This is a genomic window from Kitasatospora sp. NPDC023385 (assembly GCF_055664045.1).
This window is the reverse complement of sequence record NZ_JBVOOL010000037.1, coordinates 1-57196: the sequence shown is the minus strand read 5'-3', so window position 1 is coordinate 57196 and position 57196 is coordinate 1. Positions and strand designations below refer to the sequence as shown.

The window sequence follows — 57196 nt, the reverse complement described above, 5'->3', positions numbered from 1 at the left end:
CGCCGAGCGCGCGCTCGCCGCCCGGGCTCGCAGCGAGGCATGCCAGCGACTCCTGTCCGCCTTTGACGATGAGACCCCAAGCTGCGCTGCGCTCCGCACCGCTCGGACGCTCCTCACTCTCGCCAGCCGACCCACCGTCGAACTCGCTCACCGGTGGGCGCAGAAGATCGGCGTCTACGAGGCGCAGACCATGGACGCAGCGGTCTACCGTGACCACCTGCTGACCGCTGGCGACCCCGCGGCAGTCACGAGGTTCGCCTATGCCGTCTCCCTCGCTGACGACGAAGTGCGTTCGACGGACAGCCGCCGCAGCCCGGATGCCCGCGTCATCAACTACTGGCGACACCTCACGGACGACGCCGGATACGAACCCAGCTGGGAGCGGGACCACCTCCAGGTGTAGTGCCAGGCCCACCACTCTCGACCAACAGCTACTCCCGGAGACCCGAATGCTGCTTCACGCCCATCGCCCGCTCTACGCACCCCACGTGCCACCCGTCTTCGCCGCCACGAACCGAGCCGGATCCGTCGGTAAGACATCAATCGGCTACAACCTCTGCGTCCAGGCCGCCCGCCGTGGCTGGAAGGTCCTCTTCATCGACGCTGACCTTCAGTCCGACGCCTCGTTCTGGGCCGGCTGGGACGGCGACCAGCTGCCGAAGCACGTGATGACTGTCCACAACGTCCTCCTCGGCGAGGCCACGCTCAAGGACGCGATGGTTCCGGCCCGGACTCGCATTGCGCCGCCCAACGAGAAGGGCGAGGACCCCGACTCGAACTTCGCGATCATCGACAACCTCTGGCTCATCCGCGGCGACGAGAAGATGAGCCAGGCCGATACCGAGATGGCCCAGGACCCCAGGTCCGTCTGGTGGCTGCAGCGCGCGCTCCGAAGGGGTCTCCAAGAAGGCGACTTCGACTTCATCTGGATCGACTGCCCTGCGTCCCTGAGCCTGTTGTCGATCTCCCTGCTGCTCGCCACCACCAACGTCGTCCTCTTCAGCAAACCGGGCCGCAAGGAGTTCCGCGGCATCGACGCCATGATCCGCCGGGTAGCTGAGATTCGGGACGGCTACGAAGAGCTGAACCCCTCGTGCGAGGTCACCTGGTACGTCTTGAACGAGACCAAAGCCACCGAGACGCAAGGCAAGTTCTACACGGAGAAGCAGAAGGAAGCGCGCATCAAGTACGGCGACCGCGTGCTTGGCATGGTCCGCGGCGCCACGGTCGTACCCGAGGCCTACGACGCGCAGGAACCGCTGAGCTACTGGGTGGCCAAGCATGACACCACCCTCACCATCGATGCCATGCTGACCCGCATGGGCATCATCGACCGCCTCGCGGCCTAGCCCCGGTTCGTCACGAACCGACCCCGGATGCCCCGGCATCGCAGACCAGCGAGCCGGGGCAGCGCCGTCTCACGGCTGCCCGGTGCGTCGCAGCGGCGGACGCGCGCTGAACAGCTCCCCACTGACCGTCCCTGGGGGGCGAAGCCAGCCCCGACCGAAGCCAACCATGCTGGTCCGAACCGGTGCCGGCACACGAGCGCTACTTAGGCCAGCCGTAGCTCAAGTTCCGCGCGAGCCGCTGATACACCTTCCGCTGTGCGAAGACCGCAGCGTCCTGGGTCCGTCCAGGGATGACCGCCTTCAGGGGGTCACCAAGGAAACCCCATCGCCACACCTCCGAGCTGCCGATCAGCTGAATGCCGTGCTGTCCGGCAAAGATCAGCGCATTCCGGGAAAAGCCGCCGTTTGTCACAAGCAGCGCGACGTTCGCACCGTGCACATCCCAGGCCGTGCCCTTGAACCGCTGAAGATCAGGGGTGCCGACGTTGGCGTCTACCGCGGTGTGCTTGCACTGCACGACGTACCGACGCCCGTCCGGGCACAGAGCGATAACGTCGGCGCCCTGGTCGCCAGGGCCGCCCTGGTGCTGCTCCACCTCGAACCCGTCCCGGAGGAGCAGCTTCGCGACGAAGCGCTCGAACTGCCGGTGATGGAGCCCGCGGACGCTCTCGAGCGAAAGCGCAGCGCCCGACCGGACCCAGTCATGCCGGCGGTTGATCCGCAGGCCAACCCGGTGCTGGTCCTCAAAGTGCTGACGCAGTGCTCCTTCGAGTCGAGCCCGGGAAGCGGCGACCTCGCGGGAGAGCATCCCGAGATCGGCAACGAGCGCCATCAGGTCGACTCCGTCACCTTCCTCCGGGGCGTCACCCAGCAGTTCACCGCAGTCGGCCATAGCGTCCCAGAACTCGGTTGCGCGCTGGACCAGCCGCTCGCCCGAGGCGTGCTCCTCGCGCACCACCTCTGCCCAGCGGCGGTCAGGCCGGGCAGCGCTGACGTACTTAGCGTGTGCCAGCTCGCTATCACCTTCGGACCGGCCTGGGCACATTTCGCGCCGCTCCAGTTGCCCAAATTCATGCCCGGCCCTCTCCAGCAGGGCGTGTGCGGCAACGTGGACGCTGCGGAGGAAGTACTCCTCGGGCGTCAGGGATCCTGAGACAGCGCGGCTTCGACGGCTGTCCTCCTCCAAAGCGGCGATGTGGACATCCTCCCGAAGGCTTGCCGTGACCTGGGTGAGGTCTCGGCGGCAGTCCTCCAGGAAGGCAATCTGGCGGAAGCTGTCCTGCACGGGGGATCGTTCCCGCTCGCCCTCACGCAGAAAGGCACCGGTCGGGTTCAGGCCGAAGGATCCCCGCATCATCCTCCACGCCCGGTTCGCCTCCGACCGGTGGCTTTCGGCGGCCTTCAATACCCGATCCAGATCCGCCTTCGCCCGCTCAAGGGCACCCTGAACCTGCTCCCGGAGAGCGACCGGAGCTCTATCGCCACCTCGGTCCTGCCAAGCCGCGCGTATACGGCGCAGCACATCGGTGTGTTCTCTATGCACGTCGTCGCGCAGAACATCGGACGCTTCTGCCACCGTGCGGCACAGCCGGGCTTCTGCGGACCAGATCCACGCGGCCAGGAGATCATCCGAGTCGGCCGCCGCGATCTCCGCCCCCATCCTCCTCCGAAGGTCGCGGTCGTCGTAGCGAGTCGGGGTTACGGCAGCATGGCGGTCGATGATCATCGGGGGAGGCTACCCCCTGCCTCCGACAAGCGCCGCATCCTGTCGCAGGTGTGCCGGTCCGACGGCCACGACGAACTCCGCTGCGACGCTGCGCAGCGACTGCGACGAGCGGCGGCCGCTCCGCATGCTTCGCACCGTCGACGAACACCTTGCCTGCCATGACAGCCGAACCGTCAGCGCGCACTGCGAATGCGATGCGCGAAGTCCGTCCTCTCCCCACCCGTCGCAGCCGCCGTGCCGCTGCCCGTCGCAACGAGTCCACGCCGCGGGGCCAGAGCGTCGCTGGCGGCACAACTGCGACTGCGAACGCCTCGGCACCGATAGCCGGCCCTCCCCCGCTGCCTGTGATCCACAACGCCCGACGGCCATGCGATTCGTGAAACCGGCAGGTCAGACAGCGTGCGACCCGCCACCCGGACGCCCGATGCCGTTCGTGACCCTCAGACACGCGGGTGCGACGGCCCCGTTGCGGCAGTGCTCCATGCAGCCGATGAATCGGCAACCTGCGACTACGCCACCGACCCCGGATCGCGGCCGAACGCGTCGGCGCGGAAGCGTTCCGCAGTGTGGCTGGGGATGTTGCGACTGCGACAGCGACGTTGCCCTGTCGTGGGAGGCCGACTGCGACTGCCGCGGCCCCGGAGGCACTCATGCGAACGGTCACCTCCTGCCTTGCGAACGCTACGCCGGGGGCGGAGCGCGCCAGCCCTAGGACGAAGATCACTAAGTGCCTTTGATAGGACAAATAGCGCAGATGACCCTATATCAGGCGCAGCGCCATGCAAGTCCCGTGCGTACCACCGCCCCCCCATGAAATGGTGGACCGGCTCAGCCAACGGGAGGGACAGCTTGACCAGGCCCACGCTCAACAACGGCCACAAGACGCTCATCGGCATCGTCGTCCTCGGCGCCGTCGTAATCTCGGCCATCGGGTTCGCCGGCTCCTACAACTCGGTGCGCGCACTCGCCGCCGACGAGGGCTTCGGCCGTTTCGCCCAGGTCCTCCCGATCGGCGTCGACGCCGGCATCGTCGTCCTCTACGCGCTCGACCTCCTGCTCACCTGGCTGCGCATGCCCTACCCCCTGCTGCGCCAGACCGCCTGGTTCCTTACCGCCGCGACGATCGTGATGAACTCGGCGTCCGCGTGGGGCCGACCGCTCGCCATGGGCATGCACGCCGTCGTGCCGATCCTGTTCGTGATCATCGTCGAGGCCGCCCGCCATGCCGTCGGCAGGTGGGCGAACCTGACGGCCGGCAAGCGGGAGATGGAGGGCTTCGACCTCCGCCGCTGGCTACTCAAGCCCTTCGGCACGTTCTCGGACTGGCGCCTCAAGATGATCTGGGGCATCTACTCCTCCGAGGAAGCCATCGAGCTGGCCAAGTGGAAGCGCATCCTTCGGGGGCAGCTCAAGCGGAAGCACGGGCGCAAGTGGCGCAAGCTCGCGTCACAGGAAGCCCTCCTGCTCCTCTACCTGGCGCAGTACGGAGAGGGCAGCAGGGAGCAGTACATCCACGTGCTCTCCTCGATCGGGATCCCGGTGGACACCCTGGTGGGACTGCGCCCGGGCGAGCTGCCCCGTACCCAGCTGTCGGCGATCGAGTCGGGCCGCGACTTGGTCAAGGCGCCGGTGCCCAACGGTCGGGTGGAGGCCCAGGGGGCAGCCCGGGAGACCGGGCAGAGCGATACAGGAGAGCCGGCGATAGACCTCCTCAAGCCCGCTGTTCCCGCTCAGCAGGGCGTCGAGGTCCGTGTCCCAGCGGCCGAGGGGGAGCCTCACCCCGCGGAGCCGACCCAGGTGCTGGTCTTCGAGACGGAAGCGCCCGAGGTCCCGTTCGAGCAGCCCGTGACTGCCGGCGACGAGCTGGCCCCCGTGGTGCCGGAGGAGTCCGCGCACGACGAGGAAGACCTAGATTCCGAGGACCTCGAAGACTCGGAGGCGGACCCCGGTCAGGACGGCGGCGACCAGGCCGGCGGAAGGCGCAAGCGCGAGGACGTCCTGTACGACTACTACTGCGCCTACGTGCACGAGAACGGCAACCACCCGACGAAGGAGGACTACGTCGAGTGGATCCACAAGAGGTACGGCGAGAAGGGCCAGGACGGTGGCCCGCTCAGCCCCAACAGCGTGAAACGCTACTGGGCCGGCTGGGGGAAGACCTACCGAGCCGAGTACGAGACGCCCAAGCACCCGGACCTGCTTGAGCTCGCCGGTACCTGACCGGACGACGGTGCGCCCCGACTTCACGAAGCCGGGGCGCACCGTCGTATCTGGCACCGGACGCGTCTGGGCCGTGGGGCCGGCAACGTCCAGGTGCGGACTGCGTTGTGCCGCCTCCGTTGACCAACCGGCGTCGTCTGTGCCGCCTGCTGTACAGCGGCCGCGGTTCTGGCGGGCGCCAGGGGGGGCGAAACCACGCTCGGCCCGACCTCATCGATGATCAAAAATCGCTGGAGGGCGCCTCAGGCGGCCTGGCGGGCGCCCGGAAAGCCCCACGCACCGGCCGTATCGTGAACGGCGGCTGAGGGGGCCATTCTGGGGCCCAATTTTCGTCATGACCATGCAATTTTGGCGGGCGGGCGGCTCGGAGCGTGCTGAAAGTCGGGCGCCGTGCCCGGCCCCTGCCCCGCACTCTGTTCCGGTGCGAGAGGGCTTGCCAGGTCCAGACGCGCTGCGCCGGCCACCCGATCGGAGGGCAAGACCTCCGGTCACAGATCCCGGCCGGTGACGATCAGCTGCCCGAAGTCATTGCGGGCCCGCTCGATCACGGCGGCGGACGGACCATCGGGACCGAACCAAGCTGCCGAGTCCTGCGCCTCGACCACGAACCGGTCGGTGTGCACTTCGGTGACCTGCCAGCCGGACAGGTCCGACGCCTGGTCAAGGTGAGCGCCGCTGAGGAGCTGGATGCCGTGGGCATCGGGGACCTTGCGTCCCCACACCGGAGAGTTGCCGCGTAGGGCGTGCGCCGGCACGTTGGGCAGGGGAGGCAGATCGCGTCCGCGGTCCTCCCACCCGAAGGCCCACGTCGGCGTCATGGCCACGTAGGCGAGCCGGGTGTGCTCCGCGTCGGCGAGAATCGCCTCCCGCACCCGGCCAATGAGCGAGTGCCAACTGCTGGCGGGGGAGTAGGCCTGGTAGGTGGCCATGCCGTCCTGGTCCGCCCTGGCTCGCACGGCTCGGGGAGCGGCCGGGTCGACCATGGTGAGTGCGGAGTTCCCGTTGACGAGCAAGCCGGCGGCCAGATGACCGGCGACATCCACCGAGGTGTCGTGCTGAAGGATCGCGCCGGCAGCCAGGCAGGCGTCGCCGCCGTGGGGACGGGTCCACCCGGTCGCGAAGCTGGCCCACCGCTCTGCTGCGGCCGCCAGGGTGAGCGGCTCGTGCAGGGCGACGAAGGCGGTGGCCCTGGGCTCGTACTGGTGCCGGAGCCAGCGCGGCGGCCTCACGACCGGTGTCGCCCGGACGAGTCCGGCATGCCCCTGCCGCTGCAAGGCCTCGGTGAAGGCCGCGAGCCAGCCGGTGAGCGAGTCCGGCCCCCAGTAGTCCTTGAGGCTGAGCCCTGCGCCATCGAGGGTCAGGACCGCGCGCTGCCCCCACATGCTCTGGCCTGTAGCAGCCGCGTTGGCGGCTCCGATCGCCTCGTCGACAGCGGCGACGAGCGCATGGCCGTCGACGCTGCGCCCGTGCGCCGTGGGCACGAGTTCGATGTTGCAGCTGTCGTGCCCGTTCTCCTCCAGCGACTGCTCGATCGTTGCGAGGTCGACCTGGATTCCCCCTGTGATGCTCATGGGCGGACTGTACTGGCGCGCGGCGACAAGGCGCCCCCCGCGCCGGTGAGCGTCGCCAACGGCACCGCGATGGGTGGGCGACGCCGTGTCAGCGGGAGGCGGCCGGCGGGCCTGCCAGGGCAGCGCTCGATGGGCGGTGGCCGACGTTCCGGCCGGGGAGCGGCGGCAGGCCGTCGCGGAGAATCTCCATGTAGCGGCGGGGGTCGGCGAGAATCCCTTCGCTCTCGTGCTCCCACGAGCCGGGTCGAGTGAACGCGATGCCGAAGCACGCCGTCATCGAGCCCTCCGGCCAGGTCGGGTCCACGGCTTCCGCCGCCTCGTTCGCGCACCAGGCGTGTGCCAGCGGGAATACGTCCGAGATCGCGATGCCCTCCACGTAGAAGAGCGAACCGGCCGACCCGGTGGCCGTGGCCGCGGCGTTGTTGTAGCACAGGCGCTCGGGCATCTGCTGGATCCCGGCTGGCCTTGAGACCGGCCGGAAGAAGCGTCCCTCGGCGAGCAGGAGGTGGTGGACGGACGGGTACCGCCACCCCTCCTCCCGTGCAGCGGATGCCGCACCGTTCAGGTCGATGACGGCGGTCATCGCCCGCAGGTACTCCAACAGCTCCTGTTGTGCGGGGGAGAGCACATCCATGCGGAGACTGTCTCACATGCGCTGGCCGAGGTCAGGAGAATGCGACGGACGCCAGCAGGGTGCCCACCACGAGCGCCGGCCCGAGCGGCACCTTCGTTTTCCGCGTTCGGCCGGGGAGTATCGCCAGGACCACGACCTCCTGTAGCAGGAGAACAGCCCAGGCCGTCAGGGCCCCGAGCGAGGCGAGCCCGCAGGCCCACCAGACCGCGACGCCCGCGGCCGCGGACACCGCCAGCATCGCCGGCGCCAGCGCCGGCCACCACCGGCGCCACGGCGCCCGCTGGGCGATCAGACCGGCGCAGGCCAGCAGCGGAGCCAGGAAGATGCTGACCGCCAGGCCAGCGCCCACGGTGCTCCAGCCCGTCCAGGCCAGCAGGCCCCCGAGCGCCGGACTCAGCCGGAAGTCGCCCCAGAACGTCGTCTTGGTGAGGACCGTGAGGAAGAACAACCCCCAGACAGCGGCAGCTCCTGCGAGGGCCCGCACCGCGACCGACACCGGCTGCCCAGCGATCGTGGCACCGATAAGCAGCACCGCGAGCCCAATGCAGGCAGCCCCGGTCAGATCGTGCGGCAGCCGCCGCACCTTGGCATCGGTCAGAACCAGCACGGAGCCCACAAGCGCGAACCACAACTGCGCGGCGAGGAGCCAGCCGGCTGCCTGGCCGGCGACAACACCGGCGACGGCGACGCCGGTGAGACCCTCGGCCACTCCCGGGGCCGGGCCCAGCCGCTCGGCGCAGCCCGGACAGCGGGCCCGTAGGAGGTGGACGGCCGCGCGGACGCTGAACCCGAGAGCCACCTGGCCGCACCCCGGGCAGGTTGTCGACGCGGGGTCGGGTTTGGGGCGGGCGTAGGCGACGGCTATCGGGCGGACGACGGCGGCGCCTAGGACGGCGCCGCCGATGAGGGCGGCGCCGGTGGCGATGGTGTTCATGCGTGCTGTCCCTGGAGGAGATGCTCGATCAGGCGCTTGGTCTCCGGCGTCAGGTCACTGTCGAGCGATGCCGCCGCGGTACGGGCTGCGTCGATGACGGCGAACACACCGGGCCGGTTGCCGCTCGCGGCCTCGATCCGCAGCCAGTCCCGGTACAGCATCTCGTCCTCCTGGACCTCCAGACCGACGGCGACGGCACGGCGGGCAGCGTCCAGGTCCAGGGCCTCGTCGCGCAGGCGCAGGCATGCGGTGGTGTGCGCGACGTCGATGATGCGGCAGATCATCTGCTGCACGTCCGGGGTGGCCCAGTCGTGGTCGCCGTCGGTGCCGAAGGGCCGGCCGCGGACCATGCCGAGTGCCTGCTCCAGGTCCTCCAGGCCCGCGACGCCCTGCGGCAGGCCCCGTTCGGCCAGGTACTCGAACCAGGTCCAGTCGCAGTGGAGCTGCTCGGACAGGCGGTAGGTGCCGGCGGCGGACTTGCGGGGCAGGTACTGCGTTCCGTCGGGGGCGTGCCCGAGTTGGCCGCGCAGCTGGGAGATCCGGGTCTGGAGGGTGTGCGGCTCCCAGGGGGAGACGGGGTCCATCGCATATGCGATCGCGCCGTAGTCGCGGTCGGGCCGGAAGTAGAGGAACGCGGCGAGCGCGGCCAGCCGCGGGCCGTGGGTGGTCTCGGCGCCGCTGGAGTTCGCGATCTGGACCGGCCCGAGGACCTGGATCTGGGGCTGGTCCGGGCTCGGCGGAACCGGCTTGCGGTCGCGCACCGCGGCGGGCTTGACCATGTTCACCACCGCGGTGGTGCGCGCCGGCGTGGCCGCCTCGTCGTCCTCTGGCGTGCCGTGGTCGACGTCCGTGTCGACCTCGGCGTCGGTCTGCGGAGCCGAGGAGGACGGCGCAAGGTCGTCGTCGCCGTTCTCCTTCGGGGCTGCGCCGGTGACGTCGGCCGGGATCCGGTCGGCGAACAGCGGCGCGGGGATGGAGGCGGGGCCGAAGCGCGGCGGGACGGCGTCGGGGTCCGGGACGAACTCCCACGGACCGGCGGCCGGGGTGGCCGGCTTGGCTGTGACCTCCAGCGTAGAGACGATCTGCGCATGCTCCTCGTCGCTGACCCGCGCCAGCACCACCTCGAGGTCGGCCAGGCCGCAGGCCTGCGCAGCCAGCGAATCGGCGTCAAGGATCTCGGCCTCGGGGAAGAAGTCGTGGACCTGCTGGGCGTCGGCCGGCAGGACCACGGCGATGTCCCGGCCGCGGGTCTGGCTCAGGATCTCGGCGAGCTCCCAGGTGTGCTCGCCCGGGTCGTCGGTGCAGACCATCAACCACGGCAGAGGGCCGTCCTCGCCGCTCTCCTCGGCCTGGATCGTCTCGGCGCGCAGCCCGGCTAGGTCCACGATCCCGGCATGGGCGGTGGGCACGAAGCGCGCGCGGCCGGTGGGCAGCAGGGGAGCGAGGTCGCGGCCGAACCCGGCCGTCAGCACGTCGATGTGACCCGCCCACGGGCAGGTCGCAGCGTCCAGGGCGATGCTGCGTGCCACGGCGCGCACGTTCGTCAGGTCGCCTTCCAGCAGCAGGACCTGGACGTGCGGGAGGTGGAGCAGCACCTGGTTGCCCGCCTCGTCCCGCCCGATGCTGGCCAGGCCCGGGTAGGGCGCTGCCACGCGGCCAGCGTGCTCCTCGTCCAAGAGGGGGGCCTTCGGGTCGAGAGTCCACCAGCCGTTCTCGCCGGCCGTGAACGGTGTGGCGGGCTCCAGGCCGTGGTCCTCGGGCAGGATCTCGACGCTCTCGCTGGTGACCCGTGCGGCGCGCAGTTCCGGGAGTGCCTCGTCCTCGGGGAGTGCGTCGGCCAGGGTCCGCAGCGCGATGTCGAGCAGCGCGGCTGAGCCGGGCTGGGCGGTCCGGCCGAGCAGGGCTTCGAGGCGGCTGGTCTCGTCGGGGACGGCGATGGTCTCGCCCGGCCGCCGGCGCCGGTACTGGAGCAGGCGTCGGACGGTGATCGCCCCGAGCAATCCGGCGCCGGTCAGGGCACCGAGACCGGCGACCGACCGCGCGGAGATCAGGGACTGACTGGAAGCCTCCTCGCCGACGGGGGAGGAGTGCTGAGCCGGGGCGGGAGCCTGGGTCGGTGCTTCTTGTGCCGGGGTGGGCGTCGGCTCGGTCGGCGCCTGGGTGGCCGGTGCTGCCGGAGCCGGAGTGCTGGAGGTCGGGGCACTCGGGGCGGCGGTGCTGGGAGCTTGCGGCGCCGGGGTACTGGGAGCCGGGGGCGCCGTAGCCGGTGCGGGAGTGACCGGGGGCTCCTGGACGGTCGGGGCTACGGGCTGCTGGGCCGGCGCAGGGGCAGCCGGGGCTGCCGGCGGGGTGGCCGTGGCGGCGGCCGGGATGACGATCTTCTGGCCCGGGAACAGCTCGTCCGGGTTGGTGAGGTGCCCGCCGCCTGGCTGGACCAGGTCCTTGGAGGCGTCGAGAAGCTCGGGGTACTTGTCGCCGTCGCCGAGTTCGCGCTCGGCGATGCCCGACAGGGTGTCGCCCTTGACCACGGTCACCATGTGCTGGGCGGCGGTGTCCTGGGCAGCGGTGCTCGCCTGCCGCGCGGGGCCGGAGTCTGACCGGATCACGTCCGTCCCGGACGCGTCGGCGGGCAGGAGCAGGGTCCAGCCGGGACGGATCAGTCCGTCCGCACCGAGCGCACCGCCGTCGGCCTGAGGGCGGCCCTCGTTGAGCTTCTGGATCTCGTTCCAGCGGGTGCCGTCGCCGAGCTTGCTCTCCGCGATGCCCCACAGGGTGTCGCGGTGGCCGTCGGCAGAACGCTGCACCTCGTAGGTGGGCAGGTTGTGGTCGGACGAAGCCGTGGCGGATGCCGCAGCGCTGACGGTCGCGGGGGCTGCTGCCTGCTGGGGCAGCGCGGTGGCGGTCGCCGCGACGCGGGGCGCCTGAGCCGGGGTGGCCGCCGTGGCGGCCGAGGCCTGGCCGACGGTCAGCGCGCCCACGCCGATGACGAACACCGAGGCCACGAGCTGACGGGCCAAGGCCTGGCTGACACCCGCGGCGGGGACGCGGACGGCCAGGCCGACGCCCTTGACGGCAGCGCGGACCTCGACGAGTACGCACAGGGCGAACTGAGCCCAGGCGGCCCAGACCACAACGGCGATCACGTTGATGATCACGTCGACGCTCACGGTCTGGGCAGTAATGCTGTCCCAGCTCGGCACCGTGCTCGGCAGGGGGTTGCCGATGAATGTGATCAGGCCCCAGGGCACGGCGGCGAGCAGGGCGAGCAGCGCGATGCCGGCCAGCACGGCGCGCACCACGTCGCCCAGGCTTCGGGCAGCCGTTGCCGGCTTCGTCTTCACCATCGCGTTCCTTCTGTTCGTCGGTCCGGGCCAACGCAGTTCGGTCAGCCGGTGACCGTGGTCTGGATCTCCTTGACCACGACATTCTGCGGGGTGCTGTCGGTCAGGCCGTTCGGCAGCGGGTTCGCCGGTGCGGCGTGGGGGTCCTTCGACGGGGTCCAGGTCACGCGCCAGGTCACCCGGCCGGTCAGCGGGTACGTGCCGCCGCGGGAGGAGCGCGTGTAGGTGATGTTGCAGCTGCTGGAGGACGAGTCGACCTGGTAGCCGCCGCCGGACTGGGTGAAGTCGTAGGTGCACGAGCGCGGTGACGCGTCGTCGGTGCCGGCGTCCACGTTGAGGGCGACCGGTACCGCGAGGGTGGACGCGGCGATGCTGAACCCGGCGTAGTCGAGGCTGGCGGTGACGGAGACCGGCTGGAGGGGCTGGTCGAAGGAGATGAAGGTGGGCAGGTTGACGGTCTGCCGGCCGGCGTCAGGGGAGAGCTTCACGGTGGGGGAGGGCAGCTTGGTCGCGCCGTAGGCGATCTTGGAGAGCATCTGCGGAGTGACTGCGAGCATGCCAGCCGGCGGATTCCCCGCAGGGACCCACTGGACGCCGGGGCTCTGCGTGCACGGCGTCGTATTCGGCAGGTCCCAGGACTTCTTCGACTTCACCATGACCCACCACGCGCCGTTCTCACCGCGGTGGAAGTCGTGGTCCTGCTTCAAGGCGTCGTACTGCTTCTGGGCGTCCGCGCCGCCGGAGGCGCCCGAGAGGCTCCGCAGGAGGGCCTGGAAGGCGGCGTCGAACTGCTCGGGCGAGTACTCCGGCTCGTACCAGCACGCCGGCGGATCCCAGGCACCCGATGAGACAAGGTGCTTGGCATCGGCGCCCGTTCCGTTGTCGTGCATCGTCAGAGTGACGTGCGACTCGATCGACCACGGCGTGGGCGTGCCGCCGCCCGGGTCGCCACCGAAGTCGGCGAACGCCGGCGTGGGGACCGCGACTGCGGTCCCCATCGCGAGCAGCACAGCGACGGCCGCAAGGCGCCGCCGGATCAGGTGTTCTGGCACCGCGTGGCTCCCTTCTCGCCGAGGGCCTGGGTGACGCGCCACACGCCCTGCGTGCTCAACTCCAGGCCGAGGTTCCACTCGGTGTAGTCGCGCACGGAGGGCGTGCTCTGCTGCACCTGCCCGCTCGTCTTGTCCTTGGGGTAGCCCTTCGATTCGTCCTCGCAGTAGGTGGCGGCCGCGTGGGTGGTGTCCTTGACCGTGATCACCGGGGCGTAGTACCGGGTCTCGCCGGTGATCGTCTGGTTGCGCTTGGCCAGCTGGCCGATGATGTCGGCCATGTAGGGCCGGGCCATGCCGTCGTAGGCGTACACGAACGCCGCATCCTGCGGGTCGCCCTTCGCGAAGGCGGAGTTGTAGGCCCGCAGCGCGTAGGTGAGCCCCTGCGCGACGGCGTCCTGGGTCGCGTCGCCGGTGGCCGGGAACTGCACAGTGACCTTCAGGTCGGCCGGCAGCGTGACGGCGGGAGCCCCAGCAGGCGCGGTCGGGGTGCTGCTGGGGGCCGTGCTGCTCGCGGCGACCGTCGGGACGGTCGTCTGGGCGCCGCTGATGTCCCCGCTCGGGTTGCTCTTCGAGCTGGAACATCCGGCCGCGGCGACCAAGGCGAGCGCTGCGCAGCCCAGCACGGCGAGGCGGCGGGCGTGGTGGTGGGTGATGATGGATCGCATGGGGTATCTCCCGTCCCGGTGGCTCATTGTTCCTGTACGGCCTGTGCTGTCGCGTTAGCACGCACGGTAATCGACGCTTGTCCGAGCAGGCGAAGCAGTATCGGTTCGTAGGTCAGCTGCACCTGGACGGTGACGGTGTTTCCGCCGGCTGCGGTGCAGCTGGCGGTGGCGCCGGAGCGGGAGGCGAAGCCGTTCGCGTAGCCGCTGCACGCCGGGTTGGCCGGCACGCTGACGGTGCCGTTGGCGCGCAGCGCGGCGGGGTCGACCTGGTTGGCCGCGTAGCGGGCGGCCTGCTCGGCGATGTCGGCCGCTCTCTCCCGCTGGTGGATGGCCAGGCCTCCGTCCACGACGAAGCCGGCCAGGAGCAGGCAGAGCATGGCACCGAAGATCAGGTAGAGCGCGCCTGACCCTTCGTCTCCGCGGCGGCGTGCGGCGCGCAGGCGCCGGAGCAGCCATGGGCCTGGGGCAGACCAGGCGGCGGGCGTGGTGGTCATCAGGAGGTCCGCTTGTAGGTGTCGAGCGGGGCGGTGGAGGTGGCGCTCACGTGGGTGGTCATGTTGAGGCCGAGGGCGCGCAGCCCCGGCACCTCGCAGCTGACCGTGACGGTGAACAGGCCGTCTGGCCGCCAGTCCCCGGACGGGTCCACCCGTACGGCGCCGCCCTCGCACACCCCGGCGGCGTCTGCCTTGGCGGCTCGTGTGGCCTCGGAGACGGCGCTGTTGTAGTCGCGTTGCAGCGCACCGGCGCGGGCAGCGTCGCGGGCGGCGCCGTCCAGGCTGCTGCGGCTCTGGACGATCAGGCCCAGCCCCACCACGAGCAGGCCGAAGAGGAGCAGGAGAGGCGCGGCGAGGACCATGTCGATGGTGGAGGCGCCTTCGTCGCTGCGGGCCCGGGCCAGCTGGCGGCGCAGAACGTCAGCCGGCATCGGGCACGAACCTTTCGACGGGGCCCTGGCTGACGGAGGTCAGCGTCATGTGTAGGAAGGGGATGACGGGGACGACGTCGACCTGCACCGTCACTCGCACCTGGTGCTGGCCGATGTCCTCGGTCTTGATGACGGGGTTGTCCGTCAGCGACGGTCCGAGGCTGGAGATTCGTGCGGCGGCCACGTCGTGGGCCTTTTGCTGCCAGCCGGACGGGTTGGCGTCGGCGGTGGCTCGGGCGTCGCGGGCGCCGGCCTGCGCGGCCGCGAGGGCGACCTCGTGGGCGAACAGGCCGAGCGCGAACTGGACGGCGAGGAAGAGGAGGCCGATCAGGATCGGGGTGGTGACCACGAACTCGATGGAGCTCATGCCGTCGTCCGGCCCTTGGGCGCGCCGCTGCTCCAGCAGGCGGCGAAGACGCTGCACCTGGTCCCCCTCCTCTTCCTCGTCCGTCCTGACCGGCAGCGTTAGCTGCAACCGCCGTTGTTGGTGCTGGTGGCGCCCTCGATGCACTTGCCGACCGAGGTGGCCTTGGTGGTGATGGCCTGGCTGATGATGACGGCGGCCGCCACGAGGATCGCGACGATGATGGCGATGCCGATCACCATCTCGACGGTGGAGAAGCCGGCGTCGTCGCCCTCCTCCTTCGCTTCCTCCACGCGTCCGCGCAGCCAGGTGGTGGCGAGCGTGAGGTCGGGGTGCCAGCCGGTGGCACGGTCAAGGATGGCGTTCATGGTGCAGTCCCCTCGTGAAGGGCACCCGGCTGGAGGCCGGGGCGGTGGATCGGTTCTGGGCCGGAAGGCCGGCTGGGGTGGCGCCGCCGGGGCGGGCCGTGGGGTTGGAGAAAGAGGGTCACAGGGCCATCACCCGCATCAGGGCGGGGTAGATCAGGAACACGAGGAATCCGAGGCACAGCACGATCTGCGCGACGAGCATCGTCTGCGACTGCGCACCGGCCTTGCCTTCGGTCTCGGCAAGTTCGCGTTCGGCGAGCGTCCTGGCCGTGGCCATGAGCGACTGGCGGATCCGGGCCCCGTCATCGGCGGCGAGCGCGATGCGGGTGGCCAGGTCCTGGAGCTCCGGCACGGCGATTTCCTTGCCGAGGTGTTCGAGGGCCTGCCAGTGTGTCCGGTTCGTCATCCGGGCGCCTGCCAGTGTCTGGCGAAGGCGCAGCATCGGCCAGGTGTCGGTGATCTCGGTGGCCGTCTTCAAGGCTTCGGGGAGACCGCGGCCGCCGGCCAGGTTGTTCGCGACCAGGGAGGTGAACGAGGACAGGGTGTGCAGGAACTCGGCGCGCCGCTCCTTGGCGTCGCCGCGGACTTCGATGTCGGGCAGGAAGAAGAACAGCAGCCCGAAGGCGAGGGCCAGCCACAGCGGCATCAGCGGGTTGGTCGTGAAGTTCACGATCCACAGCAGTGCGAAGACCACCGGCCCGAAGAGCAAGCCGAACAGCCCGACCATGATCTTGGTGGCCAGGAAGCTCTCGAACGACCGCTCCAGGATGTTCAGGTCGGCGCGCAGCGCCGGGAGCTCCCAGCCCTGACGGGCGCACAGGTCCGCGGCCCGGAGCCCGATGAGCTCACGCAGGCGCGCGGCCTTCGCCGCACGGTCGCTGGCCGGCTCGGGCTCCGGGAGGGCTGAGCCGAGGCCCAGGCGGGCCTGGGCGTCTATCCGCAGCACGATCGACGCGGCGCTGGGCCGGCTGGGGAACAGCGCCCGCACCAGGAGGAACAGGCCGAAACCCATGCCCGCGCCGGCCAGGAGAGTCCATGCAAGGTTCATGAGGCCGCTCCCGTCTGCTGGACCAGGAACCGCTTCGGGGCGGGGACCCGGGACAGCCGTTGCAGCCACACCAGGCCGACCGCGAACAGCATGAGCACCAGGGCCAGGACGGCCTGTCCCTGCGGCGTGCCGTAGGGCTCGGTGTAGGAGGGGTTGAAGACCCTCATGCCGACGACGACCGAGACGATCACGCCTACGACGATCTGGACGCTGCGGCGTGTGCCGGCGCGGCTGGCGAAGACGCGGCGCCGCATGCCGACCTGGGCGCGGGCCGAGCCGGCGAGGTCGGTGAGGACGTCGCGCAGGCCTTCGCCGCGCAGGCCGGCCGACTGCTTGAGAGCGGCGATCACCAGGTCGGCGCCGCCGTCGTCGAGGTCGTCGGCGAGCCGGTCCAGGGCTTCGCTCAGCGGCATGCGCGAGCGGATCCGGTCGTCCAGGGTGAGCAGGTGGGGCCGAAGGGTCTCGCCCGCGGTGCGGGCGCTCGCGCCGATGGCCTGCTCCAGGCCGGCCGCACCGGCGATCGTGTCGCGCAGTGCCTCGGTCCAGGTGGCCAGCGCCTCGACCCGGGCCAGGGCCACGCGTTCGGAGCGGGCGCCTCCGAAGAGGGCCGGCCAGAAGAGCACGAGCAGGGCCGCGCCGACGGCGGCCACCGGCCAGCGGAGGGCGACCAGGACGACGAGGCCGACGATTATGGCAGCGCCCGCGCGTCGGCGCAGGAACGCGGCGATCTGCTTGCTGGCGCTCACCTTGGTGCCGGTTGGGCGGGCCCAGCCGACGAGCGCGGCGACGAACAGGGCGATGCCGCCGCCGATGCCGCAACCGGCCAGCAGCGCGAGCATCAGGGAGGGGGTGAGGTAGTCGCCGCTGTTCATGACCAGCGCCCCGCAGCGGGGTACGCGTCGGCGGAGAAGCCGTGTCGCTCCAGGCGTTCGCGGGTCCGGTCGGTGAGCGCGGAGTCCCACTCGACCATGTCGTTGGCCTTGAGGGAGTACACCTCGGAGGACAGCACCCGGCCGTCGGCGTACCCGCTGACCTCACGCACCGAGACCACCCGACGGCGCTGGTGGCCGGTGACCGGGTCGGTGTCGCGGGAGACGAAGATGACCAGCTCGATGGCGTCGGAGATGAGCATCTGCGAGGCCTCGACCGGCAGCCGTTCGGCGGCCTGGATGGCGTAGGTGGAGATCTTGCGGAAGACGTTGAGGCTGGAGTTGGCGTGGATGGTGCTCAAACTGCCGTCGTTGCCCTGGGACATGGCGTTCAACATCGCGACGACTTCGTCGCCCAGGACCTCGCCGACGATGACCCTGTTGGCGTTCATGCGCAGCGACCGGCGGACCAACTCAGCCATGCTGACCCGGCCGTGGCCCTCCGAGTTGGGGAGCCGCTCTTCCAGCGCGACCACGTTCGGGTGCAGGTGCTTGAAGTCGTGGAGGTTGAGTTCCAGGGCGCGTTCGATGGTGATCAGGCGCTCGTGCGGCGGGATGGCGTTGGCCAGGGCCTGCAGCAGGGTCGTCTTCCCGGCGTTCACCTCACCGGCGATCATGATGTTCATCCGGGCCCGGACCGCAGCACGCAGGAACACCTCCAGCTCGGGGGTGATGGTCCCGCTCTCCCGCAGCGTCGAGAGGTGAGCCTCTTTCAGGCGCTTTCGCCGGATCGACACCACGACCCGGGGGCGGCTGAAGGACATCACCGCGGACATGCGGTGCCCTCCCCGCAGCTGGATGTCCAGCTGCGGATTGGAGTCGTCGAAGGGACGGCTGTTCAGGCCCGAGGTCGCCGCCAGCACCTGGATCTGCTGGATCAGGTCGTCGTCCGACTCGGCGATCGGCCCGACCTGCTCCTGGTGGCCGTCGGCGTAGCTGACGAACACAGTGTCGAAACCGTTGATGTCGACGTTCTCGACATCGGGGTCGTCGAGCAGCGGCTGGAGCCGGCCCACGCCGAACAGCGCGGCGAGGACCGCAGCGGTCAGGCTCTCCTCGTCCTCGAGGCTTAGCGGGTTGGAGCCCAGGTTCATCCGCTCGCTGGAAAGGCCCTGCAGCTGGCTGGCGAGGATGTCCATGGCGATCGCCCGCAGATCGCCCTCGGTCAGGCGCCGGCCGTCGGCCTCCTGGCGACGCCGGCGCTCTTGCAGGAGCTGCCCGGTGGCCTCGCGCAGCCGCTTGACCAGCGCCTGGTCGACGGGGACGGGCGTAGTCACGGCGGTGGTCATCGTGCCGCTCCTTCCATGCTCGCGGCCGGCGCCGGCAGGGTCGCGGCGCTGTTCTGGCCGAGACCGAAGCGGCCGCCGAGGTTGCTCACGATGTGGCGCACCGACGCCATCAGCTGCGTCTTGTGAATGCGTCCTGCGCTGCGAAGGCGCGTCAGCCGCTCCGCAGCGTCGGCGTCATGGGCGACGACGCCCGCGACCTGCGCGGGCACGCTGCCCTGGGCGAGCACGGTGGCAGCCATGCCGGACGCCTTGGCCTGCTGGCGCAGCGGGGCGACGACCAGGACGCCGACCGGTGCGCCGCCCCGGCCGCCGGAGGACGTCTGGGCGATCACATGGGCCGCGCGCGAGCGGACGTGGGCAAGGTCTTCGGGCGCGGCCCGGGAGACCAGCAGGACGAGGGAGGCGTGGCGCAGGAGTGCGGCCGTGGGCGCGCCGGGGTGGTAGCGGCCGATGTCCGCGATGATGTCGGTGGTCCCGGGCGCGGCCAGACAGCGGCCCAGCTTGTCCCAGTGCTCGCTCCAGCCGGCGCCCTGTTCGGGCTTGGTCAGGCCGACAAGGACCTCGAGGCCGCCGGGCAGACGCTGGGTGTGCTCGCGCACGACGTCGGGGGTCAGGATCCCGCGGGCCGGCAGCGCCAGGGAGAACATCCCCTTGTTGGGGTTCAGGTCCATGCCGCTCTCATCGACCTGCCGGTAGAGCAGGTCGGAGCCGAGCGGGTCGAGTTCGGCCAGCAGGGACTGGCGGGGCCACTGCGACGCCATGGCCAGCGCGGTGGTGCTCGCGCCAGGGGAGCCCTTGGCGGACGCGACGATGATCAGTGACATGTCGAGATCTCCGTAGGACCGCTACTGAGCGGTGCCGGGCAGCAGGACGAGGGCCACGTCGCCGGAGGACGCGGCCTGCGTCACCCCGCCGGAGGCCGTGGCCGGGACCACCACGGACAGGGAGAGCGCCGAACTCGCTTCGCCGTTGCCGGGCTTGAAGACCTCGCGCACGATGGCCGAACCCGCAAGCTCGACCGCGCCGCTGTTGCCCTGCGCGTTCGGTGCGCCGGTGGCGGTACCGGCCGGCGTGCCCTTGGCGGCGGCGTCACGACCAACCCACATCACCCGCACCCGGTCGCCGGCCTTGAGCCCGGGCGGGAACTGGCCGCTCTTCAACGCGAGGCCGACCACGGCCTGGTCCGCGGCCAGCCCGGCGGCGTCGGTGAGCATCCGCCCGGTCAGCAGGGTGCCGGGCGGGATCTCTACGGCTGCGGTGTACTTGCTGATCAGCAGGTCCCGCTGTTCCCACGGGACGAACTTGACGCCGCTGTCCTTGGCCACCTGGACCTGGGTAAGTGCGCTGGGGCTGATTTTCTGGCCGGGGGCGATCTGCTGGGTGATCTCGACCGCCGCGACGCGCTCGCCGGCCTGGCGCACCAGGACGGCCGTGCCCAGGGCGCTGGCGAGCAGGACCAGTGCGGCGAACGCGGCGAGGCCCGGGCGCCGCTCGCGGGGCTGCGTCGGGATCCTGGGGCTGGCGGCGGGCGCCGGCTTGATTGTGCCGCCGCCCGCCGCCGGCTTCGGCTTGCGGGTGAAAATCCCCGTGCTACTCATGCTTCATCCTCAAACCGCTGATCTGTTGGCCTCATTTACCCCGGCGTCCACAACCCGTTCGCCTGGAAAGCAGGGCTGAATCGGTTGGTCTCCGCTGGGGTTATCCGTGGTCGCTCCGTGTATTGGCGGGGCGGCTTATTGCTCTGTGTGCCTAACACGGAGTGATCAGACAGGGTTACCCAGCATGACGGCCCCCTCGATCAATGCCATGTCCGGTTTGTGCGTAGATGCGACCAGAGTGGCGCCGCCACTCCCGCCTCACAGCTACCACTTGGTCACAATACGAAAGATTCTGCCAGGTGCACAGCTACTTTTGGTCGCGGCTGACCATGTCGGTGGCATAGTCGCTGGCAAATTGCAAGAATCGGTATAAAGCGGACAGTAGTTCGAGACGTGCTTGCCCTAAGGGTCCGCTGACTTTCCGACAGGCGGGACGTCCGGCTATATCCAGGGCGGGTGGTCGCGTTGTCGACAGATCGCTACTGCGGCGTGGCGGCACATATCTGACTGTTCATCAAATCGGAAACTCGGCGCTGCGAAGGCGATCTGATTGGGGCGACCGACGGGCCCATCGGCGGGCGGGCGGCACGACATTCCAGACGACGCTTGCTCGGGGTGTGGCCCGATTACCGGCCCACTACGGGCTCCGCCCGTTTCGGCCACCTGCCGGGCACCGATCTGGCGGGCCCAACTATCGTGCGGCCCGTTGCCGGACGGCCTGAAGGTGTGGAACGAGGAGGCAGATGCATGCCTCCATGATCGGGCCGCCTCGGTCGTGGCCGCTTGAGTACCCGTACTCAAGCCACTCGGCGATGGTTGCCCGGCTTGTTCTGCGTACCGGCGACGTCGGATGCCGGTATCGCACCTATGGCTGGTCGGCGGAGCCTGCCTCTGAGCTGCGAGGCGACCCGGTGGCGGAAGGCCAATCCGGCTACGCGTCGGCCCGCTGCCGCCGGGCCACCGGAATGCAGATGTCCTGATGGCCGTCGCCCCACCCAACAGCCGACGGCTCGTTCGCCAGATCCCCGGCCGCGTGTCCGCACAGCGTGCAGCGGGCGGAGCGTTCCGATGGCGACCACCAGATGCCCGCCACGACCTCCATGCTGCGCCCGGCCTGGTTCAGTGCCAGCATTCCTGTTCCTCCTCGTCCTGGTCCGGCGCCGGTCGGCGCCGGGTTCGTGGAGGGTCGCCGGGCCTGCGCCCGGCCACCCCGGCCGGCTAGGGCGCGACCGGTGTCACCACTCCGCCTTCGCCCTCGGACTGCTGTCCGTCGCCGTCCTGGGCCGGCTCCTCGAACGGGTGGTCGTCCTCGGGCGGGGCCTCGCCCCACTCCCCAGGATCCGGTGCGGCACTGTCAGGGGCGGCGTTCGGCACTGCAGCCGGCTGCTTGGTCAACTCCACCGGCCTGGTGTTGGTTGCGCCCGCTGTGGCCGGTGCCGGCTTCACGGACTGCTTGGCCGAACCCGCCACCGGCGCCGCCATCGCCTCCGCGGCCGCGATGATCCGCTTCAGCTCCTCGCCGGTCGGCATCTTGCCGTTCCGGGCGAAGTAGGCGACGATCCCCTGCCGGTAGCCGGCCTCGCGCCCGAGACGGTCCCGGTGCCCACTGCCCACCGCACGGCCGGCGGCCGCGTACAGCATGTCGACCTCCTCGGGCGTGCGGAGGTCCTTGAACAGGACATCGACCTGCATGCCCTGCAAGAGGATCGGGCCGACGGTGCGCCCATCCACGGTCATGCTCGCGTAGTACGAGTACTTCGGAAGGGTGGCGATCCTCGACGGGTCCACCTTGTCGTGCCACTCCGCGGCCACCAGCCGCACCGCGCTCGTCGATCCTGCGGTGCTGCTCAGCGCCGAGGCGTTCTGGAGGATCGACTGCCGCGTGTTCTGGCTGACCCGCTCCAGCAGCTGCGTCATCATGTGCGCGCGCAGTCCGAACTTCCCGAGCTGCTCGGTGAAGGCCGCCAGGATGCCGCCGGTGGCCTTGTCGAACGAGATCAGCTCGTCGACGAACAGGTGGAACAGTGCGCGCTCGTGCAGCGGAAGGTCCTCGCGGGAGCGGGCCGCGCGGAACAGGTCGTTGACGAGCAGCGAGGTGAGCAGCGCCGCGGTCGGCCCGGCGCCGGCCGGGCAGATCCACAGTAGTTTCGACTCGTCCATCGCGGCGCGGGCGTCGTACCCGCTGGTCGGCGACCCGAGGAAGGCCAGCGCCACCGGATCGGAGGCCAGGCGGGTGAGGGGGTTGATGATGACCGCGAAGGCCGAGGGGTCGATGGTCTTGAACGTCGTGAGCCACCACTGACGCTGACCGCCCGGCAGGCACGCCAGCACCCGAGTGCGGAAGGCCTCGTTCTCCAGCAGTGCAGGGATCTGGAACACCGTCGCCTGCGCCTCGGGCGCATGCTGGCGTACCGCGTAGCGGTTGTAGGCCACCAGCGCTTCCGCCGCCTTCATCAGGATCGTGAGGCCGCGCGGCGCGTTCGCGTTGTCCCAGTTCATCGCCACCGCCAGGCCGTCGACGACGGCGGTGACGACCTCGTGGGGTTGCTGCCCGCGTTCCATCCCCAGCGGGTTCCACGTCGGCACCAGGGCGGAGCGTCCCGTCAGGTCGACGCGCCAGACCCGGTCGCGCAGCGACTCGTGCGCGAGGTAGGGGGCCACGTGCCCCCAGGAGTCGCCGTGGGGGTCGATGAAGCCGACCCCGTAGCCGGCCATGGCCAACGCCAAGGCCTGCACCTCGGCCATCTCGGTCTTGCCGTACCGGGACTTGCCGACGCGCAGCGAGAAGAAGTAGTCCTTCACCGGCACGCCCACGTTGCGGCGGGTGCCGTCGGGCATGCGGTGGATGCCCTGCGGGACCAGGTCCTTGCCGGGCTCGTAGGTCTCCAGCTCCGAGGCGATCACCGGCAGGGTGCAGTGCATCGTCACCGGCTTGAGTAGGCCGTGCAGCTCCCCGACGTGGACGATCGACTGCTTGCGCGGTGCGACCCGGGCGTTGGCCCACCGCTCGTCGAAGCCGCGGCGCCGGTGCCAGCTGCCGGCCGTCCAGCGCCACTTCATGAACGAGCGGGCGTCCTCGACCCAGGTGTTCCCGCCGCCGAAGACGTCCAGGGCCGCCGCCAGGCGCGCCATCCGCTGCTCGGCGCGGCCCTCCTCGTCGGAGGCGCAGCGCACCATGAGCTGCACGCGCAGCAGCGCGCGGTCGCGGGAGGCGAGCCGGCCGAGGACCTTCTCGGTCTCCAGCGGCTTCGTGCGGGGCGGCAGCGCGGGAAGGCGGCGCGGCGCGGCGCCGGGCTCCAGGAGGAGCGCCAGCTGGTGCTGCCAGGAGTCCTCCAGCTCGGCGGCGTCCGCCGCGGCCTGCCGGGCCTCCTTCTTCGCCCGCGCCCGCTGCTGCTCGCGGGCCTCCTGCGTCACCTGCCACCGCTTCATCAGCAGCTGCCAGCGCGGCAGACGCTGGACGTCCAGGCACAGCTCGGCCAGGTCGCCGGCCGCGGTGCTGATGTCGGCGACCGCGTCGACGATCCCCTGCAGCGGGTCGGGGATCATCGGCACGTTCCGCAGCTGCTTGGTGTCCGACCCGGCCAGGACGAACTCGGCGCGCACGACGTGGGTGCGCTCCTTGTCCTTGACCGGTTCGGCCTTGGTGATGGTCACGCCTGGGTACTGGGAGGTGCGCAGCAGGTGCTTGGCCGCCGAGGAGGCCTCCACCGACATCTCGAGCGGCACCGAGCCGTCCGCGCGGAAGCGGATGCGGGCCGAGCGGCCGGCCCTGGGCGCCCACCACGGACCGGCGTTGGCGGCGCGCAGGATCACGGCGGCATAGCGCCACAGGTGTTCCTCGCCGGGCTCGAAGTCGGGGGAGGGGGTCAGGGTGTAGCGGGTTCGGCTGGCCAGCGCCTTCCTGGTCAGCCGCCGGTGCAGGATCCCGGCGGCGATCGCGAACGGCGCGGCGACGGCCAGCAGCAGCGGCAGGTGCGGGCCGGTCCAGTCGGCGGCGTCGCCCAGCCAGAGAACGGCCTCGTGCACGGCGTGGACCACGGCGGGGAGGGCGCCGTCGTCGTGGGCCCCGCCGGGAGTGGCCGGGGCGTGGGTGGGAGGGGGAGTGGGGCTGGTCATCGCACGGGCTCCCAGCCGGTGGCGGTGCGGGCGAGGGACAAGATGGCGGGCCGGCGGTCCTGGTAGGTGCCGGACGGGTCGGCGCCCGCCCACAGCAGCTGCACGATCAGGCGCTCTCCGGAGGTGTGGGCGGAGACGGCCTGGACGCGGACCTGTGTGTAGGCCCGCAGGGGGACCTGGGTCGGGGGGAAGTAGGCCGGCCAGTGGTCGCGGCCCTGTCCGGTGGTCTCCGCCATCCACACCTGGACGGTGAGCGCGCGGACCTGGGCGGCGTCCTGGGGGGACAGGTCGCTGGGGTGATCGGCCTGGAACTGCGCCTCGATCGCCGGGTCGGCGGCCGGTCCGTCACCTGCGGCGAACGCTCCGGACGGCATGACCTGACTTGCTGTCGGCGGGGCGGTGGGCGCCGGGGCGGAGGCCGACGGGGAGGCGGAGGTGGACGTCGTGCTGTCGGGGGGCGTCGTGCTCGGTGCCGTCAGGGACGGTGGAGGCTCTGCGGACGGCGGCGTCGCGTCCATGGTCGCGGTCGGCTGGGCACCGGCGGTGCGCGGCCGGTGGTCGGGGCGAGGGCCGAGCAGGGCCAGGGCGATGACGACGAGGAGGGCGCAGCCGAGGGCGGGCAGCATTACGCGGCGATCTGGCATGGACATGGTAATTATGTTTCCTTCAGGAGAGGACGCGGGCGCCGCCCGCGTAGTCGTAGTTCCAGACGGCCTCTTGCCGGACGACGGAGCCGGGCTTGGGCGCGGCGATCATCTGGCCTCCGCCGATGTAGAGGCCGACGTGGTAGATCGCGGGGTCGTTGGTCGGCGAAGGCCCGAAGAAGACCATGTCGCCGGGTTGGAGGGCGGCGAGTCCGGCGGAGGCGGGGATGCGCGTGCCTGCCCCGGCCTGGTCGGACGCCAGCCGCGGGAGGTTGATCCCGACCTGCGCGAAGGCATAGACCATCAGCCCCGAGCAGTCGAAGCCGACGACCGTGCGCCCGTCCTGGCCGCCCTTGGAGCAGCACACTCCGGTCGACTTGCCGTTCGCGTCACCGCCGCCCCAGCTGTAGGGGACACCGAACTGGCTCTTCGCGGCGTCGATCACCTTCTGGGCCTTCTGCGACGCAGGCACGTTCGAGCCCGAGCTGCCGAGGGCGGCGAACTGGCGGCGCCAGTCCAGGACCTCGTTCACGTACGCGGTGCTCGCGTTGTACTGGTAGATCGCGGCGAACAGCTGGCTCTGGTCGTTCAGGTCCCGCCCGTTGCCGCACTGGTAGAGCGCGGCGGCCATCGCGGCGTCGTCGATGTTGTTCGGGTTCGCCCCGCCCTCGGGCCGGATCTTCGCCGACATGCCCGTGAACGTCGAGGGGAGGAATTGCATGGGTCCGACGGCCGCGTCATAGACGCTGTTGCCGTCCCACTTCCCGCCGTCCGTGTCGAGCACCGGCGTCGTGTTGCCGCCCGCTCCACTGCCGTTGAGGACGGGCCCGATGATCGGAGGCGTGATCAGCCCGTCCGCCGCGATCTGGTGCCCCTGAGCCTGGGTGGACTCGACCTGCGCGATCGCGGCCAGCAGCGCCCAGTCCAGGCCCCGGCAGTTGGGGGAGAGGGTCGACATCGCGGTGACTGCCCGCTTGTAGGCGTCCATCATCCGCTGGGGGATGCCCGCCGCGTCGCCCACCGGCGTGGGCGCCGGCGCCGACGACTGGTCTTCGAAGATCGTCACCACGCCGATCACCGAGACGGCGAACAGCAGGAGCAGCGACAGCCCGCTGCATCCCAGCCTCCGCAGCCGCTTGGGGATCACAGCAGATCCCCCGGACCGAAGCCGTCGCCGTCACCGGGCTCCACCATGCCGTCCCACAGCATCGGCTCGAGGTGCCGGGCCTGCTCCATTCGCGCGCGCAGCGCCTGGGCAGCGAGGTCATGCTCCCCCGCGAAGGGCACCGCGTCGCGCCAGCTGTTCGCCGTCGGGCCAGGGTCGGCCGGGCCGGCGGGCACGTCACCGGGCACCTCGGGGGAGGCCAGCTCGGTGTCGGCCACCGGTGCGTCGGGGAACGCCCCCGGGCCGAGCGCGGCCGAGATGTCGCCCATGGCGCCGGCCTCGCGGCCCATCGTGCTGGCGGGCATCCCCCAGTCACCCGCATCGCCCGGATCGGCGAACAGGTCCTCGCTCGCCCGGGCCCCGCTCGCCCTCGGGGCTCCCGCAACCGTGGTACCCAGCACACCGCTCGGGTCGGCGGGAACCCGGGTGGTCGCGTAGATCGTCGCGGCGGAGGCCGCGTTGGTCGCCGCGGTCTTGCCGTGCTCCATCGCCCACCCCGCCCCGTCCGATACCGCCTTCAGGGGCCGGTCCATGGCCTCCCAGCCGGCGCGCTGGTCCGCCATGTGCTGCGCGAACTCACCGCTGTAGTGGTCGTACTGCTGGTGGACGGCTTCGGCGGCCGTGCCCGCACCGCGGCGCATCCGGGCCACCGTGGCACCCCAGCCCAGCGGCGAGATGTCGTAGCCGAGGCGGCCGACCTGTCCGGCGCGGATCGCGAGCCGGCCCGCGCGGGTCTCCAGCAGGCTGTTGTGCAGCCGGTGGCCCCACGGCGTCGGCTTCATCGGGTCGTGCAGGATCTCGCCGGTGTGCCCGTCGATCACCATGCGGCCCGATCCGTCGTTGACCGGCTTGCGGCGCTTGGCCAGCTTGTGCTCGGGCAGAGGATTGCCGACGACCGCGTGGTGCGCCATGCGCAGCGGAGTCGCGAGCTGGTGCATGCCGCGGCGGACCTCGCCGAAGGCCCCGGCGACCATGCCGGCTGCGTTCATCGGACCGAGGTCCGAGGAGGCCATGGACGCCAGGCCGGAGTTGATGCGGGCTCGGCGCAGCATCGCGGCGTGCACCGGCGACTGCGCGCCGAGCGCTCCGAGTCCGCCGATACCTCCGCCCATGGCGCCGCCTCCGCCGCCGCCACCGCCGGGGCTGAATCCCATGCCGGCCATGGCCTGGGACATGGCCAGCCCGAGCCGGGAGCTGTCCTCGCCCAATCCGGCGGACCCGCCGATCCGGGCGTACTTCATGCGCTCGGCGAACCGGTCACCGATCTTGCTCGCGCCGGCGAGCAGACGCCGGTGGAAGACGAGCAGAATGGTCGCCAGCGCGACCATCAGCAGCATCCGCTGGAGCATGACGGTGTCCTTCTGGTCCGTCATGACCGCGTTCACCGCGATGCCGAACGCCGGGAGCATGACGGAGATGGCGAAGGACACCGCGGCCGACGCCATGAACGTGCCCAGCACCTTCCACAGCGCGGCGCGGTTCGGCCCTGGCAGCTGCGCCCAGATCAGGGCGACCGGTGTCATGGTGGCCGCGCCGACGTCGGCGAACTGGGTGCCGAGGTGCACGAAGCACATCGACAGGATGACGGCGGCGATCAGAAGCGACGTCAGGAGAACCAGCATGGCGCCGAAGGTGCGGTCCCAGTTGGAGTTGACCGCGAAGTCGTACGCGGCATGGCCTTCGTCGCCGTGCTTCTTCAACTCCTCCTTGAGCTTGTCCCACGCGCTCTGCTTGCACAGGTCGCCGTCGCCGCCGGGAAGCCAGCTGATCCCGCCGCAGTCCTTCTGCTCCTTGATCTGACCGTGGATCCACCTGTTGTGGACGTCGGCGAGCGCCTGAAGGTTGGCGTTTTCGCTGTGCGGGTTGGGGATGACGCCGTACTGGAGCAGCTGGTACGGCTGGACGACGAGGGTCTTGGTGAGCATGACCCGCATCGGGCAGCTCGGGTCCTTCTGGTCGTCGGCGCTCGTGCAGCCCTCGTTGTTCCCGCCGACGGCGGAGGTCATCTGGCCGGCCTCCGTGGCGGCGGCCGACACCTGGGCGAGCGGGCCGTCGTCGCCGAGGATCGCGCGGGTCGACAGGGTCGGCAGGAACATCAGTCCGCCGATCAGCACGGTGAGCAGGATCTCGCCGGCGCCCTTGGCGACCTTCCCGCGCATGATCCACAACACGCCCAGCGCGAAGGCGCCGGTGACGAAGAGCATGCTCAGCTTCAGGTCGAAGTCGGCCCAGAGGCTGAAGTACCAGCCCACGCGGTCGGCGGTCGTGATGAGGGCATGGACGATCGGGAACTCGTAGATCCACTTGAGCGCCATGCACATCAGGCCGACGACCAGGCGGTTGAGAGCGAAGGCGCTCCCGATGCCGAGGTTGCAGATGTGGGAGCGGATGTCGGTGGTGCCGCCGCTCTCGCTCTTGAGGTCATAGTTGTCCAGCGGAACGCCCTCGCTGGACAGGACGTTCAGCGGGGCGAGGATGCCGCCGCGCTCGGACCCGTCGTCCGCCTGCGCCAGGCTGGCGCCGGCCATCAGGAACAGCACCACCATGCCGAGCGTCCACTTGACGGTCCGCCGCCCGGGCCAGTAGTCGCTCGCCCACGCCCGCACCGCGGCGAGCACACGGGCCGCCCGTCGCCGTATGCGGCGCACCGACGCGCTCACTTCGCCACCTCTTCCTTCTTGGTCTTGGTCGGGCTGGTGCGCTTGCCGCTGAGGCTTCGCCCGCCGGCGGCGGTGCGCCGGCCGGGGCCGGCCGGGGCGCGGCGGGCCGCGGGGCGCCGGCTGGGCTCGTCGGTCGGGGTCGTGCCGATGCCGGCCTGGATCCGGGCCACCGGCGGGATGACGACCTGGATGCGGCCGATCTGCCGGGCCGAGTCGCGCAGGAGCATCTCGCCCTCGCGGCCGACGACGCCCACCGGCGACAGGCCCGAGGTGACGATCCGCACCGCCTGCTCGTCGTCGGTGGACTGCCCGAGGAACGCCAGGCCCTTCTTGGCCAGCACCGGATCGGAGGTCCGCGCCAGGAAGCGGTAGGCCAGCAGGCCGCGGACCGTCTCATCGCCGAGGTCGTCTGCGTCGTGGCCGCCGAGCAGCACGCCCGCGCGGTGCTTGCGGCCGTCGTGGACGACCTCCGATACCAGGGCGTGGCCCTCGTGCGAGGAGGTGAGCCAGTAGCACTCGTCCATGACCAACGCCGCGAACCGCTTCTGGTCGGTGAACGCCACCTGGCGGGCGACGGCCGCGATCAGGTACAAGACCGCGCGGCCGATCTGCGCCTCCAGCGGCTGGGCGCGCAGGATGTCGGGGTTGCCCAGCGCCTCCTTCGGAGGCAGCGTCAGGCCGGCCGTGGTGATGACGACCAGGTCCGCGTCCAGGTCCCCGGAAAGGGACAGGGCGGGCAGTGACTCGTCGAAGACCAGCCGCGCCAGCTCGGCCTCGGAGACGATCCGCAGCATGTCCAGGACGCCGGTCGCCTCCTGGCCGCGCGGGCCGGGCTCGGCGGCCAGGATCTCCAGCTCCTCCATGACCCGGGCCATGGCCGGGCGCTCGGCCCGGGCGGCGGCCTTGACCGCCCGGTTGAGCACCGAGCCCGCCACCGTCATCGGGGCGACGTTCAGCTGCAGGGTCAGGTAGGAGAACGCGGCGTGCTCGCCCATCCCAGCGGGCAGCACCCTGAACGGGTCCAGGCTCAGCTTCGCCTCGGCGGCGTCGATGACCTGGCAGCGCCCCGGCGCCGCGTCCCGGGCGAAGCGCGCCCACTCCCGCAGCGGGGTGCGGTCCACCACGATCGCCCGGTGACCCCGGTCGACCAGACCGATCGTCAGCAGCTTGAGCAACACGCTCTTGCCGCTGCCCAGGTCCCCGATCACCCCCAGCGACGCGGACACGTTGCGCTTCACTGCGTTCGCGAGGTCGATCAGCACTGCTCGGAACGTCCCGGTGTCGCGGCTGATGCCCACCATGGGCCCCGTCGCGTCGCCGATGTCACCACCGGTCAGCGCCCCGCCCATCGCCCAGTCCTCGGTCAACTGGAACTGGGTGTACTCCCGCACCCGAGTCGCCGGCCCCGAACCGGGAAGCCCGAACTCGAACAGCCGGGCCTGGCTGCCGCGCGGCCGCACAACCCTGTAGTTCACGCCGGCCAGCTGCGCCTTGATGTCCCGGGCCCGCCGGTCGCACTCGCGAGGGTCCGCGCCCCACACGCTCAGCACGGTCACCGACTGCACCTCGCGCTCGACACTCGTCGCCGCGAGCAGCGCCTCCTCCTCGCCGAGCTCGTCCGCCGACCCGAACAAGGAATTCGGCGTGCCGTCCGGGTGCGCGGACCACTGCTCCGCCTGGTCGATCAGTTCCCGCTTCTTTTTGGCGATCTGCTGCCGGGCCTTGGCTCCGTCGATGATGTTGAGGTCGATCACCGCATCGACCGGGTAGTCGAGCTGCTCCAGCTGGGCCAGAACATCCGCCGACTTCGCGGCGACCCGCTTGGGAATCTCGGTCAGCGCCAGGTGCGCCTGGTACCCGAAGCCCTCCTCGGTCTCGACCTCCAGCCACAGCCGGTTGAACGCCGCCCCAACCACCTTCTGAACCAGCGAGCGCACACCGCGCACAACCGCAGGGCTGGTGCTCTGCCCGCCCTCCTGCAGCCGGACCTGGCCCAAGTCCGCGTACGACGGAGAGCACAGCACGTTGTTGAGCATCCGGCCGCCGCGCAGCCCCGAGGTCTCCGCCTCCATCAGCAGCGGCTCGCCCATCCCGCGCCGTACCGCGTGCTCGTGGATCCACACGATCTCCGCCGGCCGGGCCCGACGCATCGTCAGCCCGCCGCCGAAGCTCGCCTCCACTTGTGCGGCCGCGGCCCGGTAGGCGCGCACTTCCTCCAGCGACACCGGCGGAGCCGGCTCGCCCACGGACTCCCCGAGCTGCGCCCACGCGGAGTTCGCCATCGCCGCCAGCTGCGCGCCGCGATCGCCGACACGAAGCGGCAGGGCCAGCCACAGGGTGCGCCGGTGCATCTCCGCGTCGTCGAGCATCTCCAGCGTGGCGTGCGCGGTCTCGGCGGCGGCCGGGAAGCGGTGGGTGTCCACGCCGTCGGTCATCCGCAGGGCCACCTCCCCCGGGTCCACCGCCGCGCACAGCGAGTACAGGCGGGCGGTGCCCTCCAGGGACCGGACCAGGGAGGTGACGCGGGCGAGGATCTCCTCGCGCTCCAGCGCGGGCGCGTACCGCGAGCCGATCGGCTGAAGGCGCCAGAACGCCCAGACCGTGCCGGCCGTGGACCACACCAGGTGGCCGTGGATGTGCCGGATCGGAACCCTCATCGTGACTTCCCCCCTGTCGTGTCGTGCGTCGTGCTGCTGTGGCTCGCCGCCTGGGCGAGCAGGAGTTCCAGTGCGGTCGGTGCCGGCCTCATCGGCGGCGTCTCCTCCAGCTCGGCCTTGCGGCCGCGTCGCGGCTGCGGCCTTCGCGCCGTATCCGGTGCTGGCGGACGGGGCCGCGTCGCATCGGGCCGGGCCGCTCGGGCTTCCTTCGGCTTCGCGGCCGCGGACCTCGGCGGCGCGGCGACCGGAGCGGGGGCCGGCGCGACCGCGACGGGGGGCTCGTCCTCGAGCGCCTCCTCGATGCCGAAGCCGCCGCTGAGCCACTCGGCGGGCACCGGGCGCACCGCCCGGCCGCCGATCCGCCCGTGGCGCGGGGCGAGTGCCAGCGCCACGGCGTCCAGAACGGCGGGGCCCAGGGAGCGCCCGCCGACCCTCGAATGCCGCGCAGCCCAGATCGCCACCGCCCAGACGACGACCGGGAGCGGGCCCAGGCTCGGTGCCCACCAGGTCGCGGTCTTGATCAGGACGAACGCGCCGACGCTGGCGATGATCAGCTGCGGGGGCGTGTACGGCCCCATCGGCAGCCGCCAGTCGCCGAGCTTGCCCAGCACCCACGGGTGCCTTCTCGCTCGCGTATAGCTGCGCCCGATCTTGGGCTGCGCGGCGCCGCTCACAGGCGGGCCTCGAAGACCGGCGGCAGGTCACGCACACCCATGCCCTGGTTGGTGGTGGCGGCCGGTGGCGGGGCGCCCGGGTCCTTGAACTCGTCCTCGACGATGCTGCTCAGCGAGGTGCGGCCCGAGAAGATCGCCCAGCACAGGACCAAGCCGATGACCGCGCCGATACCGGCCTTGATCGACATTTTCTTGATGACCTGGACGCAACAGATCAGGACCAGGGCGATCATGAGGAACTTGGAGACCCAGTCCAGGGCAGTCACGGACCAGGTGTCGCCGATGTTCTTCAGCGCGCCGGCGAGCATGACCGGGTGGGCGGAGGCCGCGTCGGCCAGCGTCAGGGTGGAAGCCATTACCGCACCTCGGAGGGGGAAGCCGGCGCCGGGGCGACCGGGGAAGACGGAGCAGAGGGAGAAGAAGGGGAGGGGGAAGAAGAAGGGGAGGGGGCAGGGGTGGCCGGGGCGAGCGCGGCGACCTCCCAGCGGCCGGCGCGCGCCCTCAGGTGCAGCGGGTAGGCCAGCGGCCACTGCCCGGAGGCGTCGGTCGCGCGCACCTGGGCGAGGACGTCGAGCACGGCGCCGTCGGCCGGCGCGGCGGGCACCGGGGTCCGGGCGGCCAGCGAGACCAGCTCGACCTTCTGGTAGACGGCACCAGCCGGCGGGATCTTCACCCCGGGCGACAGGTAGCGCGAGGACTCGCCCACCCCGGTCAGATAGGCGGTCAGGTACTCCGACACCGCCTGCTGAAGCGGACCCGCCTGCACCTGGGTGCCGTACGGACCGGTCGTCCCGTCGCTGCCGGACAGCGCCAGCGGACCCGACACCTGAGCCGGCGCTGCGGTCACCGACAGGGAGTCAGGAGCCCCGCCGCTGCTCGGCCCGCGCACCATCGACACCGGCACCGCGTAGTAGCGCACCACCAGCGCGGTGCTCGACTGCGAACCTCCAGACACCGCCGCCGGGGTCGGCGGCGACGACTGCGACGGGGCGACCGGGCTCTGCGACGACTGCGACCCGCTCGCTGCACCGGCCGTTGCAGGCGCACTCATCGTGGCCGCGACGGTCACCAGCCAGGTGCGACCGCCCATCGGCTGCGACCGCACCGCGACTACTCTCTGTACCGAAAGAGTGCTCTTGTCGGCGGGCTGCGGAAGGTCGACCCCGGGGGCCATCGAGTGCAGCACATCGCCCCCGGTCGCAGCCTGCGAGCTGCTTCGCAGCCACAGATCCACGAACAGCTCGGCATAGCCCGTCGGCGCCGGGATCACGGTCGGCGCCGGGGGCGCAGCCAGGACCGCCGGCTTGGCGAGCGCCTTCGCCACCGGCACGACCGCGAGCAGTGCGACGGGACCGCAGGCGATGGACGCCCACAGTGCGTAGCGGGCCGCGTGGGTCAGCCGGCCACGCCGGCGCAACGCCCCGGCCGGGACCACCACGGAATCCGCCTCGTCGTCAGGCGGGTTCCGGCGGAAGGAGAACAAGGACATCGGGGCCCTCTCAAAGATCGACTCAAGCTGTCGATCACAGAGAACCCCGCGGCTCTTACCGGTTTTCTGTCCACGGAAGCCGTCTTCCGTAACGGATCCACAACGCCCTCTGGTGAGTTTCGAAAGGCCCTCTGACCTGCGGTGGAGAGTTTCGAGAAGCAAACTCACCAGCGGCCCGGACCAAACTCACCAGCGCCCTGGGGCGGCGCGGAGCAAACTCACCAGGCCCGACGGCCAAACTCACCAGCCAGCTGGCCCCGAACTCACCACGGGCACCGCCAAACTCACCAGGCGGCCCGCAGCGGGCGCCTCAAACTCACCAGCCCCCGCCGGGCGCCGAGGCGAAATTCACCAGCTGGACCGTCGGCGGACATCCACGCTGAGCAACCGCACGGACCAGTCGCACTTCCTGGTCGCACGTCCCGGAAGAGGGCCCGGCAGGGAGGCGGCGGCCCCGCGAACGGCTCGCGCTGACCGCTGCCGGTACGGCGCCAACGCTCGCCCGGGATCCTCACATGTGCCTGGCCGCAACCTCCCGGGCGCGGCTTGTCGCAGCCCTGCGGGACGTGCGACCCGGAGGCGGCAGCGTGCACCGGGCCGGTGACGAAGCCCGCGATCATCACAGTCCGTGACTGCTATGGGGATCGCAGCCGGACGTCCTGAACGGTCGCATCAGCCATGTCCGCCCCTTCCTGCGACGAGGGACCTGCAACCCCGATCGCATCGGGACGTCGCACACCCGGCCGATTGCGACACCCGGACTGCGACCGCTCGGCGCGCTGCGACCGGCCTCGCGGATCCGACATCACACGCGCCCGGACGGCCGCCGCGCCCTGCCTTGGGTCGAAGCCGGGCACGGCCGCAAATCACTCCCCGCGACCGCCACACCGGAACTCACCAGCTGCCGGGCAGCGCCGCACTGGAACTCACCACCCGCCGCCGGCCGTAGCCGAGCGGCACTGGACCATGCTCGTCGGCCGCCGCCCCGGCCATAACCGCCACCTCCGCAGCCCGGGCTCCAATGGCACGTTCGTGGCCGCGAAGCTGGACTGCCGCTGGTCGGATGGGAGTCAGCGGCGGCCGGGATGGGGAGCGGGCTGGTCGAGCACGCGCGCCAGTCCGGCCAGCAGGCGGCCGGCGGCAGCCTCGGCCGCGATCTGCTCGGCGGCAAGGTCGCGGTGCTCGGAGTGCAGCCCCTCGTCCTGGGGCTGGGCGCCGATGCTGGGCAGGGTGTCGGGCTTCACCAACGCGAACATCACCCGGCCCCGGTCGGCCGCCTGCTCCCAGTTGGGCGTGACGTCCGGCGGCGGGAACGCAAGGATGCGCGTGCGGCCGGTATGGAGCTGGGTGAGGTAGCCGTCCTCCACCGTGACCGAGCAGCTGGCGAGCGGGAGCAGCCCGCGGTTCCACTCGCGGTCCCCGGTGCGCTTCAACCCGGCCTGCTTGAGGCGGGTGGCCAGCGCGTCGTACTGGGCGTCGTCGGCGGCCTGCGCGACCACGACCGCCCACCGGTCCCCGTCGACGAGATCCACCACCGACAGACCCCACGTTGCTTGCGTCATGCCCGGCACCGTATCGGGCAAGGCGAACTCGGCGTCATCCCTCGATGGGGTGTCAAAGCCGGAGCCTGGCGATTCAACGGAGGCCGCAACCACGCGGTGACGGCCGGCTCGGCGAACTCACCAGCCGCCGGACACCGCCGCATCGGAACTCACCATCCGCCGCCGGCCGTCGCCGAGCGGCACCGGACCGTGCCCGCCGGCCGTCGACGCCGGTTAGAACCGCCACCTCCGCGTCCCGGGCTCCAGCGGCACGGGCCATCGAATCGAACACACCAGCGTCAGCGAACTCACCACTGCCCGTTATCAACCTGTGATCACGGAGGGGTTCCCGTGGACAGAAAACCGGTAAGAGCCGCGGGGTTCTCTACGGGTGACCGATGATCACCCGAGCGGGGAGCCCCAATGACCAGCACCACACCCCACGGCAACGCAGACCAGCGGCGCCCCGGTCTCCTCCGCCGGCTGCGCACCCGACTGCACAAGAAGACCTCGACACCTACGGCCGCGCCGACGCCTCCGCGTCCTCCCCGCCACGCCCCCACACCCCCGACCGCGACGACCGTCGCCCGGCTTTACATCGCCACCGCCGTCCGGACCGGCCGCCTCGCCGACGCCGCCCGCCTGTCGGCCCTGCACGTCGACGACACCGCACGCCGCTTCGGATCCGACCACCCCTACACCGCGGAGGCGCTCGAGGTCCTCGGCCAGGTCTGCGCCCTCACGGGAGACCACCAGCGCGCGCTGACCTGCCTCCTGCAGGCCGCCCACCACCGCGCCGTGAGCCCCATGCTCGCCACGCCCGACCCGATTCCGGGCCTCGCGCAGAGGGCACTGGCCTCCTTCACCGCCGGCCACGGGCCCCGCCCGCGCCACCTCGCCACGGCGACGGCCCGATGAGCCTCAAGCCCGAGGTCCGCCGCGGCGGCGGCCTCCCCTTCGGCATGGTCGCCAACCTCTGGATGTGCGACCCGCGCTACTCCAGCAACGCGCGCACCCTCTACGGCATCCTCGTCAGCTACGCCGACACCCAGGGACGCGACACCACCCTCGGCCACCCATACAGGCGAGAGCTCGCGCGCCAGCTCGGCGTCAGCCTCTCCACCCTCGACCGGACCCTGGACGAGATGGACGTGGCCGGCATGGTCACCGTCGAGGAGCGCATGGACCCGCTCAACCCGGGCAACCACGACGCGAACATCTATCACCTCCACGACGCCGGCGTGATGTGGCAAGGCACCATCACCTGGACCGACCCCCTGCCGCCCGGCGTCAAAGCGGCCGACGTCGCTAAGGCCCGCCGGGAGCAGCGCCGCGAGGCCAAGCGCAAGGCCGGGATCATGCCCCGCGGCGGCGTCCCGAAGGGCGTCAGCACCAAGGCGCTCAAGGCCGCCCGAGCCCAGGGGGGTCGCAGCACCGGTGACGCCACCCCTGGCAGCACCGGTGCTGCGACCCTGGCAGCACCGGTGACGCCCAATATCTATAGCCCTGTCGAGAACCCTTCTCCAGACGCCTTCCGGACGGCCGAAGGCCAGGTGACGGGTGGTTTCGCGCGCGCAGGCGCGCACGAGGACCCCGCCCCCGGCGGCTTCGCCGCGACCGGCACCAAGAACAGCCCGCGACCGAAGACGATCCGCACCACCACCGCCAGGCTCCTTCCGGGGGAGAGCGACGCCTACACCGTCCTGGACACCCTGAACCTGTGGGCGCCCGGCCGGACGCCGAAGATGATCCGCGACCGCGTCCGCGACCTGCTGCGCTGCGGCCGCACCGCCGATCACGTCCAGGCCCGCGTCAACGCCGGCTGGTACCGCGCCCAAGCGCCGGAGCGGATCCAGCTCGCCGAAGGACACCCGGACGCGATCAAGCGCCCGGTCGGCTACCTGGCGACCGTCCTGGAGATGGGCCACGACTGCGACCTGCCCGACTGCGAACGCGGGCTGCTCCTCACGACCGGTCAGGAGTGCACGGCCTGCGGCTTCCGCGAAGCCGAGCGGCTCGCGGCCCGGGCCGCCGCCACGCTCTCCGCCGACACCGCCGACCTGGACGAGGCCCCGCTCACCAGGCCCGCCCGGACCGAAGCCCCGGCCGCCGATCCCGTCATCCCCGACCAGGCAGTCACCTGGCGCTGCGCGATCACCTCGTGCAGGCGACCCGGACGAGGAACACCGCCCGAGCTCCCCCTCTGCACCGACTGCCTGGACACGGCGCAGAACGCCGTTCGCCCGTCCGGGCGCACCGGCAGTCCCGCCTGACCCCGGCCTCGTTGTCCACACCGCCCGCCGACCCCGCCCCACCGAGCACCTGGAGGACACCGTGCTGATCCCGGACCGACTGCCCGCCGTCGTCGCCGCCCTGGTCCTCGTGGCCGCCGCGGTCCTCGGCCGACGCCTGGCCGCCAAGGCCTCAAGCAGGCCTCCTGTTGCATCGTCGCGCAGCGAGCGCGCTGCCAACTGCGCCGTCGCGGCACCGCCGTGCTCGACCGCGCCGCCCGTCCCGCCCGTCCCCCCCGCGTGGTACAGGCTGGCGTGGACGGACACGCAGCAAGACCTCGTGGCCGGCCGTGCAGCCGCCGCCCGGCAGCGTGCGGGCCGCCTTGTCGTCGCGAGCACGCACGTCTTCGGCGCCGATCACGTCTACACGCGGTGGGCCTGGGACCAGTACACCGCGACGGCCGCGGCCCCCGCCGCCGAGCCCCCGGCGCAGTGGGTCGGCGAACCGCTGGACGAGTTCGAGACCGTTCTGATCCCCGAGGCCTTCCGGGACGGCCACCGTCGGCAGGCTCTGCCCGCAGGTCGGGCGTGAACCCGCTCCACACGGCGTCCGGCCCACCGGGTTGCGCGCGATCTGCGAACCGCCGCCGCGTGCTCCCGCGTCCTTGGCGGGCGGATTTCGGCAACCCGTAGCGGCACTGCATGAGCTGGAACCTCTGGCTGTGCCAGTTTCGTACAACCGACCACGCCGTACGCAGTGAGGAGATCCTGGCCGACGGCGTCCCGCTCCTCGCCCCACCGTGCGACCCCTTCTTCCTCGCGAGATGGAGCGTCCCGGCCTGACGGGACGGCAACCTCCCGCTCTCGCATTGGCGCGCGCTCCCGTGCGCCGTCGAAGGTCACGCCTCACGCGGCCATGCATGACTGATCGCGGGACGGTGCTCTCTTTGCTCGACGGGATTCAGCTGCAAGGGACCGTGACGGAGCCTCAGGGCGAACAACGCGCCTGGCGGTGCTGGTCCACGGGGCCTGCGTGACCCGTCACGGCAACCAAGCTACGCGAAGGCGCCCGGCACTCTTGTTGAGTGCCGGGCGCCTTCGCGTACAGCCGGGTCAGGCGGCGAGGTCGAACTCGCGGCCGTGCACCCCGGACATGAAGCAGAAGAACTCGTGCAGCGTGTAGGTGTGGACCTGGGCGTCGGGGGTGGCCGTGTCACGAACCTGGACCCCGGCGGCGGTGAAGCTGAGGGCGATGCGGTGGCCCGTGAAGACGCCGCGGCGCAGGTTCGCCAGCCAGCTGTTCCAGACCTCAGCCGGGTACACCTGGGCGGGCAGTGCGCGGTTCTTGGAGTCCCGCAGGGCCACGTGGCCCTCGGCGAACGCCGTCTCGAAGCACCCCTGGGCGCTCTCGGACGCCCGGGCCTTGAACCAGGTGGCGTGGCTGAAATCAGGAACAGTCATGTCATCTCACGTCTCGTGCCGGATGGTTCGTACGAACTCCAGCGAGGCGGCCGGGGAGAGTGCCTGGCCGCACAGCTGGTTGTAGAGCTGCCCGAACCGCCGGATGTCCTTCGGCTTCGGGAGGTAGAGGTTGCCGCCGGGCGTGTCGCAGTAGACGACCTCGGGCTCGGCAGGGTCCGGGAAGTCGATCATGGTGAAACCGCCCGTCATCGACCCGTGGGGTCCGGCCGCGAAGGGCAGGCACTGGAAGGTGATGTTCGGGACTTCCTCGCCGCACCGGATCAGGTGGTCGAGCTGGTCGCGCCAGGCATCCACGCCGCCGACCGGCCTGCGCAGCGCCGCTTCATCCAGGATGATCGCCAGTTCGACCGGGACCGGCTCCCTGGTGAGAACCTCCTGACGGGCCATGTGGGCATCGGCCAGGAGATCAAGCTCGGTGTCGCTCGCGGCCGGCAGGCCGGCCCGGAGGATGCCCCGCATTGTGGGACGGGTGCGCGTCAGGCTGTGGATCGAACCCAGGGCGAAGACCCGCAGCGTACGCGCGGCCTCCTCCAGCCCCAGGTAGGTCTCCAGGGTGGGAGGGAAGGCGGCTTCGTGCGCGGTCCACATCCCGCCCTCGGGTGCTTCGCGAGCCATGGCCAGCAGCGCGTTGCGCTCGTCCTCCGGGACGTTGTACGCGTCGAGCAGCCCCTTGAGCTCGATCATCTTGACGTCGCGCTTGCCGTTCTCGATCCGGCTCATCGTGCTGTCCGACACCCCGATGGACTGACCCGCTTGTTCGACTGTCAGCCCTGAAACTTCACGGAACTCTCTGAGGCGTCGGCCAACCTTTCGCCGGTGCTGGAGCGGCCCCATGGGTGCTGTCGCCACTGCTGACCCTCCCCTCTGCCTGCGTGCCAGAGCCGATTTTGCCCTACGGACCGCACCAGGAGTAATCGCTCCGCTCACCGACGTCCTCCGCCCCGAAGCAGATCCAAGGAAATTTCACAGGGAAGTTGCACACTGAAATTTCAGGGTACATCCTAGGTGTCACGGAGACGTGACGGTCGGTGATCGTTTTTCCTCGGCCGCGCCGGAGACGAGGGATACCCCCATGCCGCTCAGCACTTCGCCGTTCGCTCACCAGGCCCCCGGCGGGCCGACCGTGCCGCCGACCGCCCTCACCTCCGGTGCCCGCTGGCTTCTTCACGGCCAACCGGACCTCGTCTCCCGGATGGCCGCCTGGCGCGAGCTCCACGGGCTCGCCCCGATCCGGATCACGCCCGGCCTCGGCTGGGAGGGCGTCGCCGTTCACCGCGTGCTGGGGGAGCCCGCACTGCGGCGACTGGGCCGACCCGGCCCGGTGCTCTTCACCGGCGACTCGATCATCTTCTTCGTCCCGGCCCTCACCCACCCCTGGGGGTCCGTGCTCAACGGCATAGCCAGGAAGACCCCCGAGCTCTGGGACTGGGGGAAGAGCCTGACCGTCCACCTGCCGGCAGACGGAACGAACGAGATCCACTGCCCCAGGCCCGGTATCCCCCACCGCAAAGTCCCGTACTGGCTGGTCGAACCCGACGGCACAGACCGGCTGACCTTCGCCGGTGAGCTCGCCTCCGCACTCGACGCCGTCTCTGAGTCGGCGCTCGCACCCCTCCTCGCAGAGAAGGCGCCCAAGAGGGAGACGGCCCCCAGCGCCCCGCAGACCCCCACCGAACGTTCGCGCAACAACGTCGCCGCCTTCTTCGGCCGGCGGCCGTACAGCACGGAGGCGACATGACCCCGCCCGTCCAGCTCAGCACCGAGGACGCGATGCAGACCTCCTACAAGCTGAGGGAGGCCCACCTCGCCGCCGAGCACATCCCGCTGCTCCGCTCCCTCGCCGTTGCCCGGTGCCACCGCTGGCTGGCCGACCTCGGCTTCGTCCTCGACGATCCCAACCTGGACCCCGTCAGCGCTGCCGTGCAGGACGCGATGCTCGTCCTCACCGAGCTGCTCACCAACGTCCTCAAGCACGTGATCAACCACGGGACCTGCTGGCCCTCCAGCAACGTGCCCGCGACGCATCCCCACGCCCCCGAGTGGGTCGAGCTCGACCTGGTCCTGGAAGCGACCAGCGGCCTGGCCCTGCTCATCGTCGTCCGCGACGGCGACCCGAGCGGGCCCATGCTCGACACCACCGAGCCCGGCGACCTGTTCGAAGGCGGCCTTGGCCTCGGCCTGGTGCGCGACGTCAGCAAGGACGACTGGGGCTGGGAGCCCACCGGCAGCGGCAAGGCCGTCTGGGCCCGCTGCCCCCTCGTCACCCCGACGAACTGACCGATCGGAACCCCCATGACCACCCGAGCCCTGCGCCCGCGAACACCCCGCGAAACCCCGACACGAATCGGCCCCGACCGGTTCCGCCTTCCCGACGGCCGCATCCTCACCGTCCCGGTGCCCGCCGGCGGACACGAACTCCGCACTGGCTCCTGGATCAAGGTCGGCGACACGGCGCACGAGATCACCAACCTGCTCTCGCGCTGGGACGGCGGGCGCACCCTCCACCTCGACGGCGGCGCCCTCATCCTGCCGCTGCCCCGCCTCGAAACCGTCCCGAGGTTCACCGTCCTCGCCAACAGCCACCGGCCCGCCCCGTCCACCCCTGCCCGAACCGGCACACCGCCCCGCCGGCGGCCACCGCGCCCTTCCGCTCGAACGGAACCCTCCATGCGACCCGCACCCGCCCGGCCCGCCCCGCAGGTCCGGCCGCTCGACACCCGAGTGCACGTCACCGGGCAGGACCGCGCCGGGATCTACCACCTCTCCGACGGCCGGGCCCTGCTCAACCCCCTGCCCGCCGGGGCCGGTGACATCCACATCGGCAGCTGGGTGCAGCTCGACGGCAGGCCGTACGAGGTCGCGGACATGACCGGCCTGATCACCCGCCGGGTCCTTCTCCTGCACGGCACCCGCCAGGTCATCGCCCTCGGTCTGAGCGACACCGTGGAGCGCTACACCGTCCTCGAACGCCGCCGGGATGGACGGTAGACGGTGAACCCCTTGCCCAGACACCAGCCCACACCCGCCCAGGCCGCGGCCATGCCGCCCGGCATCTGGCTGCTCGGAGTCCTCGGCAGCACGCACCGAGACCGAGGCTTCATCCGCTGGCAAGCGGAGCCCGACCTCCTGATCGGCGTCCCCACCGGAAGCCGCTGGGACACGATCTCCCTCCCGGCCGCGACCGGGCTGCCGCTGCTCGCCGCAGCCCTCGCCGGCCCGTGCGCCCACCACCTCGGGCCGGTGCTGCACAACGCCGAGACCGACCTCACCTACTGGCTGATAGCCCCGGAGCCGGAACAGCCGTGGCTCGACCACCACCCGCAGGCCAACCTCCTGCCCGCCGGTGAACGCCTCAAGGTCCCCAACCCCGTGCCCGACCCGGACTTCATCGACGCGCTGACCGCCCCCGGCCCCGCAGTCGTCCGCTGGGCCTACTGGCCGCCCGTCACCGGCACCCTCACCTCCGGTCGGTGGTTGGGCCACACCCTCATCGACCCCGGGACGCCGGTGAGCGCGAGCCACCCCCGCGAGGACTAAGCCGCCCCACACCACCGCCCCGACACCCCGAGGACCCCCGTGCCCGCCGCCCGCTTCACGGCCACCTACACCAGCACCGACCTCGCCGGTGCCCGCCGCACCCTGCTGCGCCACGTCAGCCACCACCCAACCCCGGGCCAGGCCCTGCGCTGGCTGGCCCGCCTGCTGCGCGCCGGAGGCACCCCGCTCGACCGCCCCGAGCCGGGCCGCCGCCTGGAAGTCTTCACGGACAACGACGCCTTCCACCGCGCCTGCTTCCAGCTCAACAACGGCACCCCCCTGCGCGTCCAACACCGTGCCGGCCGCCGCGTCATCACCGTGGCCGTGACCACCGTCCACTTGCCGCTCCTGCCCGCCAGCCCCGAGCCGCTGCCCCGGGCCGTGCGCCGAGCAGCCCTGGTCCGAAGCCACACCGCGGCTGTCAGGAGACGGTGCCTGCGGAGGGCAGGGGACCGCGAACGGCCGGAGCACCGGCCGTGACCGGCACGACCTCCGGCGGCGAATCCCCCGTGGACACCCCCGCCGACGGCGCCCGGCGACCACGGGCACCCGCACCGCCGCCAACCCAGCCGCCCCGCAGCGGTCCCCTTGAAGCCGCAACGCCCCTCCCGTACCCGGCGCCGCGCCACCGGCGACGCCCCGACCAGGACCTGAGGACATGAGCGACTCACCCGCCCCCGACCACCAACTCCTCGCTGCCCCCGCGCCCGCGGCCAGCACGCTGCCCCCGCTCCTCACCCGGCAGGTCGCCCCCGGCGCGCGCATCCTCCAGATCGGCCCCAACAGCGACATCACCCGCGAGCTCGCCGACCTGAGCGGCGACACCCCCTTCTTCTCCATCCAGCCGGACCGCGTCGGCGTCGAAAGCGTTCGCGCCCCTCTCGGACCCCGAGGCCGCAACCTCGGCCTGGTCGATGTCCACATCGGCGCCCTCGCCCCCGGCCGACCGGACCAGGGCCCCTACGACCTGGTCGTCTCCGCCCTTCCCGTCCGGGGCATCCCCCGCGCCTGGCTCGCGCAGCTGGCCAAGGGCGGGGCCCTGGCCGTCCCCCTCGCCTTCGGCAGCCGCCACCCCTGGGTCGTCGCAGAGAACCGCTCCTCCGGCGTGCGCGCCCGGCTGCTCACCGCGGGGGAGGACCACTGGCCCGTGCCCGAGGACGGTCCGCTGTACCCCGACGGCGGCGGCACCCCCGCGACCCGCCCCCACCTGCCGGCCCCCGACCCGGGCACGCGGCGCCTGAGCGCGGTCGCCGCCCTGCGCGAAGACCAGTGGGCTGACCTGTGGGCGTATCTGGCTGTGCACCACCCCCGCCGCGTTGCTGTCGCCAGGGTGACGGGACGCATCCACTGGGGCCAGACTCTCGCGCTGGTCGACGGCGACCACGCGGTCTACATCCGGCCGGACGGGCTGTGGGCCACCAGTGACCGGCGCCCCGCCAGGGCCCTCGCGGACCAGGCCGAGCAGGCGATCCTCCACTGGGGTTGGGCGCACCGGCCCCTTCTGCCCTGGTGGGTGGCCGAACTCGGGCCCGTCACCACATCCACCGCAGTCCTCCTACGGCCGGACGGCTGGCACATCAATCGGATCCGAATCGGCTGACGGCCCGCCGAAGCGCCGAAGGGGGGCGCCCACCGGACACGGTGAGCGCCCCCCTTCGGCATGCCAGGCGAGCGAGGCCGATGCTGCGACGTACGCAGGTGACCGGCCGGAGAATCTCAGCCGATCACCACGGGGACCGTCCCGCCGACCAACTGCCCGGACTTGATCGCCCGCGCATATGCGGCCCAGGGCGGCTGATCGGCGTAGATGTCGTCCCAGTCGAGCCGACCGATGAGCAGCGCCACTGACCCGGTGCCCGAGGCCAGGGCCTGCCATACCGACGGCGCGTACATGGTGGCGTCCGACAGCAGGCTTGTCCCGCCGTGACGTACGGAAAGCCGCTCACCCGGTCCCGCCTGCACGCTCCACTGAGGACTCAGGGCCGGCAACCGTCCGAGCGAGACCAGCCGGTGCAGGCCGCTGTCCAGGAAGTGCGAGATCAGCGGGTCGAACGACGAGCCTTCGTTGTCGAAGACCGTGACCTCCTCCTCGTAGGCGAGGAGGAGCGCGGCCCGGTCACCGGACCCCGTACCGAGGCCGAGGGCCCGTGGGATGAGATCGGTCGGGCCGGCGACGGCCAGTTCCTCGTCGCCGACCTGGACGACCCGCGACGGGGAGCAACGGTGGTGGGCGAACCCGAGCTTTGACAGCAGCGGGCCGGCAGCCAGGACGACGCTGACGGGCTCCTGATCGGCACGGCCGCGGGTGCCACACTCGACGCATGTGAACGTCCGGGTCCGCTGGCGCAGTTCGTCGGCCTTGGGCTGTCCGATCCGGGCGAGGACCTCCTCGGCGACGGCGAGCTCAGGGGTGGACATGTGGATCCTCTCGATGGGGGTGGTCTACAGCTCGGTTCGTTCGCACGCCGGCCAGTCGGATCGACGAGCGGACTCCACACCCGGCCGGTGACCCGTGGCGCATCACAGCTCCGCCCACCCGCACCGCGGCCGCTGCGGATCCGCCAGCGACGCCCACACCGGTGCCGACGGGCCGTGCTCCTGGATTTCCTCCAGGCTCGCGACCCCGGCGCGCACGGTCTGGAGCGTGCGCTCGACGAGCGGGCTCGTCTGGGCGAGGGCCTGCAGGTCGCGCACCCGGTTCTGCCGTGCGGTCGGCCCGGCACTGGCCAGGACGAACAGGATCCGAGGGAAGTTCGCCGGGTAGTAGTGCTGCCACGCAGGGATCGCCGACTGGGCTTGGACGGTGCGCTGATGCCTGGCCGGAACCGGCAGCAGCTGGTGGAACCGGGCGTAGGCCAGGAGCTTGCTCGCCAGTGCCTCCGAGGACATGGTGGCGCGGTCGACCTCGATGAACGCCCGGTGCAGCGCCCGGGACGGCTTCACCACCGTGTACCGCATCAGCGCGTCGGCGATCAGCGCGTCGGCCCCCTGCTCGGCGACCCGGTGGTAGATCTCCGGCGACCAGTCCAGGTACCCGTACTCGTCGCCCCGCCGGCGCGCATCCTTCAAGAACGCCAGGTGGGTGTCCAGGACCTCAAGGCTGTGCTCGCTGCGCATCTTCGCCTCGAAGGGGTCCTCGGGCGCCGGCGGGCTGGTGCGGCCGGCCAGCTCGTCCATATTCTCGCCGATCGAGCGTCCGCGATCCGTGAGGTACCAGATGCCCTGCCTGCCCTCCTTCAGGGCGCGGTCGACGACGCCCTGCTTGCGCAGGCTGTTCAGTCGGCGCCGCGTCAGGTCGAGCGCGACGTCCGGGCTCACCAGCTGGTGGAGTTGCTCGGCGGTCGCGAGCCGGTGCAGGTACAGCGCGCACAGGAACGACCGGTCATAGATGCTGCTCATGAGTGCCTCGGGGAGTCCTTGGTGATCGTGTCGAACTGAGACAACCCCGCGGTTCTTACCGGAATCCTCCCCACGGTCCGCGGTCTGCGTAACAGATCCGCATCGAGGGCTGGTGAGTTTGCGGGTGAGTTCTCCTGGTCTCACCGCAGTGCGGGCTGCGTGCTGGTGAGTTTGCCGAGCGCGGTGGTGAGTTTGCGGTCCGCGGCACCGTTCGGCCTGGTGAGTTTCCAGCGTTTCGGCAGGTCAGGAGCTTGCTGGTCCGCTGGCGTTCCTGGTGAGTTCGTGCGGCGGCGTGATCGTGAGCGGGTGTCCGCCGCGGCGTCAGTCCTCCTGCTGGTTGCCGCCGGCGCGCTCCTCCTCGAGGAAGGCGAGGATGCGCTCGACGGTCCGCTCCGACTTCACGCCGAGCGCCAGGGCGAGCTCGGCGTTGGTGCGGTTGGGGTCGTCGGCGAGCAGCCGGCGGGTCTTCTCGACCCGCTCGATGAAGTCGCGCCGCGGCTGACGGATCCCGGGCTCCTCCGGGCCGGCGGGGCGACCCTGGCCGAGGCCCGTCGCGTGCTGGGGGATCCGCTTGGCGTTCCAGTCCATGAGGCTGCGGTACCGCCAATACCGGGCGCCGGCGATGTCGAACTCGTCGTCGGTCCCGGGTCCCGCCGTCGTGGCGCCGCCGCTGGGCGGGGCGATCAGCCGCAGCCAGGTGGACCAGGCCGGCCGGTCTTTCTCGGGGATGGCCGCGTAGGCCTCGTACCGGTCGAGCAGGTCATCGTCCTGGAGCGTGACGCCGGGCTTCAGCTGGGGCACCTCACCGGGCTTCTGCGGAAGCAGGATGTCGGGGTCGCGCGGCAGCAGGGGGATCTCCTGCTTCGCGCCCTCCTCCAGCTTCATGTTGCTGATCTGGACTGTGAGCTGCTCGAGGTCGTAGACACGGACCTTGGCGGCCGGGCTCTGCAGGTACTTGACGCTCGGGGGGAACTTCTTCCAGGGCTGGACGGTGCGGAACCGGCTCAGGCTCAGGCCGTAGAGTTCGGCGGCCTTCTTGTCGTCTGCGGGGATGCGGCCGGCGGGGATCATCACAAACTCCTTCGGGGGTAGGTCCCCAGGGCTCCGGAGACAGAAAGAAGGTACCACAATTTAAAGTCGATGTGGGACTATGGGGCGATGGTTTCTTCGGCCGGTGGCTGGCCCTCCGGCCACCTGTGGCTCATGGGTTCCCTGAGCCGCCCCGAAGGTCCGGCGCCGGGTGACTCCCCCGGCGGGAGGAGCCGGCTGGGTGAGTGCTGCGGCCTGCGACCCTCGGTTGCCGTGGCCGGGGCGTCATCCGCGCGATCCGGCTGTCGGCCCGATCTCGTCGACGACGACCTGGTCGCGGACGTCGACGGGATCGGGCCGACAGTCGGACCTGGGCGCCGGATGGTTTAAGGGCAGTTGCGGCCGGGCCGCCCGGCGGACGGCTGGGTCGTCAGCCGAGAAACGGGCCGAATCCGTCGGCGTGGAACAGGGTTGCGGAACGCGGGATGCCGTCGTCGCCCCGGTAGTAACGGACCGCCAGGCGGCCGCGCACCGCCACGCGATCGCCCGGGCGCAGGTCCTGCTGGAGTGCTCGGGCGCCGAGCTCGCCTTCGAGCCGGCAGACGAGCAAATCGGGTACGGGGGAGAGGTGCTGGCGGAACTCCTCGTCGGGTACCAGCTGGAGGCGGGCGACGATGCCTCCGTCGTTCTCGCGCTTCTGGTCCGCCGCCCGTTGCAGGGTTCCGGTGATGATCAGCGGGGCAGGGTGGGGCAGCAGGACACGTTCGCGTTTCTCAGCCTCGACAGCGGTGCCGCGGATCGCCGTCCGGGCGCGGGCGCTGTGGTCGCGGTTGGCGTCCGCCCGCAGCGTGAGCCATGCCGAGTCGACCTCGTCGGCCAGGGCCGTGGCGGACTCGACCAGCTTGAGCAGGTCGGAGGAGTTGAACCTGCGGTTCACTGCGCGCAGCCGATCGCGTTCGCCGGTGATCTCGTCCAGCGCCCCTTTCACGATGTCGCGGCAGCCGCGCCAGATCCGTTCGTGGCGGAACCCGCCGCATCCGTCCTCTCCCTCGAGCACCGACAGCGAGCAGCCCCGCCAGGCGGCGGGCTTCCGGGTGTCCAGCACGAAGTCCAGCAGGCACGTGACCTGCGCGTCGTGACGCGCGCTCTTCTCGTAGGTCCACAGGTAGGTCGGCTCGGGTGCACGGCTGAGGAGGTAGTCACGTAGGGCGGCGGCGCTCGCCTCGACCTCGCCCTGGCGCAGTCGCCCGAGGTACAGCGCGAGCGCGGCGCACTGCCACGGGGGGCTTCCCTGTGGCGCGGCCGGCATCGCCAGGGAGAGATCTTGAGTTCCGAACGGCAGCACGAACCTGGCGTTGAGCACGAGCAGGGTAGGGGCGTGCGGGTGGATCTGCACGCGGGTGCGCTTGTCGACGGCGGACTGCTCTTCGGTCGTCACGGCGGGGGGCATCGGAGCCTCCTGGTGTTGTGGGATCCGGGATCGAGAGCCGGGCGGCGGAGCCAGCGCCGCCCGGGAGTCGAACCGAACGGTTCGACAGAAATAAGAGTACCACATTTACATGCTGATCAATGGAGCATGCCGCCCGCCACCGCGTCTTGCAGCCGGCCATCGTGGAGCGCCGGGCCGGGCCGGCGCGGCTCGACAACCTGCGACGGGCAAGACCAAATTCGGCGGTGCGGCAGGAGGAGGGCGGCCCAGCCCGGCCGGTCAACCCCCAGGCCAAGGCGAGACCGGGGCGGCGCAGCGCGGGGGCCGTCAGGCCTGCGGGGCGTCGGGAGCGCGGCGGCTCCCAACGCCCTTGGGCTTATCAGCCCGGCAGCGGAACGCATCCGGTCCCGTCACCGTGCCGACACTCCTTCACTCGGATGCGGATGCGTCGCCGGTCGGCAGGTCATCGTCGTCGGGCAGAAGCAGGCTCGGATGCAGGCAGTCGGGGGCTGGCAGTGTTTTCACGACCAGTCGCATCCGGCTGGCGGCAGGGGGTAGCTAGCCGAGGGCATCGAGTGCTGCGGCGGGGTGCCCCGTCAGCCGGAGGCGCCGGTCATCCAGGGACGGCGGGCTGCCGGGGCGTCGGCGCCGTGAAGACGGCGGTGCGGCGCTGTGCGGGGTGGAAGAACTCGTAGCTGTCCTGTTCGGGCAACGGTTCGCATGTGAAGCCGGCGCTGGGGACGTAGGTGATCACCTCGGGGGAAAACTGGATCTCGTAGCCGACCCCGACTCCCCAGAACGCGGCGGTGGCGCCGACGGCGCACGCGGCGAACCTGTTGAGCGTGTCGAAGAGGTGGAGCCGCGCACCGTCGTCGCCGCCGGGGTCGCGAGCCGTCCAGGCCAGACCCGTGACGGTGCCCGGCTGGTCGCCGGGCAGCAGGCTGTACCGGGTCGCGACGCCGGTGTGCTCCTGCGCCTGACTCCATGCGGCGGTCAGGCTCTGGCCCGGGGTGAGCAGGGCCGCCTGGTCCGGCGTCGCCGTCTCCCAGGGGCCGGCGGGGAACCGGCCGGCCGGAAGCGGCTTGTCCAGCCAGGCGACGCCTTCCGAGTCGAAGTAGCCACTCATGGGGGGTTCTCCTTCTGTCGTGGCGGCGGCCCTTGCCCGGGCATGGTTGGGCGGAGGACCGGGGGTGTGGAGTTCAGGCGGCGGTGGACCGGGCGGCTTCGTCGCGAAGCCGGAGCTCGGTGAGCGTGATCCGGTGGACGACGCCCTTGCGCTGCTCCCGCAGGATCGTCACGTCCTTGCCCAGGTGCTCCCGGACCTCGTGCTCGCGCCGCTCGGCGTACGCCGTAGGCCTGCGGATCGGTGCGCAGCGTGCGGAGGAACGCGCCCTTGCCGCCCCGTACGCACATGCCTCGGCAGTTGTTGTGTCCGTGACCGTCGCGGTACAGCTGCGGGAGCTCGATCCCGAGGGCACGGGCCTCCTGGAAGAGCTCGTCCTTGCCGGCCGGCTGCTCGTCCCATTCGGCGAGGGGGAAGACCACTGGCCAGGGCGACCAGCCGCGCACGATGGCCGGCATGCGGGCCCGGTCGTGCTTGGTGCCCTCGATGCCGACGTAGAGCATGGTGTCGCCCGGGTCGCAGTTCGCCTCGATCCAGTCCCGGCACGGCTTCTGCTTGAGCCAGTAGCTGCACGGCGCGAGCCGGTTGTTGCCCAGGTATCTGACGTCAAGGAAGACGTCCCACGGGTCGCGGCCCTCGGGGTCGGCGACCACTGTCAGTGGGACCTTGAAGTGCGCGGCGACGTCGTCGGCGAACCTCCACAGGTCGGGGTGTTCGGCGTGCGCGTCGGCGATCAGCAGCGCCAGGTCCCTGGTGCCGTACCGCTCGGCGACGCGCAGAGCGGCGGCGAACGAGCCGATGCCCGCGCTGAACTGCACTACGTGCTTCATCTTGTTCTCCTTCGGCGGCCGAGGGGCCCGTGATCGAGGGGCTCCCCGGGACGATCGGCTGTTGGTATTGCGCGATTCGGTCCGGCCGGCTCCGCTCGCGGGGCAGTGGGAGCGGCCGGGGGGCCGCGGTGAGTAGCTCGCCGCGTGCGGCCGCGGGCAGGTCCCTGCGGGGGCGGGCGGACCAGGGGTGCGCTGGGACCGGCCGCGCGGGGCGCCGCGCGGCCGGTCCGGATCAGGAGCTGAGGGCGCGTCGTTCGGCGACCGGCATGGCGTGAACGGCGGTCGCGGCGGGCCAGCGTCGTCCGTCCGCGTCGCTCACCAGGAAGGTCGTCCCGCCCGTCTCCACGACTTCGGCCACGGCGACCACCTCCTTCGCCTCGCCGTCGCCGTCCGCCACGAGGACCTTGTCGCCGGGGCGGAAGAACGGTTCGTCGAGGTGCCCCCCGAAGTGGCTCAGCAAGGTGCGCACCCAGTCCGGCACCCGGTCGACGGTGAGGCCGGAGCGCGACCCGCCGACACCCGGGCCGTGCTCGTCGCGCAGTTGCCACAGCGTGCCGAACTCGTCGGTGCTGACTTCGAGGTGCATGGAGACCCCGCCGAGACAGACGGGGATCTCGACCGAGTACTCGCCGCTGCCGGTGTGCACGACGCGGGCGGGGATCTGCGAGGTGTCGAGATGGAACCAGAGAAGATCGGTGTACTCGCCGGAACTGGGCATGATGCCTCCGTTGAGGTCAGGGATCGAGCGGACGGAGGGGCGCCAACCCCTCACGACAAATAGAAGCATACCACATTGCAGTGCCGAATGGGGGTGGTGTGCTGCCTTGCTCGCAGGTCAGCCAAGCCAAGGCGCGAGATCCGGGCGTTTCGGGTAGGTCGGCAATGCGGGCACACCCAGGCGGACCGCCTCCCGCTCGCGCCTGGTGGCTCCAAGTCTGAACACGTACCGGTGCGCACCCCGGTGTCGGACCGTCCGCGCCCCCACCTCGTCCAGGGCGCGGCGCAGCCAGGCGCGCGGGTCGGTCCCGGCCCGCAAGGGCGAGGCGCCGAGACGGGCGAGCCTCTCCTGGACGTACTCACACCCCTGCTCCTGGCGGCGCACCTTCTGTGCCGACCGGTCATTCAGCACAGTGCCGTCCGGCAGCAGCTTGATCGACCGCGCAGCCGCGCGGCCCGTGTAGACGCCGTTCGTCGCCTGGTAGATCGTGCCGACATGACCCACAGCCACCAGCCGGCCAGCCGCATCGCGACGGGGAACCGGGTCCGCGAACGAGTTATGTGGGTCGTTCAATTCTGTCCGTTGTCCATGCTTCCGGCTACAAGACCCGCCATGCGCGAGAGCCCGCACCGGTCATTGGTACGGGCTCTCACAACCGCTCGCGCTACTTAGCGTGACTTGAGGCAGTAGCGCCCCCGATCTACAAGGGCAGGCCAATCAATCGAACCGTCAGTCCCGGGAGCCACTGACTCGGCAGGGCTTGATGCCGAGCCAGCAGAGCTGCCACTTGGGGTCGCGCGGTTTGTGGCTCCTGTCCTCCGGTCTGGGCGCGGACAGCATCCCAAGCACGGAGGACTTGGTCCGCGACCTGCTGCAAGCCTTGAGGCGACACGAGAAAGAGCGGCTTGTCGGCGACCCAGTCCCCGACCTTGGCGACATCGGTCTGCGATGTCGCCAAGAGAGTGATCGAGCCGTCCGGTACGGGCTGACCGGTCTGTGCTGCGGCATAGCTGAGGTGGCCGCATGCTTCCCGGATGTCCCGGACGGGGACCTGCTTGTCGGCTCCGGCTTCCGACTTGGCCTCGATGGCCACCCACCAGTGGTCACCGAACATCCATACCGAATCGGGTGGGGCTTCCTCACCCGAGCGGGGTAGCACGTCAGCGCCCAGAAGCCGCCCCAGGGCATCTAGGGCCGCCTCGAAGGGCTTGTGGTCGGTCTGCGTCAGCCCGTCACGAACGGTCTTCTCCTCTGCGGCGTAGTGCTTTGCTGACGTACGTGTCGGACTATTCGTGACCGCGTCGATGACCCAGGTGTCCAGCGGATCCTCGACCGGCTCGGTACTCGATACTGCCGAGGTGAGCAGTTGGGCTGCGTTGGTGGTGATGTCACGCAACCACTGCGTTCCTCCGGCTGCCGTACGGGCATCGGCAAAGTGCTTGTCCGCAAGGTCCTTCCAGTGCGCCTGGCCGTCACCGCGAAACGCGATCACCGCCCATGAGGCGAGCAGGTACTGCCACAGCGCCTGGTAGCGGCGGATCTCGGGGGTGCCGGGGAGCGTCTCGATGGCCTTCTTCGCCTGGTCCACTGCCCGCGGCCAGTCGCCCTGCCAGGCAGCATTGATGGCACTGACCTCGTACTGGACGGCATTGCTCAGGTGCTCGGTTCCAGGGAGTGCAACACGCGGAGTCTCGTCACGAGCTGCCCGGATCTGATGGTTCGCCCCTTGCCACTCCTCGTCCTGCTGCTGGAAGTGTTGGAGATTGTCCAGGACCTCGGCCTCGGACAAGTCCGAGTACTCCAGGCCGAAGGTGATCTCGGCACGCAGTTCCGGGAACATCGCGATGCGGTGCTCCAGGGGCATGCAGAACTCCCGAAGCTCGCGGCCGAGCATCAGCACAGCAGCATAGTCAGCACTGTTACGGGTGGCCCGGCCGGAGCCTTGGGTGATCCGGGTACGGATCCGCTCGTTGAGGACTACGTGTGCGCCGAGGCTCTGGTACAGGAATCTCTCTTGGAGGTGGGCGCCGTTCGGGCTGCCGGCGAGCACCACCAGACGGCAGGCGTGGTCTGGGAGGTCGATGCCGTCGTAGCGGTTGGCCAGGGCCAGGACCCCCGTAGGAGCCGACAGGAAGTTCTCTGCGGCGTCATCGGAGTCGTCCGCCTGCCAGCAGGTCATGTTGGCTGGCTTGACGGCCGAGACCAGACTGTCGCGGGCGCGCTTGTTCGGAGCGAGCAGTACGGCCTTGTCGAAGGCCGTGATCTGCTCCCGAACGAAGTCAGGGACCGCCTCTTGGTCGAGTCCCTTGACGAGGTCGGGGAAGACGAAGAATCGACGTCCGGTCCCTTGGTTCTCCCAGTTGGCTGGAGCCTTGATCCGAGCGATCTTCTTCCGCCCGAAGGCCCGCTCAAGCTCCCCGCCGTCTCCCAGGGTCGCCGAGAGGTACACGCGCTGCGTGACGTCCTCGAAGACCGGGTGTGAGGCGGTTGGTGCGATGAGCGGCCGAACCAGGATCTCCTCGCTGCTGGCGAAGATCAGGCAAGCGGATAGACCTTCGGAGAGCTTCGCGTAGCCGAAGTGTGCCTGCTGGGAGAGGCGCCCTTGAGCATCGGTGGCCTCCAGGACGTGCTCCAGGTCCGGGACCGCTGCCACTGTCTCTGCGACCCCCGCAAGGTAGGTGGTGCCGGCGGTGCGATGCTTCAGGCGTCTGACTACTGCCGTGCTGAGAGCTCGGTGGTCGGACAGGACCTGGAGGAGTTCGTCGTATGCGGCTTCGCTGCGATAGATCGACATGCTCCAGGTCGACGCAACGGCCCCTTCAGCAGCGTGGGCATCGTCGAGCACAAGGGCTTGCGGTCGCAGATGCGGATTGCTGTTGAACAGTGCGCTGTAGGTGGCGAAGGCGACCGCTTTTCCCTGGCTGAAGCTCCATTCGTCCGAAGGTTCCCAGTTCTTGTGCGACCCGGTGAGGTCGACAGCGGGAATCCCGTACACCCGTGCTTGCTTGGCTGCCTGCTGGGCGAGCTGGCGGGTCGGGGTCAGGTAGGCGACTCGTTCCCGCTTGCTCTGACGGCGCCACTCTGCCACCAGGCAGCCCACGAGAGTCTTCCCCGCCCCCGTAGGCAGCTCTATCGCAACATCCGGGCTGTTGATGTGCCGGTCTGCGTAAACCCGGAGCACGTCGGCCTGGCGGGACCAAAGCTCACGCGGCGCCCCCTGCAGGTGGGTCAGCGCGGGGTAGAGAGCCTCCGGGTTTGCAGGCACCGGTGCGGTGGAGCTGTTCTTATTGAATGCCACCCTAATAGGACATCACAGTACCGACCGGTAGTCCCCGGCTCCTCAACAGTGGAGCTGCCGTTCATCGTTCACAACGCGAGGGCGTGCCGGTAGACGGTCCGCAGCCTGGCGCAGAGGTTGGGCGTCGGTGATGGTCTGCAGGGCTGGCCGACCAGGTTATGTTGGTTCTTTAGATCTGTCCGTTGTCCACTACTGCCGCCCGAGCACTCCGCGCCCACGGCTGTGGCAACAAGAGCGGAGCGTCACCGTAAGGACAGACAGCAGCGTGGCCTGAGGGTGCAACCCCTCAGGCCACGCTCCTTCATATTGGACTTGCGGCCGTCAGGCCACGATCTTGAAGTGCTTCAACAGCCCCCAGGCGACGCTGGCCCCGCTGAGGCAGAGGATGAGGCGCCCCAGCCCAGCCGGACTCACGCCCCAGATGCAGGCGTAGAGCATGGTCAGACGCAGGAGCGTCGGGAGATCGGACTGCCGCACGCTCTCCCCGACCCAGGCCAGGAGGGCCCGGGGCGCGAGGGACGCCGACCCCCGCTCTTCACCACTTTCTGACTCCCGAGGGATAATCGCTGACAAGGTACCTCCGTGCGCTTGATCGCTGGTGGTGCCGGCCGCCAACCTCCCGCGCGATGCCGTAGGAAGCCACGCGGGAGGTTGGCGGAGTCTCGTTCCGTACGTGACTCTCAGCCGTCCCGTCCCGCCTCTCCGGCGGAACAGTTGTCGACCGGGCGCGTAAGCCGCTCTCCACTGACATCACGGTCATCTCGCTCGGGCCTCACGACTCACCCCCTTCGACGTCGGCTTGTCCGACTGACCATCAGATTGGGCACACGGGCCGACCGTTGCAAGCCGCTTCAACGCGACCCCCCTGAGGCTGTAGAAGGACGGGAGTGAGGTGTGGGTTGGTATCGTGACTGCCGATACCAACCCACACCTCACTCCCGTCCTTCACAGGGACGGCAGCATGCCGGTGGGGCTGTGATGCGAATCACAAAGGAACCGACTTGCGGGTCGTGGTCGCGACAAGAGGACGGTGTATTCGCCGTCCGATCCTCATTGTTGACGGCATGTCAGCTGCAAACTAACGCCCTTGGTGATCGGAGCCGAACCACCCGGTCAGGGCCGCCTTGAGGCGGATCGCATCGGCCTGGGTCAGGCCCCGGGATGCCTGCGCGTGGAGACGGTCGCGGTGCCCGGCGGCGCCGCCTGCCGAGTCCGGGCGGGGCCCTCCTGCCCGGACGCTCTTCGCGTTGGACCGTCGGCGGGTCACGAGGCGCTGTCCGTATCGGACGCCTCGTCCGTCGAGGGCGCGCGCCGCTCGCGGGCTGCGCGACCGAGGGTCTGTTCCACGTCCGCGACTTCGCCGGGGCCGTAAGCGGTGCGGATTCCGGAGACGGACATGCCGGAGGCGGCGGCCAGGTCGGAGAGCTTGTAGGGGCGCGGACGGGTGAACTCCCGGCCGTAGGCGATCAGCCGGCGGATCTCGCCCTCGGCCTGCTCCTTGCGGTAACGCGCGATGCCGATCGCGGACAGGAGCGGTTCGTTCTCCTCCCAGTCAGCGTCTGCGGCCGCCTCAAGGTTGTGGATCATCTCCTCCCGCTGAGCGTGGACGGAGTGGCACACGTCGTTGTAGATGTCCTCGGGCACGTCCCCCTGCGCGGGCATCGGGTGGCAGATCGCGGCGATGTCGGTGAATACGCTCATGCCTTGCAGTATGCGCCAGGAACTACGATGAGCGCAATGAGTTGCGATTGACGCATTCTTTGTCTCGTGCTGCGGATCGTGGGGACGGTCCGTTCACAGACTTTGGGCGAACGCTCCCACACCGGGGCGAACTCGAACTGCCGGGCGTCAAACCCTCCCTCGCTCAGGTGTCGCCACGAGTGCCGCCGTCCCTCCCACCGCTCACACCACGGCGAGGAGGTCGCAATCTCGGGCAGGTCCTCGAACGGCAACTGCTCCCGGACGGTCGCATCACCGCAGCACCCCCGGACGGCGGCGCCCATGTTGCGGAAATGCGGACCAGGGGTGCGTGGGCAGCTGTGGACGCCGCACGGCGAATCCACCGGCACAGCACCTTCCACCACGGCGCCGCGCGCCGCAGCAGACCGACGCCCGCCAGCGCCACGCCCTGGCCCCCCTGCTGGCCGCCGGCGCCCCCGTCTACGAAGACCCCGCCACCTCCACGCGGCAGCTCTCGCTCGACCGCGCCGGCTTCACCCGGCTGCTGAACGAGGCCGCCGTCGGCGACACCATCCGCATCGCCGACGCCGCCCGGCTCTTCCGCTCGGTGGCGGACATCCTCGCCCTGAGGCCAGTGCTGATCCGCCGCGGCCTGCACCTGCGGGTCGAGTCCGGGCTGCTGTCCGGCATCGACCTCGCCTCCGACGACCCCGGCACCAAGATGATGGTGAACGTGCTCGCCGCCGTGCTGGAGTTCCAGCGCGACATGATCTCGGAGAACACCCGCGAAGGCGTCGCCGCCGCCGAAGTCGCGGGCAAGGCGCTCGGCCGCCCCGCCTCGCTCGACCCGGACCAGGCGGCGAAGGTGGTCGAGGCGTTCGGCGAAGGCGCCGCCGTCAGGCCCTCGCCCGGCAGCACCAGGTCGACCCGAAGACGATCCGCCGCGTCCTGGACGCCGCCGGAGCCCGTGAACTGCCCGAGCTGCTCGACGGCCTCCCGGACCCGGTCGCCGAGCAGCAGCCGGAGCCGGACCCGGTGGTCACCCTCGATCTGCCCGGCCTGCTCGCCCACCACCTGCTCGCCGGCGGCGACGAGACCGTCCGCGCCGCGCTCGCCTCCGGCCGGACCATCCGCCGCGGCCAGGGCCACTCCCTCCGGATCACCGCACCGCTCGAACTCCACCGCACCGCGCTGCAGCAGGCCGCCGCCCTCGCCACCGACACCGCCAGCTCCGCCGAGCGCAAGGCTCACCGGGTCTACGCCACCCGCATCACGGCCGCGACCTGATCATCAGGGGCTTACCGCTAACCACGTCCTGATTGATCCCCGAAGCCGAACACCCGCTACACGGACGCCGCCCTCACCCAGCTCCGTGCCGAGGGCTTGGACGTCCGCGACGAGGACGTCGCCCGGCTCTCGCCGTTCGTGCGGCACCACGTGAACATGCTCGGCCGGTACAGCTTCCTGCTGCCCGAGATGCC

52 protein-coding genes and 2 pseudogenes (1 of these 54 cut by a window edge) are annotated in these 57196 nt (G+C 70.8%); 16 read left to right on the top strand and 38 right to left on the bottom strand.

Annotated features, from left to right (window positions below; all coding sequences use genetic code 11):
- Both AC0B61_RS33580 and AC0B61_RS33575 read left to right on the top strand, forming a co-directional pair.
- Positions 1-403: the 3' end of a ParB/RepB/Spo0J family partition protein gene (locus tag AC0B61_RS33580; protein WP_471745726.1), read on the top strand. It extends 1160 nt beyond the left edge of the window; the window shows 403 of its 1563 coding nt (coding positions 1161-1563); its start codon lies beyond the left edge, outside the window; the stop codon is at positions 401-403.
- 46 nt (positions 404-449) lie between these two features.
- A complete protein-coding gene (locus AC0B61_RS33575; RefSeq protein ID WP_471745725.1) occupies positions 450-1349 on the top strand; it encodes a ParA family protein in 900 nt (299 codons plus the stop codon).
- 199 nt (positions 1350-1548) lie between these two features.
- Here AC0B61_RS33575 and AC0B61_RS33570 read toward each other — a convergent pair whose 3' ends face one another.
- Positions 1549-3075, bottom strand: a complete 1527-nt coding sequence (locus AC0B61_RS33570; protein WP_471745723.1) for a restriction endonuclease — start codon at positions 3073-3075, stop codon at positions 1549-1551.
- Between the two features lie 849 nt (positions 3076-3924).
- Here AC0B61_RS33570 and AC0B61_RS33565 point away from each other — a divergent pair.
- Entirely contained in the window at positions 3925-5295 is a 1371-nt protein-coding gene (locus AC0B61_RS33565; protein WP_471745721.1) for a DUF2637 domain-containing protein, read from the top strand.
- Positions 5296-5783: 488 nt separating this feature from the next.
- Here AC0B61_RS33565 and AC0B61_RS33560 read toward each other — a convergent pair whose 3' ends face one another.
- The 25 genes from AC0B61_RS33560 to AC0B61_RS33440 all read right to left on the bottom strand — a co-directional run bounded on the left by AC0B61_RS33560 (position 5784) and on the right by AC0B61_RS33440 (position 34980).
- On the bottom strand, positions 5784-6866 hold the full coding sequence (locus AC0B61_RS33560; RefSeq protein ID WP_471745719.1) for a hypothetical protein: 1083 nt from the start codon (positions 6864-6866) through the stop codon (positions 5784-5786).
- An 88-nt stretch (positions 6867-6954) separates the two neighbouring features.
- Positions 6955-7500 (bottom strand): hypothetical protein, encoded by a 546-nt coding sequence (locus tag AC0B61_RS33555; protein ID WP_471745718.1) that lies wholly within the window; start codon positions 7498-7500, stop codon positions 6955-6957.
- 31 nt (positions 7501-7531) lie between these two features.
- Positions 7532-8434 carry an A24 family peptidase gene (locus tag AC0B61_RS33550; RefSeq protein WP_471745716.1) on the bottom strand — a complete coding sequence of 301 codons (903 nt, stop codon included), beginning with the start codon at positions 8432-8434 and terminating at the stop codon, positions 7532-7534.
- A complete protein-coding gene (locus AC0B61_RS33545) occupies positions 8431-11778 on the bottom strand; it encodes a LysM peptidoglycan-binding domain-containing protein (RefSeq protein ID WP_471745714.1) in 3348 nt (1115 codons plus the stop codon). Before AC0B61_RS33545 ends, AC0B61_RS33550 begins: the two co-directional genes overlap by 4 nt.
- Positions 11779-11819: 41 nt before the next feature.
- The gene (locus tag AC0B61_RS33540) at positions 11820-12827 is read right to left on the bottom strand and encodes a hypothetical protein (RefSeq protein WP_471745713.1); all 1008 of its coding nucleotides are present in this window, start codon (positions 12825-12827) and stop codon (positions 11820-11822) included.
- Entirely contained in the window at positions 12812-13492 is a 681-nt protein-coding gene (locus tag AC0B61_RS33535; RefSeq protein ID WP_471745711.1) for a hypothetical protein, read from the bottom strand. The genes AC0B61_RS33540 and AC0B61_RS33535 overlap by 16 nt, the downstream gene beginning before the upstream one ends.
- 23 nt (positions 13493-13515) lie before the next feature.
- Positions 13516-13986 (bottom strand): pilus assembly protein TadG-related protein, encoded by a 471-nt coding sequence (locus AC0B61_RS33530; protein ID WP_471745709.1) that lies wholly within the window; start codon positions 13984-13986, stop codon positions 13516-13518.
- Positions 13986-14417 (bottom strand): TadE/TadG family type IV pilus assembly protein, encoded by a 432-nt coding sequence (locus tag AC0B61_RS33525; RefSeq protein ID WP_471745707.1) that lies wholly within the window; start codon positions 14415-14417, stop codon positions 13986-13988. Before AC0B61_RS33525 ends, AC0B61_RS33530 begins: the two co-directional genes overlap by 1 nt.
- Positions 14407-14841 (bottom strand): TadE family protein, encoded by a 435-nt coding sequence (locus tag AC0B61_RS33520; RefSeq protein WP_471745705.1) that lies wholly within the window; start codon positions 14839-14841, stop codon positions 14407-14409. The genes AC0B61_RS33525 and AC0B61_RS33520 overlap by 11 nt, the downstream gene beginning before the upstream one ends.
- 41 nt (positions 14842-14882) lie before the next feature.
- On the bottom strand, positions 14883-15149 hold the full coding sequence (locus AC0B61_RS33515; RefSeq protein ID WP_363576328.1) for a hypothetical protein: 267 nt from the start codon (positions 15147-15149) through the stop codon (positions 14883-14885).
- A 118-nt stretch (positions 15150-15267) separates the two neighbouring features.
- The gene (locus AC0B61_RS33510) at positions 15268-16197 is read right to left on the bottom strand and encodes a type II secretion system F family protein (protein WP_471745704.1); all 930 of its coding nucleotides are present in this window, start codon (positions 16195-16197) and stop codon (positions 15268-15270) included.
- Entirely contained in the window at positions 16194-17069 is an 876-nt protein-coding gene (locus tag AC0B61_RS33505; protein WP_471745702.1) for a type II secretion system F family protein, read from the bottom strand. Before AC0B61_RS33505 ends, AC0B61_RS33510 begins: the two co-directional genes overlap by 4 nt.
- Positions 17066-18415, bottom strand: a complete 1350-nt coding sequence (locus tag AC0B61_RS33500) for a CpaF family protein (RefSeq protein WP_471745700.1) — start codon at positions 18413-18415, stop codon at positions 17066-17068. The genes AC0B61_RS33505 and AC0B61_RS33500 overlap by 4 nt, the downstream gene beginning before the upstream one ends.
- Positions 18412-19239, bottom strand: a complete 828-nt coding sequence (locus AC0B61_RS33495; RefSeq protein WP_471745698.1) for a hypothetical protein — start codon at positions 19237-19239, stop codon at positions 18412-18414. Before AC0B61_RS33495 ends, AC0B61_RS33500 begins: the two co-directional genes overlap by 4 nt.
- 21 nt (positions 19240-19260) lie before the next feature.
- Positions 19261-20013 (bottom strand): hypothetical protein, encoded by a 753-nt coding sequence (locus AC0B61_RS33490; RefSeq protein ID WP_471745696.1) that lies wholly within the window; start codon positions 20011-20013, stop codon positions 19261-19263.
- Between the two features lie 931 nt (positions 20014-20944).
- The gene (locus AC0B61_RS33485) at positions 20945-21145 is read right to left on the bottom strand and encodes a hypothetical protein (RefSeq protein WP_471745695.1); all 201 of its coding nucleotides are present in this window, start codon (positions 21143-21145) and stop codon (positions 20945-20947) included.
- Between the two features lie 86 nt (positions 21146-21231).
- Entirely contained in the window at positions 21232-24129 is a 2898-nt protein-coding gene (locus tag AC0B61_RS33480; RefSeq protein WP_471745693.1) for a type IV secretory system conjugative DNA transfer family protein, read from the bottom strand.
- On the bottom strand, positions 24126-24773 hold the full coding sequence (locus tag AC0B61_RS33475) for a hypothetical protein (protein ID WP_471745691.1): 648 nt from the start codon (positions 24771-24773) through the stop codon (positions 24126-24128). The genes AC0B61_RS33480 and AC0B61_RS33475 overlap by 4 nt, the downstream gene beginning before the upstream one ends.
- A 22-nt stretch (positions 24774-24795) precedes the next feature.
- Positions 24796-25920 carry a C40 family peptidase gene (locus AC0B61_RS33470; RefSeq protein WP_471745689.1) on the bottom strand — a complete coding sequence of 375 codons (1125 nt, stop codon included), beginning with the start codon at positions 25918-25920 and terminating at the stop codon, positions 24796-24798.
- Complete coding sequence (locus tag AC0B61_RS33465) at positions 25917-28598, bottom strand: hypothetical protein (protein WP_471745687.1); 2682 nt, start codon at positions 28596-28598, stop codon at positions 25917-25919. The genes AC0B61_RS33470 and AC0B61_RS33465 overlap by 4 nt, the downstream gene beginning before the upstream one ends.
- A complete protein-coding gene (locus tag AC0B61_RS33460; RefSeq protein WP_471745685.1) occupies positions 28595-31255 on the bottom strand; it encodes an ATP-binding protein in 2661 nt (886 codons plus the stop codon). Before AC0B61_RS33460 ends, AC0B61_RS33465 begins: the two co-directional genes overlap by 4 nt.
- Positions 31252-31866 (bottom strand): hypothetical protein, encoded by a 615-nt coding sequence (locus AC0B61_RS33455; protein WP_471745683.1) that lies wholly within the window; start codon positions 31864-31866, stop codon positions 31252-31254. Before AC0B61_RS33455 ends, AC0B61_RS33460 begins: the two co-directional genes overlap by 4 nt.
- 59 nt (positions 31867-31925) lie before the next feature.
- Complete coding sequence (locus tag AC0B61_RS33450; RefSeq protein WP_471745681.1) at positions 31926-32285, bottom strand: hypothetical protein; 360 nt, start codon at positions 32283-32285, stop codon at positions 31926-31928.
- Positions 32285-33418, bottom strand: a complete 1134-nt coding sequence (locus AC0B61_RS33445) for a conjugal transfer protein (protein ID WP_471745679.1) — start codon at positions 33416-33418, stop codon at positions 32285-32287. The genes AC0B61_RS33450 and AC0B61_RS33445 overlap by 1 nt, the downstream gene beginning before the upstream one ends.
- Before the next feature lie 1070 nt (positions 33419-34488).
- Positions 34489-34980, bottom strand: a complete 492-nt coding sequence (locus tag AC0B61_RS33440) for a hypothetical protein (RefSeq protein ID WP_471745677.1) — start codon at positions 34978-34980, stop codon at positions 34489-34491.
- Between the two features lie 402 nt (positions 34981-35382).
- Here AC0B61_RS33440 and AC0B61_RS33435 point away from each other — a divergent pair, with 402 nt between their 5' ends.
- From AC0B61_RS33435 to AC0B61_RS33420, 4 genes are all read left to right on the top strand, one after another.
- Positions 35383-35877: a tetratricopeptide repeat protein gene (locus tag AC0B61_RS33435; RefSeq protein ID WP_471745675.1), complete on the top strand. Its 495-nt coding sequence runs from the start codon at positions 35383-35385 to the stop codon at positions 35875-35877.
- Positions 35874-37232, top strand: coding sequence for a hypothetical protein (locus AC0B61_RS33430; protein WP_471745673.1), 1359 nt, complete (start codon positions 35874-35876; stop codon positions 37230-37232). Before AC0B61_RS33435 ends, AC0B61_RS33430 begins: the two co-directional genes overlap by 4 nt.
- A gap of 61 nt (positions 37233-37293) precedes the next feature.
- Positions 37294-37782 carry a hypothetical protein gene (locus AC0B61_RS33425; RefSeq protein ID WP_471745671.1) on the top strand — a complete coding sequence of 163 codons (489 nt, stop codon included), beginning with the start codon at positions 37294-37296 and terminating at the stop codon, positions 37780-37782.
- 110 nt (positions 37783-37892) lie between these two features.
- Positions 37893-38033 (top strand): hypothetical protein, encoded by a 141-nt coding sequence (locus AC0B61_RS33420; RefSeq protein WP_471745669.1) that lies wholly within the window; start codon positions 37893-37895, stop codon positions 38031-38033.
- Positions 38034-38303: 270 nt separating this feature from the next.
- On the opposite strand, the gene AC0B61_RS33415 is transcribed toward AC0B61_RS33420, so the two are convergent.
- Together AC0B61_RS33415 and AC0B61_RS33410 are read right to left on the bottom strand one after the other, a co-directional pair.
- Positions 38304-38651, bottom strand: a complete 348-nt coding sequence (locus AC0B61_RS33415; RefSeq protein ID WP_471745667.1) for a DUF397 domain-containing protein — start codon at positions 38649-38651, stop codon at positions 38304-38306.
- A gap of 6 nt (positions 38652-38657) precedes the next feature.
- On the bottom strand, positions 38658-39506 hold the full coding sequence (locus tag AC0B61_RS33410; protein ID WP_471745731.1) for a helix-turn-helix domain-containing protein: 849 nt from the start codon (positions 39504-39506) through the stop codon (positions 38658-38660).
- Positions 39507-39744: 238 nt separating this feature from the next.
- On the opposite strand from AC0B61_RS33410, the gene AC0B61_RS33405 reads away from it, so the two are divergent.
- The 6 genes from AC0B61_RS33405 (at position 39745) to AC0B61_RS33380 (ending at position 43809) form a co-directional block, all read left to right on the top strand.
- The gene (locus tag AC0B61_RS33405) at positions 39745-40410 is read left to right on the top strand and encodes a hypothetical protein (RefSeq protein ID WP_471745666.1); all 666 of its coding nucleotides are present in this window, start codon (positions 39745-39747) and stop codon (positions 40408-40410) included.
- On the top strand, positions 40407-40949 hold the full coding sequence (locus tag AC0B61_RS33400; protein WP_471745664.1) for an ATP-binding protein: 543 nt from the start codon (positions 40407-40409) through the stop codon (positions 40947-40949). Before AC0B61_RS33405 ends, AC0B61_RS33400 begins: the two co-directional genes overlap by 4 nt.
- A 15-nt stretch (positions 40950-40964) precedes the next feature.
- Entirely contained in the window at positions 40965-41660 is a 696-nt protein-coding gene (locus tag AC0B61_RS33395; protein WP_471745662.1) for a hypothetical protein, read from the top strand.
- Between the two features lie 12 nt (positions 41661-41672).
- The gene (locus tag AC0B61_RS33390; protein WP_471745661.1) at positions 41673-42209 is read left to right on the top strand and encodes a hypothetical protein; all 537 of its coding nucleotides are present in this window, start codon (positions 41673-41675) and stop codon (positions 42207-42209) included.
- Positions 42210-42248: 39 nt separating this feature from the next.
- Positions 42249-42689 (top strand): hypothetical protein, encoded by a 441-nt coding sequence (locus AC0B61_RS33385; RefSeq protein WP_471745659.1) that lies wholly within the window; start codon positions 42249-42251, stop codon positions 42687-42689.
- Between the two features lie 178 nt (positions 42690-42867).
- The gene (locus AC0B61_RS33380; RefSeq protein WP_471745657.1) at positions 42868-43809 is read left to right on the top strand and encodes a hypothetical protein; all 942 of its coding nucleotides are present in this window, start codon (positions 42868-42870) and stop codon (positions 43807-43809) included.
- A gap of 116 nt (positions 43810-43925) precedes the next feature.
- On the opposite strand, the gene AC0B61_RS33375 is transcribed toward AC0B61_RS33380, so the two are convergent.
- From AC0B61_RS33375 to AC0B61_RS33330, 10 genes are all read right to left on the bottom strand, one after another.
- Complete coding sequence (locus AC0B61_RS33375) at positions 43926-44627, bottom strand: hypothetical protein (protein WP_471745656.1); 702 nt, start codon at positions 44625-44627, stop codon at positions 43926-43928.
- Between the two features lie 102 nt (positions 44628-44729).
- Positions 44730-45608 (bottom strand): replication-relaxation family protein, encoded by an 879-nt coding sequence (locus AC0B61_RS33370; protein WP_471745654.1) that lies wholly within the window; start codon positions 45606-45608, stop codon positions 44730-44732.
- Between the two features lie 321 nt (positions 45609-45929).
- A complete protein-coding gene (locus AC0B61_RS33365) occupies positions 45930-46679 on the bottom strand; it encodes a hypothetical protein (RefSeq protein ID WP_471745652.1) in 750 nt (249 codons plus the stop codon).
- 388 nt (positions 46680-47067) lie between these two features.
- Entirely contained in the window at positions 47068-48087 is a 1020-nt protein-coding gene (locus AC0B61_RS33360; protein WP_471745650.1) for a single stranded DNA-binding domain-containing protein, read from the bottom strand.
- Positions 48088-48679: 592 nt separating this feature from the next.
- Positions 48680-49192 (bottom strand): hypothetical protein, encoded by a 513-nt coding sequence (locus tag AC0B61_RS33355; protein ID WP_471745648.1) that lies wholly within the window; start codon positions 49190-49192, stop codon positions 48680-48682.
- Positions 49189-50019, bottom strand: a complete 831-nt coding sequence (locus AC0B61_RS33350; protein ID WP_471745647.1) for a hypothetical protein — start codon at positions 50017-50019, stop codon at positions 49189-49191. The genes AC0B61_RS33355 and AC0B61_RS33350 overlap by 4 nt, the downstream gene beginning before the upstream one ends.
- Before the next feature lie 232 nt (positions 50020-50251).
- Positions 50252-50737 carry a hypothetical protein gene (locus AC0B61_RS33345; RefSeq protein ID WP_471745645.1) on the bottom strand — a complete coding sequence of 162 codons (486 nt, stop codon included), beginning with the start codon at positions 50735-50737 and terminating at the stop codon, positions 50252-50254.
- Between the two features lie 117 nt (positions 50738-50854).
- Positions 50855-51310, bottom strand: a complete 456-nt coding sequence (locus tag AC0B61_RS33340; protein ID WP_471745644.1) for a hypothetical protein — start codon at positions 51308-51310, stop codon at positions 50855-50857.
- Between the two features lie 127 nt (positions 51311-51437).
- A complete protein-coding gene (locus AC0B61_RS33335; RefSeq protein WP_471745642.1) occupies positions 51438-54035 on the bottom strand; it encodes a DEAD/DEAH box helicase in 2598 nt (865 codons plus the stop codon).
- A gap of 1263 nt (positions 54036-55298) precedes the next feature.
- Positions 55299-55736, bottom strand: a complete 438-nt coding sequence (locus AC0B61_RS33330; RefSeq protein ID WP_471745640.1) for a hypothetical protein — start codon at positions 55734-55736, stop codon at positions 55299-55301.
- Between the two features lie 328 nt (positions 55737-56064).
- Here AC0B61_RS33330 and AC0B61_RS33325 point away from each other — a divergent pair.
- The 3 genes and pseudogenes from AC0B61_RS33325 to AC0B61_RS33315 all read left to right on the top strand — a co-directional run.
- Positions 56065-56475, top strand: a pseudogene (locus AC0B61_RS33325) (recombinase family protein); the annotation flags it as partial.
- Between the two features lie 275 nt (positions 56476-56750).
- Positions 56751-57002, top strand: a complete 252-nt coding sequence (locus AC0B61_RS33320) for a hypothetical protein (protein WP_471745733.1) — start codon at positions 56751-56753, stop codon at positions 57000-57002.
- Between the two features lie 48 nt (positions 57003-57050).
- A pseudogene (locus AC0B61_RS33315) lies at positions 57051-57196 on the top strand (Tn3 family transposase); the annotation flags it as partial.

Excerpts from the sequence above, each read along its gene's own strand:
- AC0B61_RS33550 (WP_471745716.1), bottom strand. The coding sequence starts at position 8,434 with ATGAACACCATCGCCACCGGCGCCGCCCTCATCGGCGGCGCCGTCCTA.
- AC0B61_RS33535 (WP_471745711.1), bottom strand. The coding sequence starts at position 13,492 with ATGCGATCCATCATCACCCACCACCACGCCCGCCGCCTCGCCGTGCTG.
- AC0B61_RS33475 (WP_471745691.1), bottom strand. The coding sequence starts at position 24,773 with ATGCCAGATCGCCGCGTAATGCTGCCCGCCCTCGGCTGCGCCCTCCTC.
- AC0B61_RS33515 (WP_363576328.1), bottom strand. The coding sequence starts at position 15,149 with ATGAACGCCATCCTTGACCGTGCCACCGGCTGGCACCCCGACCTCACG.
- AC0B61_RS33410 (WP_471745731.1), bottom strand. The coding sequence starts at position 39,506 with ATGGGGCCGCTCCAGCACCGGCGAAAGGTTGGCCGACGCCTCAGAGAG.
- AC0B61_RS33370 (WP_471745654.1), bottom strand. The coding sequence starts at position 45,608 with ATGAGCAGCATCTATGACCGGTCGTTCCTGTGCGCGCTGTACCTGCAC.
- AC0B61_RS33510 (WP_471745704.1), bottom strand. The coding sequence starts at position 16,197 with ATGAACCTTGCATGGACTCTCCTGGCCGGCGCGGGCATGGGTTTCGGC.
- AC0B61_RS33365 (WP_471745652.1), bottom strand. The coding sequence starts at position 46,679 with ATGATCCCCGCCGGCCGCATCCCCGCAGACGACAAGAAGGCCGCCGAA.
- AC0B61_RS33480 (WP_471745693.1), bottom strand. The coding sequence starts at position 24,129 with ATGACCAGCCCCACTCCCCCTCCCACCCACGCCCCGGCCACTCCCGGC.
- AC0B61_RS33415 (WP_471745667.1), bottom strand. The coding sequence starts at position 38,651 with ATGACTGTTCCTGATTTCAGCCACGCCACCTGGTTCAAGGCCCGGGCG.
- AC0B61_RS33345 (WP_471745645.1), bottom strand. The coding sequence starts at position 50,737 with ATGCCCAGTTCCGGCGAGTACACCGATCTTCTCTGGTTCCATCTCGAC.
- AC0B61_RS33355 (WP_471745648.1), bottom strand. The coding sequence starts at position 49,192 with ATGAGTGGCTACTTCGACTCGGAAGGCGTCGCCTGGCTGGACAAGCCG.
- AC0B61_RS33575 (WP_471745725.1), top strand. The coding sequence starts at position 450 with ATGCTGCTTCACGCCCATCGCCCGCTCTACGCACCCCACGTGCCACCC.
- AC0B61_RS33395 (WP_471745662.1), top strand. The coding sequence starts at position 40,965 with ATGACCACCCGAGCCCTGCGCCCGCGAACACCCCGCGAAACCCCGACA.
- AC0B61_RS33375 (WP_471745656.1), bottom strand. The coding sequence starts at position 44,627 with ATGTCCACCCCTGAGCTCGCCGTCGCCGAGGAGGTCCTCGCCCGGATC.
- AC0B61_RS33545 (WP_471745714.1), bottom strand. The coding sequence starts at position 11,778 with ATGGTGAAGACGAAGCCGGCAACGGCTGCCCGAAGCCTGGGCGACGTG.
- AC0B61_RS33420 (WP_471745669.1), top strand. The coding sequence starts at position 37,893 with ATGAGCTGGAACCTCTGGCTGTGCCAGTTTCGTACAACCGACCACGCC.
- AC0B61_RS33505 (WP_471745702.1), bottom strand. The coding sequence starts at position 17,069 with ATGAACAGCGGCGACTACCTCACCCCCTCCCTGATGCTCGCGCTGCTG.
- AC0B61_RS33400 (WP_471745664.1), top strand. The coding sequence starts at position 40,407 with ATGACCCCGCCCGTCCAGCTCAGCACCGAGGACGCGATGCAGACCTCC.
- AC0B61_RS33380 (WP_471745657.1), top strand. The coding sequence starts at position 42,868 with ATGAGCGACTCACCCGCCCCCGACCACCAACTCCTCGCTGCCCCCGCG.
- AC0B61_RS33525 (WP_471745707.1), bottom strand. The coding sequence starts at position 14,417 with ATGCCGGCTGACGTTCTGCGCCGCCAGCTGGCCCGGGCCCGCAGCGAC.
- AC0B61_RS33490 (WP_471745696.1), bottom strand. The coding sequence starts at position 20,013 with ATGAGTAGCACGGGGATTTTCACCCGCAAGCCGAAGCCGGCGGCGGGC.
- AC0B61_RS33440 (WP_471745677.1), bottom strand. The coding sequence starts at position 34,980 with ATGACGCAAGCAACGTGGGGTCTGTCGGTGGTGGATCTCGTCGACGGG.
- AC0B61_RS33330 (WP_471745640.1), bottom strand. The coding sequence starts at position 55,736 with ATGAGCGTATTCACCGACATCGCCGCGATCTGCCACCCGATGCCCGCG.
- AC0B61_RS33570 (WP_471745723.1), bottom strand. The coding sequence starts at position 3,075 with ATGATCATCGACCGCCATGCTGCCGTAACCCCGACTCGCTACGACGAC.
- AC0B61_RS33450 (WP_471745681.1), bottom strand. The coding sequence starts at position 32,285 with ATGGCTTCCACCCTGACGCTGGCCGACGCGGCCTCCGCCCACCCGGTC.
- AC0B61_RS33560 (WP_471745719.1), bottom strand. The coding sequence starts at position 6,866 with ATGAGCATCACAGGGGGAATCCAGGTCGACCTCGCAACGATCGAGCAG.
- AC0B61_RS33435 (WP_471745675.1), top strand. The coding sequence starts at position 35,383 with ATGACCAGCACCACACCCCACGGCAACGCAGACCAGCGGCGCCCCGGT.
- AC0B61_RS33500 (WP_471745700.1), bottom strand. The coding sequence starts at position 18,415 with ATGACCACCGCCGTGACTACGCCCGTCCCCGTCGACCAGGCGCTGGTC.
- AC0B61_RS33460 (WP_471745685.1), bottom strand. The coding sequence starts at position 31,255 with ATGAGGGTTCCGATCCGGCACATCCACGGCCACCTGGTGTGGTCCACG.
- AC0B61_RS33430 (WP_471745673.1), top strand. The coding sequence starts at position 35,874 with ATGAGCCTCAAGCCCGAGGTCCGCCGCGGCGGCGGCCTCCCCTTCGGC.
- AC0B61_RS33485 (WP_471745695.1), bottom strand. The coding sequence starts at position 21,145 with ATGCTGGCACTGAACCAGGCCGGGCGCAGCATGGAGGTCGTGGCGGGC.
- AC0B61_RS33530 (WP_471745709.1), bottom strand. The coding sequence starts at position 13,986 with ATGACCACCACGCCCGCCGCCTGGTCTGCCCCAGGCCCATGGCTGCTC.
- AC0B61_RS33555 (WP_471745718.1), bottom strand. The coding sequence starts at position 7,500 with ATGGATGTGCTCTCCCCCGCACAACAGGAGCTGTTGGAGTACCTGCGG.
- AC0B61_RS33445 (WP_471745679.1), bottom strand. The coding sequence starts at position 33,418 with ATGTCCTTGTTCTCCTTCCGCCGGAACCCGCCTGACGACGAGGCGGAT.
- AC0B61_RS33360 (WP_471745650.1), bottom strand. The coding sequence starts at position 48,087 with ATGCCCCCCGCCGTGACGACCGAAGAGCAGTCCGCCGTCGACAAGCGC.
- AC0B61_RS33350 (WP_471745647.1), bottom strand. The coding sequence starts at position 50,019 with ATGAAGCACGTAGTGCAGTTCAGCGCGGGCATCGGCTCGTTCGCCGCC.
- AC0B61_RS33495 (WP_471745698.1), bottom strand. The coding sequence starts at position 19,239 with ATGTCACTGATCATCGTCGCGTCCGCCAAGGGCTCCCCTGGCGCGAGC.
- AC0B61_RS33405 (WP_471745666.1), top strand. The coding sequence starts at position 39,745 with ATGCCGCTCAGCACTTCGCCGTTCGCTCACCAGGCCCCCGGCGGGCCG.